The organism is Castellaniella sp. GW247-6E4 (assembly GCF_040276065.1).
In the GTDB taxonomy this organism is placed as follows: Bacteria; Pseudomonadota; Gammaproteobacteria; order Burkholderiales; family Burkholderiaceae_B; genus Castellaniella.
On the sequence record NZ_JBELOI010000009.1, the window covers coordinates 1 to 56,656 of the forward strand.

55 protein-coding genes and 2 pseudogenes (1 of these 57 cut by a window edge) are annotated in these 56,656 nt (G+C 65.3%); 11 read left to right on the top strand and 46 right to left on the bottom strand.

Annotated features, from left to right (window positions below; all coding sequences use genetic code 11):
- Window positions 1-78: 78 nt before the first annotated feature.
- Window positions 79-210 carry a hypothetical protein gene (locus ABS761_RS11785; RefSeq protein ID WP_350408532.1) on the bottom strand — a complete coding sequence of 44 codons (132 nt, stop codon included), beginning with the start codon at window positions 208-210 and terminating at the stop codon, window positions 79-81.
- A 167-nt stretch (window positions 211-377) separates the two neighbouring features.
- Here ABS761_RS11785 and ABS761_RS11790 point away from each other — a divergent pair, with 167 nt between their 5' ends.
- Complete coding sequence (locus ABS761_RS11790) at window positions 378-632, top strand: type II toxin-antitoxin system Phd/YefM family antitoxin (protein WP_350408533.1); 255 nt, start codon at window positions 378-380, stop codon at window positions 630-632.
- Window positions 629-1,057, top strand: a complete 429-nt coding sequence (locus ABS761_RS11795) for a type II toxin-antitoxin system VapC family toxin (protein ID WP_350408534.1) — start codon at window positions 629-631, stop codon at window positions 1,055-1,057. The genes ABS761_RS11790 and ABS761_RS11795 overlap by 4 nt, the downstream gene beginning before the upstream one ends.
- Window positions 1,058-1,127: 70 nt before the next feature.
- Here ABS761_RS11795 and ABS761_RS11800 read toward each other — a convergent pair.
- A pseudogene (locus tag ABS761_RS11800) lies at window positions 1,128-1,280 on the bottom strand (transposase); the annotation flags it as partial.
- A gap of 455 nt (window positions 1,281-1,735) precedes the next feature.
- Here ABS761_RS11800 and ABS761_RS11805 point away from each other — a divergent pair.
- From ABS761_RS11805 to ABS761_RS11815, 3 genes are read left to right on the top strand one after another with little or no spacing between them, the layout of a single operon-like run.
- Entirely contained in the window at window positions 1,736-2,047 is a 312-nt protein-coding gene (locus ABS761_RS11805; protein ID WP_502881423.1) for a hypothetical protein, read from the top strand.
- Window positions 2,048-2,080: 33 nt separating this feature from the next.
- The gene (locus ABS761_RS11810) at window positions 2,081-3,352 is read left to right on the top strand and encodes an EAL and HDOD domain-containing protein (protein WP_350408535.1); all 1,272 of its coding nucleotides are present in this window, start codon (window positions 2,081-2,083) and stop codon (window positions 3,350-3,352) included.
- Window positions 3,353-3,370: 18 nt separating this feature from the next.
- Window positions 3,371-4,540, top strand: coding sequence for a benzoate/H(+) symporter BenE family transporter (locus ABS761_RS11815; protein WP_350408536.1), 1,170 nt, complete (start codon window positions 3,371-3,373; stop codon window positions 4,538-4,540).
- Between the two features lie 76 nt (window positions 4,541-4,616).
- Here the strand turns inward: ABS761_RS11815 and ABS761_RS11820 are convergent, their stop codons facing one another.
- From ABS761_RS11820 to ABS761_RS11880, 13 genes and pseudogenes are all read right to left on the bottom strand, one after another.
- Window positions 4,617-5,255, bottom strand: coding sequence for a hemerythrin domain-containing protein (locus ABS761_RS11820; protein WP_350408693.1), 639 nt, complete (start codon window positions 5,253-5,255; stop codon window positions 4,617-4,619).
- Window positions 5,256-5,951: pseudogene (locus ABS761_RS11825) on the bottom strand (ABC transporter ATP-binding protein); the annotation flags it as partial.
- Window positions 5,944-6,696, bottom strand: a complete 753-nt coding sequence (locus tag ABS761_RS11830; protein ID WP_350408537.1) for an ABC transporter ATP-binding protein — start codon at window positions 6,694-6,696, stop codon at window positions 5,944-5,946. The pseudogene ABS761_RS11825 and the gene ABS761_RS11830, both read right to left, overlap by 8 nt.
- Entirely contained in the window at window positions 6,693-7,748 is a 1,056-nt protein-coding gene (locus ABS761_RS11835; protein WP_350408538.1) for a branched-chain amino acid ABC transporter permease, read from the bottom strand. The genes ABS761_RS11830 and ABS761_RS11835 overlap by 4 nt, the downstream gene beginning before the upstream one ends.
- A gap of 11 nt (window positions 7,749-7,759) precedes the next feature.
- Complete coding sequence (locus ABS761_RS11840) at window positions 7,760-8,614, bottom strand: branched-chain amino acid ABC transporter permease (protein WP_350408539.1); 855 nt, start codon at window positions 8,612-8,614, stop codon at window positions 7,760-7,762.
- Window positions 8,615-8,686: 72 nt separating this feature from the next.
- Window positions 8,687-9,862, bottom strand: a complete 1,176-nt coding sequence (locus ABS761_RS11845) for an ABC transporter substrate-binding protein (protein WP_350408540.1) — start codon at window positions 9,860-9,862, stop codon at window positions 8,687-8,689.
- A 58-nt stretch (window positions 9,863-9,920) separates the two neighbouring features.
- A complete protein-coding gene (locus ABS761_RS11850) occupies window positions 9,921-10,880 on the bottom strand; it encodes a Gfo/Idh/MocA family oxidoreductase (RefSeq protein WP_350408541.1) in 960 nt (319 codons plus the stop codon).
- A complete protein-coding gene (locus tag ABS761_RS11855) occupies window positions 10,877-11,746 on the bottom strand; it encodes a class III extradiol dioxygenase subunit beta (protein WP_350408542.1) in 870 nt (289 codons plus the stop codon). The genes ABS761_RS11850 and ABS761_RS11855 overlap by 4 nt, the downstream gene beginning before the upstream one ends.
- Complete coding sequence (ligA, locus tag ABS761_RS11860; RefSeq protein ID WP_350408543.1) at window positions 11,743-12,135, bottom strand: protocatechuate 4,5-dioxygenase subunit alpha; 393 nt, start codon at window positions 12,133-12,135, stop codon at window positions 11,743-11,745. The genes ABS761_RS11855 and ligA overlap by 4 nt, the downstream gene beginning before the upstream one ends.
- A 3-nt stretch (window positions 12,136-12,138) precedes the next feature.
- A complete protein-coding gene (locus ABS761_RS11865) occupies window positions 12,139-13,062 on the bottom strand; it encodes an amidohydrolase family protein (protein WP_350408544.1) in 924 nt (307 codons plus the stop codon).
- 20 nt (window positions 13,063-13,082) lie between these two features.
- Window positions 13,083-13,778, bottom strand: coding sequence for a 4-carboxy-4-hydroxy-2-oxoadipate aldolase/oxaloacetate decarboxylase (gene ligK / locus ABS761_RS11870; protein WP_350408545.1), 696 nt, complete (start codon window positions 13,776-13,778; stop codon window positions 13,083-13,085).
- A gap of 31 nt (window positions 13,779-13,809) precedes the next feature.
- Complete coding sequence (locus tag ABS761_RS11875) at window positions 13,810-14,838, bottom strand: amidohydrolase family protein (RefSeq protein WP_350408694.1); 1,029 nt, start codon at window positions 14,836-14,838, stop codon at window positions 13,810-13,812.
- A gap of 36 nt (window positions 14,839-14,874) precedes the next feature.
- A complete protein-coding gene (locus tag ABS761_RS11880) occupies window positions 14,875-16,011 on the bottom strand; it encodes a 4-oxalomesaconate tautomerase (RefSeq protein ID WP_350408546.1) in 1,137 nt (378 codons plus the stop codon).
- A gap of 112 nt (window positions 16,012-16,123) precedes the next feature.
- On the opposite strand from ABS761_RS11880, the gene ABS761_RS11885 reads away from it, so the two are divergent.
- The gene (locus ABS761_RS11885) at window positions 16,124-17,038 is read left to right on the top strand and encodes a LysR substrate-binding domain-containing protein (protein WP_350408547.1); all 915 of its coding nucleotides are present in this window, start codon (window positions 16,124-16,126) and stop codon (window positions 17,036-17,038) included.
- Here ABS761_RS11885 and ABS761_RS11890 read toward each other — a convergent pair.
- The 7 genes from ABS761_RS11890 to ABS761_RS11920 all read right to left on the bottom strand — a co-directional run bounded on the left by ABS761_RS11890 (window position 16,983) and on the right by ABS761_RS11920 (window position 24,753).
- Window positions 16,983-18,572 carry a methyl-accepting chemotaxis protein gene (locus tag ABS761_RS11890; RefSeq protein ID WP_350408548.1) on the bottom strand — a complete coding sequence of 530 codons (1,590 nt, stop codon included), beginning with the start codon at window positions 18,570-18,572 and terminating at the stop codon, window positions 16,983-16,985. The genes ABS761_RS11885 and ABS761_RS11890 overlap by 56 nt on opposite strands.
- Before the next feature lie 48 nt (window positions 18,573-18,620).
- Entirely contained in the window at window positions 18,621-19,517 is an 897-nt protein-coding gene (locus ABS761_RS11895) for a DUF1932 domain-containing protein (protein ID WP_350408549.1), read from the bottom strand.
- 13 nt (window positions 19,518-19,530) lie between these two features.
- The gene (locus ABS761_RS11900; RefSeq protein ID WP_350408550.1) at window positions 19,531-20,520 is read right to left on the bottom strand and encodes an aldo/keto reductase; all 990 of its coding nucleotides are present in this window, start codon (window positions 20,518-20,520) and stop codon (window positions 19,531-19,533) included.
- 187 nt (window positions 20,521-20,707) lie between these two features.
- The gene (locus ABS761_RS11905) at window positions 20,708-21,877 is read right to left on the bottom strand and encodes an ABC transporter substrate-binding protein (RefSeq protein ID WP_350408551.1); all 1,170 of its coding nucleotides are present in this window, start codon (window positions 21,875-21,877) and stop codon (window positions 20,708-20,710) included.
- Window positions 21,878-21,960: 83 nt separating this feature from the next.
- Entirely contained in the window at window positions 21,961-22,920 is a 960-nt protein-coding gene (locus tag ABS761_RS11910; protein ID WP_350408552.1) for a PDR/VanB family oxidoreductase, read from the bottom strand.
- 109 nt (window positions 22,921-23,029) lie between these two features.
- Window positions 23,030-24,097: an aromatic ring-hydroxylating dioxygenase subunit alpha gene (locus tag ABS761_RS11915; RefSeq protein ID WP_350408553.1), complete on the bottom strand. Its 1,068-nt coding sequence runs from the start codon at window positions 24,095-24,097 to the stop codon at window positions 23,030-23,032.
- A 152-nt stretch (window positions 24,098-24,249) separates the two neighbouring features.
- Window positions 24,250-24,753 (bottom strand): MarR family winged helix-turn-helix transcriptional regulator, encoded by a 504-nt coding sequence (locus ABS761_RS11920; RefSeq protein WP_350408554.1) that lies wholly within the window; start codon window positions 24,751-24,753, stop codon window positions 24,250-24,252.
- Between the two features lie 90 nt (window positions 24,754-24,843).
- On the opposite strand from ABS761_RS11920, the gene ABS761_RS11925 reads away from it, so the two are divergent.
- Window positions 24,844-25,575, top strand: coding sequence for an alpha/beta fold hydrolase (locus ABS761_RS11925; protein ID WP_350408555.1), 732 nt, complete (start codon window positions 24,844-24,846; stop codon window positions 25,573-25,575).
- A gap of 12 nt (window positions 25,576-25,587) precedes the next feature.
- Here the strand turns inward: ABS761_RS11925 and ABS761_RS11930 are convergent, their stop codons facing one another.
- Window positions 25,588-26,439, bottom strand: coding sequence for a class III extradiol dioxygenase family protein (locus ABS761_RS11930; RefSeq protein WP_350408556.1), 852 nt, complete (start codon window positions 26,437-26,439; stop codon window positions 25,588-25,590).
- A gap of 2 nt (window positions 26,440-26,441) precedes the next feature.
- Window positions 26,442-26,795 carry a protocatechuate 4,5-dioxygenase subunit alpha gene (locus ABS761_RS11935; protein ID WP_350408557.1) on the bottom strand — a complete coding sequence of 118 codons (354 nt, stop codon included), beginning with the start codon at window positions 26,793-26,795 and terminating at the stop codon, window positions 26,442-26,444.
- A 270-nt stretch (window positions 26,796-27,065) separates the two neighbouring features.
- Here ABS761_RS11935 and ABS761_RS11940 point away from each other — a divergent pair, with 270 nt between their 5' ends.
- Window positions 27,066-27,866 (top strand): AraC family transcriptional regulator, encoded by an 801-nt coding sequence (locus tag ABS761_RS11940; RefSeq protein ID WP_350408558.1) that lies wholly within the window; start codon window positions 27,066-27,068, stop codon window positions 27,864-27,866.
- On the opposite strand, the gene ABS761_RS11945 is transcribed toward ABS761_RS11940, so the two are convergent.
- The 4 genes from ABS761_RS11945 to ABS761_RS11960 form a co-directional block, all read right to left on the bottom strand.
- Window positions 27,844-28,953, bottom strand: a complete 1,110-nt coding sequence (locus ABS761_RS11945) for an ABC transporter substrate-binding protein (RefSeq protein ID WP_350408695.1) — start codon at window positions 28,951-28,953, stop codon at window positions 27,844-27,846. The two genes, ABS761_RS11940 and ABS761_RS11945, sit on opposite strands and share 23 nt — an antisense overlap.
- A gap of 174 nt (window positions 28,954-29,127) precedes the next feature.
- Window positions 29,128-30,531 (bottom strand): vanillate/3-O-methylgallate O-demethylase, encoded by a 1,404-nt coding sequence (gene ligM, locus ABS761_RS11950; protein ID WP_350408559.1) that lies wholly within the window; start codon window positions 30,529-30,531, stop codon window positions 29,128-29,130.
- A gap of 49 nt (window positions 30,532-30,580) precedes the next feature.
- Complete coding sequence (gene purU / locus ABS761_RS11955; protein ID WP_350408696.1) at window positions 30,581-31,444, bottom strand: formyltetrahydrofolate deformylase; 864 nt, start codon at window positions 31,442-31,444, stop codon at window positions 30,581-30,583.
- Window positions 31,445-31,520: 76 nt separating this feature from the next.
- Window positions 31,521-32,399, bottom strand: coding sequence for a methylenetetrahydrofolate reductase (locus ABS761_RS11960; protein WP_350408560.1), 879 nt, complete (start codon window positions 32,397-32,399; stop codon window positions 31,521-31,523).
- Window positions 32,400-32,543: 144 nt separating this feature from the next.
- Here ABS761_RS11960 and ABS761_RS11965 point away from each other — a divergent pair, with 144 nt between their 5' ends.
- A complete protein-coding gene (locus tag ABS761_RS11965) occupies window positions 32,544-33,299 on the top strand; it encodes a GntR family transcriptional regulator (protein WP_350408561.1) in 756 nt (251 codons plus the stop codon).
- Window positions 33,300-33,363: 64 nt separating this feature from the next.
- Here the strand turns inward: ABS761_RS11965 and pobA are convergent, their stop codons facing one another.
- The gene (gene pobA / locus ABS761_RS11970; protein ID WP_350408562.1) at window positions 33,364-34,545 is read right to left on the bottom strand and encodes a 4-hydroxybenzoate 3-monooxygenase; all 1,182 of its coding nucleotides are present in this window, start codon (window positions 34,543-34,545) and stop codon (window positions 33,364-33,366) included.
- Window positions 34,546-34,642: 97 nt separating this feature from the next.
- Between pobA and ABS761_RS11975 the strand changes: the two genes are divergently transcribed.
- Window positions 34,643-35,539: a helix-turn-helix domain-containing protein gene (locus ABS761_RS11975; protein WP_350408563.1), complete on the top strand. Its 897-nt coding sequence runs from the start codon at window positions 34,643-34,645 to the stop codon at window positions 35,537-35,539.
- A gap of 43 nt (window positions 35,540-35,582) precedes the next feature.
- Here ABS761_RS11975 and exaC read toward each other — a convergent pair whose 3' ends face one another.
- A complete protein-coding gene (gene exaC, locus ABS761_RS11980) occupies window positions 35,583-37,109 on the bottom strand; it encodes an acetaldehyde dehydrogenase ExaC (protein WP_350408564.1) in 1,527 nt (508 codons plus the stop codon).
- Window positions 37,110-37,379: 270 nt separating this feature from the next.
- Between exaC and ABS761_RS11985 the strand changes: the two genes are divergently transcribed.
- Window positions 37,380-39,245 (top strand): sigma-54-dependent Fis family transcriptional regulator, encoded by a 1,866-nt coding sequence (locus tag ABS761_RS11985; RefSeq protein ID WP_350408565.1) that lies wholly within the window; start codon window positions 37,380-37,382, stop codon window positions 39,243-39,245.
- 113 nt (window positions 39,246-39,358) lie between these two features.
- Here the strand turns inward: ABS761_RS11985 and rpoD are convergent, their stop codons facing one another.
- The 16 genes from rpoD to ispG all read right to left on the bottom strand — a co-directional run.
- Window positions 39,359-41,620, bottom strand: coding sequence for an RNA polymerase sigma factor RpoD (gene rpoD / locus ABS761_RS11990; RefSeq protein ID WP_350408566.1), 2,262 nt, complete (start codon window positions 41,618-41,620; stop codon window positions 39,359-39,361).
- 214 nt (window positions 41,621-41,834) lie between these two features.
- Window positions 41,835-43,739, bottom strand: coding sequence for a DNA primase (gene dnaG, locus ABS761_RS11995; RefSeq protein ID WP_350408567.1), 1,905 nt, complete (start codon window positions 43,737-43,739; stop codon window positions 41,835-41,837).
- Window positions 43,740-43,952, bottom strand: coding sequence for a 30S ribosomal protein S21 (gene rpsU, locus ABS761_RS12000; RefSeq protein WP_006218592.1), 213 nt, complete (start codon window positions 43,950-43,952; stop codon window positions 43,740-43,742).
- A gap of 117 nt (window positions 43,953-44,069) precedes the next feature.
- Window positions 44,070-44,624, bottom strand: coding sequence for a phosphoribosyltransferase (locus ABS761_RS12005; protein ID WP_350408568.1), 555 nt, complete (start codon window positions 44,622-44,624; stop codon window positions 44,070-44,072).
- Between the two features lie 25 nt (window positions 44,625-44,649).
- Window positions 44,650-45,945, bottom strand: coding sequence for an adenylosuccinate synthase (locus ABS761_RS12010; RefSeq protein WP_350408569.1), 1,296 nt, complete (start codon window positions 45,943-45,945; stop codon window positions 44,650-44,652).
- Window positions 45,946-46,050: 105 nt separating this feature from the next.
- Window positions 46,051-47,208 (bottom strand): ATP phosphoribosyltransferase regulatory subunit, encoded by a 1,158-nt coding sequence (locus ABS761_RS12015; RefSeq protein ID WP_350408697.1) that lies wholly within the window; start codon window positions 47,206-47,208, stop codon window positions 46,051-46,053.
- A gap of 25 nt (window positions 47,209-47,233) precedes the next feature.
- Window positions 47,234-48,142, bottom strand: a complete 909-nt coding sequence (gene hflC, locus ABS761_RS12020; protein ID WP_350408570.1) for a protease modulator HflC — start codon at window positions 48,140-48,142, stop codon at window positions 47,234-47,236.
- Between the two features lie 9 nt (window positions 48,143-48,151).
- On the bottom strand, window positions 48,152-49,462 hold the full coding sequence (gene hflK, locus ABS761_RS12025) for an FtsH protease activity modulator HflK (protein WP_350408571.1): 1,311 nt from the start codon (window positions 49,460-49,462) through the stop codon (window positions 48,152-48,154).
- Window positions 49,440-50,543: a GTPase HflX gene (gene hflX, locus ABS761_RS12030; protein WP_350408572.1), complete on the bottom strand. Its 1,104-nt coding sequence runs from the start codon at window positions 50,541-50,543 to the stop codon at window positions 49,440-49,442. The genes hflK and hflX overlap by 23 nt, the downstream gene beginning before the upstream one ends.
- A 75-nt stretch (window positions 50,544-50,618) precedes the next feature.
- Complete coding sequence (gene hfq / locus ABS761_RS12035; protein ID WP_269498433.1) at window positions 50,619-50,855, bottom strand: RNA chaperone Hfq; 237 nt, start codon at window positions 50,853-50,855, stop codon at window positions 50,619-50,621.
- A 103-nt stretch (window positions 50,856-50,958) separates the two neighbouring features.
- Window positions 50,959-52,041 carry a histidinol-phosphate transaminase gene (gene hisC / locus ABS761_RS12040; RefSeq protein WP_350408573.1) on the bottom strand — a complete coding sequence of 361 codons (1,083 nt, stop codon included), beginning with the start codon at window positions 52,039-52,041 and terminating at the stop codon, window positions 50,959-50,961.
- Between the two features lies 1 nt (window position 52,042).
- Window positions 52,043-53,419, bottom strand: a complete 1,377-nt coding sequence (der, locus tag ABS761_RS12045; protein WP_350408574.1) for a ribosome biogenesis GTPase Der — start codon at window positions 53,417-53,419, stop codon at window positions 52,043-52,045.
- Window positions 53,412-54,566: an outer membrane protein assembly factor BamB gene (gene bamB / locus ABS761_RS12050; protein WP_350408575.1), complete on the bottom strand. Its 1,155-nt coding sequence runs from the start codon at window positions 54,564-54,566 to the stop codon at window positions 53,412-53,414. The genes der and bamB overlap by 8 nt, the downstream gene beginning before the upstream one ends.
- A 5-nt stretch (window positions 54,567-54,571) precedes the next feature.
- Window positions 54,572-55,210: a YfgM family protein gene (locus ABS761_RS12055; RefSeq protein ID WP_350408576.1), complete on the bottom strand. Its 639-nt coding sequence runs from the start codon at window positions 55,208-55,210 to the stop codon at window positions 54,572-54,574.
- Window positions 55,211-55,215: 5 nt separating this feature from the next.
- Entirely contained in the window at window positions 55,216-56,499 is a 1,284-nt protein-coding gene (gene hisS, locus ABS761_RS12060; RefSeq protein WP_350408577.1) for a histidine--tRNA ligase, read from the bottom strand.
- Between the two features lie 5 nt (window positions 56,500-56,504).
- Window positions 56,505-56,656 carry the end of a flavodoxin-dependent (E)-4-hydroxy-3-methylbut-2-enyl-diphosphate synthase gene (ispG, locus tag ABS761_RS12065; RefSeq protein WP_350408578.1) on the bottom strand. The gene runs 1,162 nt beyond the window's last position, so 152 of the gene's 1,314 nt are visible here — the last part of the coding sequence; the start codon falls outside the window, past its right edge; it ends in the stop codon at window positions 56,505-56,507.

Below are 56,656 nucleotides of genomic sequence, written 5' to 3' on the forward strand. Positions count from 1 at the left end.
AACTCAACTGGCTCATCGGGGGCTTCCTGATTGGGTCTCGTTCAACAACCTACATTCTGACAGGTCCAGGGGACTTGATCAGACCTTCCCTAGAAAGCCGTTGAGCGGCTGCTTGGCGAAGTACAGCGCCCGCAGCACGGGCGTTTGGGCCAGATACTGATGCAGGCGTTCCTTCTGCATCGAGGACAGCTTCCAGTGATGGCGACGCATGAGACTCAATAAGCCTCGGTTCTTACGCCCTTCAGGGTCGTGCTGCCGCCAGATCAGAGGTCGGGCGCCGGCTTGGGCCTGACTGGGTGGTTTGGGTTGAGCAGCTAATTGCCCTTCGATCAATTTTGTAGTAACGTACCTACAATTATTGATACTGGAGGTGCTCTATGACCATCACGACCCTATCCAGTCGAGAGTTGAACCAGGACGTGACGCGAGCAAAGAAGGCCACCAAGAACGGCCCGGTGTTCATCACGGATCGCGGCAAGCCCGCGCACGTGCTGCTCAGCTTCGAGGACTATCAGCGGTTGACAAAGCAGCGGCGCAACATTGCCGACGCGCTGGCGATGCCGGGTGTTGCGGACATCGAGTTTGAACCACCGCGCGTGACCATTGGAGCCCGGCCGGCTGATCTCTCATGATGTATGTGCTCGATACCAACGTGCTGTCCGAGCTGCGCAAGGGACGGCTCGGCAAGGCCGATGGGAATGTGATGACATGGACGGAAAGCGTCGATGCCGCCGACCTCTTCATATCGGCCATCACCATCATGGAGTTGGAGCTCGGCGTTCTGTCGATTGAACGCAAAGACGCTGCCCAAGGGGCCATGCTGCGCTCGTGGCTGGAGCAGCACGTACTACCCGAGTTCTCCGGGCGCACGTTGCCTATCGATACCGCTGTGGCGCAGCGCTGCGCTCGACTGCATGTGCCGGACAAACGCGGCGAGCGTGACGCGCTCATCGCGGCTACGGCGCTGGTGCACGGCATGGCGGTGGTAACGCGCAACGTGGTCGATTTCAAGCCTACGGGAGTGACCATCATCAATCCGTGGGAGCCGTCACCATAACTGCCTACGGGTTCAAGGAGCCTGTTCAGAATTTTGTGGGCGAGGCATCACATGAGGAAAAACCATCGCATTGTCGTAGAAGGCCGTTGGTGTTTTCGTTCGTACCGCGCTGCCATGGGCTGTGGGGGTCGGCGAAAAATACCTTCACGCCGGACTCTATAGTAAAGCGGGCGTGATCAGACAGCTCCTTGCCACGATCCCATGTTAATGATCGCCACAACTGGGCATTTCGCCCTTAGCCGGCGGGTCATCTCCGCATCAACCTGGGCAGCACGCGATGCACACCCATCCTGATAGCCTATCGGCCCCGCGCCGATCCGCGTCCAGTCGGCATGCGGCTATGAACCGATTTTGCGTTTTTGATTCCCGAATTTCCGCCCAGGCCTGGCCAGCGCGGCTGTTTTGGCACAGGCTTGGGAGTCGTGACTGACTTCGCGGCTTCCTTGCCTTGCTTCTGATCCTTGTCTTTCGTGTCCATTTCATCCTCATTGTCGGTGGCCGGGACGGATTTTCTGCGGCCAACCTAACAGCATAGGCCACATCACAGAATAAAGCTCGGCCCGCCTCTGAACAATCACCGCCTGCATCGCTGGAATATGAGCGACACCCAGATCCACCCGGGAGGCGGCCATCGAAGGCATCGTCGGCGGCATCTTTGAAAGCAGTGGCCAGTCCTGCGTGGCCGGCTCCAGACTATTCGTGCAGCACAGCGCCCACCACAAGCTGATGAACATGCTGGCGAAACGGGCGAGCGCGACCCAAACTGCGCAGCGGATTCACAACCCCTTAAAGCTGAGTCCGGCCCGCGCCAGGTCCACCGGAATTCAGCATCGGCGCCTCGGCCGAGCCGTTGGAAGGCACTCAACGGGAGCGGTGTCACCATCCAGCCCGAAATTCGGGTATCCCCCTGCCCAGCGAAACGCTCATGCGCGCCAATACCAAATCTATAATATGCAGTTGGTTCATACCCAACATTCGAAAGCAGCATAATGTGTAACGGCATGATAATCCGGAGAGGACACGATGGGGCCGACAGCCACCCTCGCTGAAACTGGCGCATCGGGCCAGAATCCCGCCGCCCCGCTCTGCCTGATGAGACGCGAGCCGGCCCTGGACAAGGACAGGAGCCTGGTCGGCTACATCCTGCGGCCTCTGTGGCTGGACGACCAACCGCACGACCCGGGCGAGGCCATCATCGCGCAGTGCCGGCGCCACGACGTCAACCAGGTCCTGGGGTTCCTGCCGCACGAATTCACGGCCAGCCCGGGGCTGGTGGACCAGCCTTTCGTTCACATGCTGCCGCACAATCGCGCGTTGCTCGACATCCCCGAGGGCCTCGAGGTCACCCCCGAGCTGATCCAGTCCTTTGCCGGCATGTCGCGCTCCGGACTGCGCTTCACGATACGCGCGGATCTCGCGGCCGAACCGGCCTACGAGCCCCTGCTGCCGTTTTGCCGCGCCGTCCGCTTCGACCCCGAACGCAGCTCCAAGGCCGATATCTTCCGCCAAAGCCTGCCGCACAAGCAAGCCGGCCGGAAACTGCACCTGACCGCGCTGCGTTCACAGGACGAGCTGAACACCGCCGTGCTCCTGGGTTTCACGCAATTTCGCGGCGCCTGGCCTGCGCCCACAGGTGCCGCGGTGGCGCTCAGCACGCGGCAAAAACTCCTGCTCAAGCTCATAACCCTGATCATGGGGGACAGCGAAATTCCCGAAATCCAAGCCTGCCTCGAGCAAGACCGCGAGCTGGTCAAAACCCTGCTGAACATGGTCAACACTCCGGCCTTCGGCCTGCCCAAGGAGGTCGAGTCGCTGAACCAGGCCATCATGCTATTGGGCCGCCGCCAGTTGCAGCGCTGGATCCAGATGCTGATGTATACCGAGTCGGGCAGGCCCAAAGGATATCTCTCGCCTATTCTGGTCCAAGCCAGCGCGCGCGCCTATCTGCTCGAGCAACTCTCGCTGCTGCGCCACCCCGAGCAGAGCGTGCGCGCCGATGCGGCCTTCACCACCGGCATGCTGTCGACCATGGATCATCTGTTCGGAGGCATGCCCATGCGGGATTTGCTGGGCCAGGTCATGGTTGACACCCCGGTGCGTCAGGCCTTGCTCGAGCGAACGGGGCCGCTGGGCCCGGACTTGCGCCTGGCCGTGCTGGCGTTTCCCCTGGTGGAGGACACGCTCGAGAACCCCGCCCCCCTCATGGCGGAACTGGCCATAGACGCGGAGCGACTCGCCGCCCTGATCCAGCAGGCGTTCGAATGGGGCCACACCATGACCCAGGCAGCGCAATAGGCACCCATGCAGCAAACCTTGTCGTTTATCGGTCGCTGGCTGCGGATTTCGCACATTTCCTCGGGTTTCATCGCGGTGCTGGTCGGATACACCAGTTCCGTCGCCATCGTGTTTCAAGCCGCCAGCGCCGCCGGTGCCAACGCGGCGCAGCTCGGTTCCTGGATGTGGGCCTTGGGCATCGGCATGGGCCTCACCTGCATCGGGCTGTCGCTCGTCTGGCGCACGCCTATCCTGACCGCCTGGTCCACGCCGGGCGCCGCCCTGCTGGCCACCAGCCTGGGCGATATCGGAATGGCGCAGGCGATCGGGGTCTTCCTGTTCGCCTCCGCACTGATCACCTTGTGCGGGGTGACCGGCTGGTTCCAGCGCATCATGGACTATATGCCGCGCAATCTGGCCAATGCGATGCTGGCGGGCATCCTTCTGCAATTCGGTCTGGCGCTCTTTGGCGCCGTGCGCGGGCAGGCGGGACTGGTCCTGCTGATGTTCGCGACCTTCATCGTTGCCCGTCGCCTGCTGCCGCGCTACGCCGTGCCGCTGGCCTTCCTCGCCGGCATCCTGTGGACCGCCGGTCTGGGCGCGCTCGACTTGAGGGGCCTGGACTGGGCACCGGCGCATCCGGTCTGGATGGCGCCGGAATTCTCATGGCCGGCATTGCTGGGAATCGGCATCCCCCTGTTCATCGTCACCATGACGTCGCAAAACGTCCCGGGGCTGGCGGTGCTGCGCGCCAACGGCTACCACACGCCGGCATCGCCGCTGATCACCTGGACCGGCCTGACCGGCATCGCATTTGCCCCATTAGGCGGATTTTCCTTCAATCTGGCGGCGATCACCGCCGCCATCTGCATGAGTTCCGACGCCGATCCCGAAGCCGCCCAGCGCTACAAGGCCTCGGTCTGGGCGGGCCTGTTCTACCTGGCGACGGGGATTTTTGGCGCGACCGTCGTGGGGTTGTTCGCCGCCTTTCCGCGGGAACTCGTGGCCGCGATCGCCGGGCTCGCCTTGCTGGGCACGCTGGGCGCCAGCATTTCCGAATCCCTGCGCGAGTCCGAAGGCCGCGAGGCCGCTCTGGTCACGTTCCTCGCGACCGCGTCGGGCATGAGCCTGCTGGGCGTGGGCAGCAGCGCATTCTGGGGATTGGTATTGGGCGGCGCCTGCCATGCACTGGCGCGCTGGCGCCGCTGAGGCGCGGACACCGCGCTGCGTGGCTGCAATCGCGGGTTCCAAGGAACGGCATGGGAGCCCCCGCGCTGTTCCGCCCTCAGGCCTCGCCCGCGGGCGCCTCGCCCAGCCCAATGGGTGCCGGCGCCAAGTTGGCGATGCGCTTGAACAGCTCGGCGTACTGGTTGTGCTCGCCGCGCCAGGGGTCGCCGTTGTGCCCGAAGTCGCGGTTGATCGTCTCCCAATCCTCGGCGGCGAGGAAACGCTGCGCCGCGGGCAGGATGTAGCGCTCTTCCTTGCCCAGATGCACCCATTCATCGGCGATATAGGCACGCACCGCATCGCGAAACAGCGCGAAGCCCGCAGCGCCCGCCTGCACGTAATGCACCAGTGCGCGGTCCATGGCGGCCGTCGCCTGGGTCGCTCCGGCATGCTCGGCCTCGAGCTGGTCCAGATGCGCATCAACCTCGTGCGTGTACTGGCGCAGGCGGGCGAATATCTGGTCCTCTTTGGGATGGTGGACCTTGTCGGGCATCTCAGAGATGTACTCGATCATGCTCGCCAGCAGCTTGAAGTCGGGCTCGAGCCGCCCGGCCTCGATCTCGTCGATCAGGTAGGTCATGCATTGCAATACCGCGGCGAGCGCGCGGTGCTCCTCGCGGATGATCTCGATCGCCGGAATGCGCGGCGCGGGCTGCCCGCGCGGCGAACCCGCCGCGGCCTCCTCATCAGCGGACACGACGCCCAGCCAACGGTCCAGGGTCCGAGGCTCGTCGAGCAGATCGGCACTCGGCCCCTGGTAGACGATGCGGCCGCGCTCGAGAATCAAGGCCTGCCGGGTGATGGGCAGGATCTGGCGGGCGTGCTGCTCGACCAGGATGACGGCCATGCTGCCCCCGGCGACCATGCGATCGATGATGTGCAGCAGTTCTTGGGCAATCAGCGGCGCCAGGCCTTCGAGGGGCTCGTCGAGCAACAGCAGGCGCGGATTGAGCATCAGCGCGCGGCCCATGGCCAGCATCTGCTGCTCACCGCCCGAGAGCTGGCTGCCCAGATTGGCGCGGCGCTCGCGCAGCCTCGGGAACATGTCGTAGACACGCTCGAGCGTCCACTCGCCGGGGCGTGCAACCACCTCAAGGTTTTCCTCGACAGTCAGGGACCGGAACACCTCGCGCTCCTGGGGAACCCAGCCCAGACCGGCATGGGCGCGCTTGTGACTGGGCACCTGCGCGATGTCGCGGCCCTCGTAGACAATGCGCCCCTTGCGCATGCGCGTCGCGCCCATCAGGGTGGCCAACAGCGTGGTTTTGCCCATGCCGTTGCGCCCCAGCAGCGCCAGGCTCCCGCCGGCCTCCAGGGATAGGGAAATATCCTCGAGGATCGTGGCGTCCCCGTAACCCGCCCAGACGTTTTCCAGGCGCAGCAGCTCAGCCATGGGATTCTTCTCCGAGATAGACTTCCTTGACGCGCGGATGGCGCGCGATCACGTCGGGGGTATCCTCGACCAGCAAGGCGCCGTTGACCAACACCGAAATGCGTTCGGCGAACTTGAACACGAGGTTCATATCGTGCTCGATCAGCAGGATGGTCACGTCCCTGGGCAATTGGGCAATGGTTTCGAATAACTCTTGGCTCTCGCCGGTGGGTACGCCCGCCGCCGGCTCGTCGAGCAGCAACACCTTGGGCCGCAGGGCCAGCGCCAGGGCGATCTCGATCAGGCGCTGGCGGCCATAGGCCAGATTGCGCGTGGCCTCGTAGGCGTCGTCGATGAGCTTCAGGCTGCGCAGGATCTCGGCCGCCTCGTCCACGGCCTCGGCATACGAGCCGGCGGGCCGCCACCAGCGCGTGCCCAGGCCCATGCGCTCGGACACCGCCATGGTGACGGACTCGAGCACGGTCATACCAACGAACAACTGGTTGATCTGGAAGGTCCGCACCAGGCCGTGGCGGCAGCGTTCATGCTGCGACATCTGGGTGACGTCGGCGCCCATGAGTTCGATGCGGCCGGACGTCGGCACGAGAAATCCGGTCAACAGGTTGATCAGCGTGGTCTTGCCGGCGCCATTGGGGCCGATCAGGGCATGGCGCGCGCCCTGCTCGATCGACAGCGTAACATCGTCGGTCACGACGAAGCCGCCGAAGCGCTTGACCAGATCGTGGGTTTTCAGGACGGCGCTCATGGCTGCCCCCCCGTGGCGCGATCGCGGGCACGGGCACGGTGGCGCGCGTTCTCGATCCATTGCTGGGTGGTGCCCATGATGCCGCCGCGGGCGAACAGCACCACGAGGACCAGGATCAGGCCGAGCCAGAACTGCCAGTACTGTGGATTCATGTCGGAGAGCAGGTAGTTCATCACGACGTATACAATCGATCCGAAGATCGCCCCATAGAGATAGCCGGCGCCCCCCAGAATCAGGATCAGCAGCAGGTCGGCCGAGCGCTGGAAGCCCAGCACGTCGATCGACACGAACTGGTTGGTCTGCGTCAGCAGCGCCCCGGCCACGCCCGCATAGGCGGCACCGATCGTATAGACCTTGACCAGTCGGCGCGTGACCGGCACGCCCAGCGCCGGCATGCGCAGGGTGTTCATGTGGATGCCCCGCAGACTCTGGCCGAAAGGCGAATGCACCAGCCGCCGCGCGACCCAGAACAGCACGAACAGGACCACCACCGAATAGACATAGCCGATCCGGCCGTACATGTCGAAATCGAACAGGCCCAGCAGGGGTTTGACCTCGATGCCCGGCAGGCCGTCGACGCCGCCGGTGATCTCGGTGAACTTATTGGCCAGTTCGTAGAGCATGAGGGCCACGCCCAGGGTCACCATCAGGCGCGAGAGATCATTGCCGCGCAGCAGCAGGAAACTGCTGAGAAATCCCACAAAGCCGGCGACGATCGCCCCCAGCACCAGGCCCAGCAGCGGATCGCCCAGACCGTAGACCCCCAGCATCCCGGCGGTGTAGGCCCCGACGCCGAAGAACGCGGCGTGGCCCAGAGAAATCACGCCGGCATACCCGAAAATAAGGTCCAGGGACACCGCGAACAAGGCCGTAATCGCGATCTGGCTGAGCAGCAGGTAATTGTCGGTGAACAGAAAGTACGCCGCCACCGGGGCGCACCAGAACAGATACTCGAGGGGATGCCAGCGCGCCGCCTGGCGAAAGCGCAGGAGGAAATCCGGTCGGTCCGCGGCGCGGGGGGACGCGCCCGTCGTCGTTGCATTGGTAGTCATTTGTCTGCGCCCTATTTATGGGAACGACCGAACAGGCCCTGAGGACGAAAGATCAGGGTCGCCACCATCACGGCATAGATGATGAAAGCGCCGATCTGCGGCACATAGTATTTTCCGGCGACATCGGCGACGCCCAGGATGATGGCCGCATACAGCGAGCCCAGGATATTGCCGCTGCCGCCCACCGACACCACGATCAGGAAATACACCAAGTACTTGACCGGGAACTCGGGATCCAGGCCCAGCATCTCGACGCCCAGGGCGCCGCCCAGGCCTGCCAGCGCCGAGCCCAGCGCAAAGGTCAGGCTGAATACGCGGTTGACGTCGATGCCCATGCCGCGCGCCACGCGCTGATTGTCGACCGAAGCCCGCAGGCGCGCGCCGAACGGCGTGTTGACGACCGACCACTGCAGCAAGACGGCGATCAGCAGGCCGACCACGATCAGGAACAGCCGGTAGACGCCGACGTCCAGGCCCGGCAGGTGGATCTGGCCCGTCAGGAAATCCGGCAGATGCAGGGGCTGCTGTTGTGCACCGAAGAAATAATGCGCGGCCGCAACCGCCATGAATACCAGGCCGATGGAAAACAGCACCTGGTCGAGTTCGGAGGCCGCATACAGGCGTCGGTACAAAGTACGCTCGAGGATCACGCCGGCGATCGCGGGCACGATGATGGCGACCGGCAGCGTCGCGAGGAACGGCACGCCATAGTCATTGAGCAGCACCACACAGGCATAGCCTCCCAGCATGGCGAATGCGCCATGCGCGAGATTCACGAAGTTCATCAGCCCCAGGGTCACCGAAAGCCCCACGCTGATGAGAAAAAGCAGCATGCCCGAAGCGATGCCGTCAAAGAATATAGTCATGTGTATCGTCCCCTGCCATGAGACGGGCGGGTCGCCAATTCCCCGATGGCGGCCCGCCCGCGGGCGATATGATTATTGCTTGCCCGGGTCCTTCACCGCTTCGATTTTGTCGAACTCGACGTTCTGCAGCACGCCGTCGACACGCTCGACCTTGCGGATATAGACGTTCTGGATAATGTCACGGGTCTGGGGATCGATCTCGACTGGACCGCGCGGGCTCATCCACTTCATGCCCTTGACCGCCGCCATGAAGGCTTCCGCGCTGGCGTCGCCCTTGGTCTTTTCCAAGGCCATGTAGATCAGGTGCATGCCATCATAGGCGGCCACCGACACGAAGTTCGGGCGGGCGTTCGGGTAGGCCTTGGCATACGCCTCGGTAAAGGCCTTGTTCTCGGGCGAATCATGCACCGCCGAGTAGTGGAAGGAGGTGATCATGCCGAGCGCCGCATCGCCCATCGCGTCGATGACGTCCTCGTCGGTCACGTCGCCGGTGGCCAGCGCCTTGATGCCGGCGGCTTCGAGGCCGCGCTCTTTGTAACCCTTGGCCAGCGCCACACCCTGCTCGCCGTTGGGCACGAACAGGAACACCGCCTGAGGCTTGAGGTCCTTGATGCGCTGCAGGTAGGGCGCGAAGTCGGGATTCTTGACCGGCGTGCGCACCTCGCCGACGATCTTGCCACCGAGTTCGGTGAAGGTTTTCTTGAACTGCTTCTCGGCGTCATGACCTGGACCATAGTCGGCAACCAGCGTGTAGACCTCCTTGATGCCTTGCTGGTGGGCCCACTGCGCCATCGGCGCGGTGTCCTGCGGCAGCGTCATCGACACGCGCACGATGTTGGGGGATTTTTCGGTGATCGAGGAAGTGGCGGCATTCAGCACCACCATCGGCACCTTGGCCTCGGTGGCCAGTGGTGCGACCGAGAAGGCGTTGGGCGTCAGGGTGAAGCCCGCCAGGATATCGACCTTGTCCTTGATCAGGAGCTCCTGGGCCTGGCGCTTGGCCACGGCGGGCTCGACGCCGGTGTCGTCCTTGATGATCAGCTTGACCTTGCGGCCAGCGACCGTGTCGCCGTTCTGGGCAAGGAACAGGTTCAGGCCATTGGTGATCTGCTTGCCATGCGCGGCGAACGGACCCGACATCGGCACGACGACACCGATCTTGAGGTCTTCGGCAGCCTGAGCGCCGGTCGCCAGGGCCATGGCGCCGAGCGCCAGGGTGAATACACCGAATTTCTTACTAAATGTCATGTTTGCTCTCCTGGTTCTTGTAGAGTCATGGTGTTGCCCGGAGGCCTTGCCCATAGGGTCAATGGCCGATTTGCTGCTCGAGTTGATGCAGTACGCGGTAGCACGGCAGGACCTGGCGCACGCTGGCGTTGGGCTCGCGCCCCTCGCGGATCGCCGCGAAAAACTCACGGTCCTGCAGTTCGATGCCGTTCATCGATACGGCCACCTGGCTGACATCGATGGCTTCCTCCTTGCCATTGAACAGGTCGTCGTAGCGTGCGATATAGGTTGCCGTGTCGCCAATGTAGCGAAAGAACGTCCCCAGCGGGCCGTCGTTGTTGAAGCTCAGCGACAGGGTGCAGATGGCGCCGTTCGCCGCCTTGAGCTGGATCGACATGTCCATGGCGATACCCAGCTCGGAGTGGATCGGGCCCTGCAGGGCGTTGGCCTGCACAATAGGGCTGCCCGCCTGATAGGCGAACAGATCCACCGTATGGGCCGCATGATGCCACAGCAGGTGATCCGTCCAGCTACGCGGTTCGCCCAGCGCGTTCATGTTGGTGCGCCGGAAGAAATATGTCTGGACGTCCATCTGCTGGATATTGAACTCGCCACGCTGGATACGGCCGTGGATGTACTGGTGGCTGGGGTTGAAGCGCCGCGTATGGCCACACATCGCGACTTTGCCGCTGCTGGCCGCCACGGCGGCCAGCGCCTCGGCATCCTCGAGGCTGTCAGCCATCGGAATCTCGACCTGCACATGCTTGCCGGCCCGTAGGCAGGCCATGGCCTGCGAGGCGTGCATCTGGGTGGGCGTGCACAGAATCACGGCATCGACCTCGGGGCGCGCGAGCACCTCGTCGAGCTCGGTCGTGGCCTGCCCGATGCCGTACTTTTCAGCGACCTTGCGGGTCTTGTCGAGCTCGCGGCTGACCAGCGCCACCACCTCGACGCCCTCGATGTTGCGGATGCCGTCCAGATGCTTGATGCCAAAGGCCCCGGCCCCGGCCAGGGCGACCTTGATCGTCGATCCGCTCATGCCTGCTCCTCCAGGATCAAATGTCCCACGGCCGTGTTAGATGCGGGGACGTGATAGAAACGATGAACCACCTTGGGTGCGGGGCCACCGGCGACATCCGCCATGGCGCCGCGCGCAATGAGCCACATGACCAGCTCGATGCCCTCGGACCCGGCCTCGCGCACGTAATCGATATGCGGCACCGCGGCCTGGCCCTCGGGGTCGGCGATCAGGCGGTCCAGGAAAGCCTGGTCGAATTCCTTGTTGATCAACCCGGCGCGTGGTCCCTGCAATTGGTGGCTCATGCCGCCCGTGCCCCAGATGTGGACGTTCAGGGGCTCGTCGTAGGATTCGATCGCGCGGCGGATCGCGCGGCCCAGTTCGTAGCAGCGGCGGCCCGAGGGCACCGGATACTGCACCACGTTGACGGCGAACGGGATCACCGGGCAGGGCCAGGCCTCGGGTTGGCCGCACATCAGCGACAGCGGCACCGTCAGGCCGTGGTCCACGTCCATCTTGTTGACGATGGTCAGGTCGAAGTCCTGCTGGATCACGGACTGCGCGATATGCGAGGCGAGCTTGGGGTGGCCGATGACCGTGGGCACCGGGCGCGGTCCCCAGCCCTCATCGGCCGGGTGGAACTCGGTCGCGCAGCCGATGGCGAACGTCGGGATGAATTCGAGGCTGAAAGCGGTGGCGTGATCGTTGTAGACCAGAAAAATCACGTCGGGCTTGTTGTCGCGCATCCATTGCTTCGACGGCTCGTAGCCCTGGAACAATGGCGCCCAGTAAGGCTCGGCCGTCTTGCCCAGGTCGAGGGCCGCCCCGATGGCCGGCACGTGCGAGGTGTAGACGCTGGCGCCGATGCGCGCATGCTGCTTGCTCATGACTTGGAATCCCCCATCCTGCGATTGCCTTCGATGCTGCGGCCGCCCGCGATCATCATGTCGCGGTATTCCTCCTGGGACATGCCGGTCATGCTGGCCGCCATGTACTGGAAGGACCGGCCATCGGTCGCACCGAGCTTGGCCAGAAAGTAAATGTTTCCGCCCAAGGCCAGGCAGCGGTTCAGGTCGCGGTCGAGCACCGCCTGTTTCTGCTCCTCGGTCATGGGCCATTCGTCCAGGTACGCACGCTCGCCGGCCTTGAAGCGCTCGCGATTCTCGGCCTTCATCAGCGACATGCAAAACTGGTTCAAGTGATAGCCCTCGCGCGATTGATCGGCATCGAAAATGATCGTGCCAGGGATATCGGTATAGGGTTTATTGAGCGACATGGCTCACCTCCAATACAAACGGTTCGGATTGTCGACCAGCAGCTTGCGCTGCAATTCGCCAGTCGGCGCGATCTGGGGGATGTAATCCACCAGCAGTCCGTCATCGGGCATGTGGTTCTTGAGGTTGGGGTGCGGCCAGTCGGTGCCCCACAGCACACGATCGGGGAAAGTCTCTACCAGGCGCCGCGCGAACGGCACCACGTCCAAGTAGGCGTGCCGCTGTCCGTCCAGCGCCGGGGGACCGGACCTGCTCAGGCGCTCGGGGCAACTGACCTTGCTCCAGATGTTCGGATGCTCGCGCATCATGCGCACGAACAGCTCGAACTCGGGGCCGTCCACCGGCTGGGAGACATCGGGGCGACCCATGTGATCGACCACCACCGTCGTGGGCAGGGTCGTGAAGAAATCATAGAGTTCCGGCAGATCCTGCGCCTCGAAGTAGACGACGACGTGCCAGCCCAGCGGCGCGATGCGCCCGGCGATCTCGGCTAGGACCTCGCGCGGGGTGAAATCGGCCAGGCGGCGCACGAAATTAAAGCGCGTACCGCGCACGCCCGCCTCGTGCATCTCGCGCAGTTCGGCATCGGCGACGTCGCGCGCCACCGTGGCCACACCGCGCGCCCTGCCCTGCGAGGCCCGCAGGGCATCGACCAGGGCCCGATTATCGGTGCCATGGCAGGTCGCCTGAACGATCACGTTCTTGGCAAAGCCCAAGTGGTCGCGCAAGGCGAACAGGGCCTCCTTGGGCGCATCGCAGGGTGTGTACTTGCGCTCGGGCGCGTAGGGAAAGGCGGCGCCGGGTCCGAAAACATGGCAATGCGCATCCACCGCGCCTTCGGGGACGCGAAAACGGGGCGTGCTCGGGCCATCATAGAAATCCAGCCAACCCGGCGTTTTGGTGAAGATTTCGTTCGCGGTATGCGGCATCCCAGAATTCCTTGGCGTGTTCAATCGATGTACTTGAGGCCGGCCTTCTCGAGGCCCTCGCGCATCTTGTAGTAGTCCAGGCCGAGCACGCCCGAGGCGAAGATGTCGCGCTTGGCGCCCTCGTTGTCCTCGCGGGCTTGGGCGCGGTCGGCCACCTCGCCAGCGATCGCCGCCGGCACGACCACGACGCCATCGGCATCGGCGACGACCACGTCACCCGGCATCACCTGGGCGCCCGCGCACACCACCGGGACGTTCACCGAGCCCAGGGTGGCCTTGACAGTGCCTTTGGCGTTGATGGCGCGGCTGAAGACTGGAAAACCCATTTCCTCGAGAGTATCGACATCGCGCACACCGCCATCGATGATGAGGCCATGGGCGCCGCGCGCCTTGAAGGAGGTCGCCAGCAGGTCGCCGAAGAAACCGTCGGTGTTGTCGGTCGTGCAGGCCGCCACCACGATGTCGCCGGGCCGGATCTGCTCGGCGGCCACGTGCAGCATCCAGTTATCCCCGGGCTGCAGCAACACGGTCACGGCGGTACCGCAAGCGCGTGCGCGATGATACACGGGGCGCATGTAAGTCTTCATCAGGCCCACGCGGCCCATGGCCTCGTGGATCGTCGCCACCCCGAATTTCGAGAGACGCTCGGCGGCGGCCGGATCGGCGCGCCGGATGTTGCGATGGACGACGCCCAGATTGTTTAGAGGAGATGCCATTTCAATAGTCCTTGTTTCACGGCGCCGGGGCTCACAGGCCCTTGGCCTTCAGCGCGGCGTCCAGCCGCGGATAGACGCGACGCACATTGCCCTCATAGATCTGGAACCGATCCGCGTCGCTGAGCGTGGTCGCAGCCTCGATATAGCGCTTGGTGTCGTCGAAGTAGTGCCCGGTCTCGGGATCGACGCCACGCACCGCGCCGATCATCTCAGAGGCGAACAGCACGTTCTTGACCGGAATCACCTTGGTGAGCAGATCGATGCCGGGCTGATGATAGACGCAGGTGTCGAAATAGATGTTGTTCAGCAGGTGTTCGTCGAGCAGCGGCTTTTTCAGCGCCTGGGCCAGGCCGCGGAAACGCCCCCAATGATACGGCGCCGCGCCGCCGCCATGCGGGATGACGAAGCGCAACGTAGGGAAATCCTTGAATAAATCAGAGGTCAGGCATTGCATGAACGCGGTCGTGTCCGCGTTCAGGTAATGCGCGCCGGTCGTGTGGAAGCACGGATTGCAGCTCGTGGACACGTGGATCATGGCCGGGATGTCACATTCGACCATTTTTTCATAGATCGGATACCAGGACCGGTCCGACAGGGGCGGCGCGGTCCAGTGACCTCCAGAGGGGTCGGGATTCAGGTTGATGCCCACTGCGCCATACTCCTTGACGCACTTTTCCAGCTCGGGGATGCAGGTCGCCGGATCGACGCCGGGCGACTGCGGCAGCATCGCGGCGGTGACGAAATGATCGGGGAAAAGCTGTGCGACTCGGTGGCAGAGTTCGTTGCAGATCGCCGCCCAGGCGCTCGAGACCTGAAAATCGCCAATGTGATGCGCCATGAAGCTCGCGCGAGGCGAGAAGATCGTCAGATCCGAGCCGCGCTCGCGCATCAGGCGCAGTTGATTGGACTCGATCGTCTCGCGTAGCTCGTCGTCGCTGATTCGCAGGTCGGACGCTTTGGGCATCGCCGACGGGTCGGCGATGCCGGCGATCTGGCGCTCACGCCAATCGGCCAGCGCCTGCGGGGCCGTGGTGTAGTGGCCGTGGCAATCGATGATCAAGGGCTGTCTGCTCATGTCGAACGTGTCCTTCCTAGGCTATCGGGTTTCCGGATATGCGGCGGCGGGGACCATGACCTCGCCGCGCATGATCAGGCGCGCGGTGCGCAACAGCGCCGCGCGCGAAACTTTCTGGTTGTCGTGGGGATCGAGCTCGAGCTCGACGCTGAATTCGCCGCTGGGGTGCTCGATCGAAATAGTCTTGCGCGCGCCTGCGGGCATCCGCGCGATCCCCTGAGTGACTGAACCCTCGAGCACGCAGGCCGTGCCGACGGTGACCGCGGCCAGCACGCCGATGGCTTCGTGGCACACGTGCGGAATGAAGCAGCGCGTGCTGATGCTGCCGCCGTCGCGCGGCTCGGACACCAGGGTCATCTTGGGGTAGTTGCGGGCACTGACGTCACCCAGCCCCATGAGCTCGCCGGCGCGCAGGCGCAGGGCCTCGACGCGGGCTTTGAGCGCCCCGTCGGCATTGAGCTCGGCCGGTGTCTCGTAGCCGGTGCAGCCCACGTCGGCTGCGCGGAACATCACCAACGGCATGCCATTGTCGATGCAGGTCGTCTCGATGTCGAAGGCCGCGAAATCGTCGCCCGCCGCCGGTTCGACGCGGACGGTGTCAAGCACCCGTCCGGTGGGCAGCAGGCCCGCGCACACGGAGCCGGCGGTATCCAGAAAATTGATGGTGATGGGCGCCGAACGGCCCGGAACGCCGTCGATGCGGGCGTCGCCCTCATAGCTGACGCGGCGGCCATCCGGCGTCATCGGCGTGAGCACGGTGATGTCGCACTGCATGCCGGTGTTGCGGGTCAGGACCCGCACCGTGGTTTCGTCGCCCTGGGGTCGGACCAAGCCGCGCTCGATGGCGAAAGGCACGACCGCCGCCAGCATATTGCCGCAATTGGGGGTGGTGTCCACGGTGTCCTGATCGGGCTGTAGCTGGGCGAACAGGAATTCCACGTCCACGCCGGGGGTGGTGCCGCGCCGTACGATGCCGACCTTGCTGGTCAAGGGATGGGCGCCGCCCAGGCCATCGATCTGGCGCCGATCGGGCGAGCCCATGACCGCCAGCAGCACCCGGTCGCGCGCCGCCGTATCGAGAGGCAGATCCGACTCAAGGAAGAAAGGCCCGCGCGACGTGCCACCGCGCATGAACAAGGTGGGAATGGCTTTTTGCATGATGAGCCCATTATGGGCGGAACCCGGCATTTGGATAAGGCCTGTTACTCACTAACAGCTATGCCGCAATGCTATGATACAGCGTCGACCATGCCGCACATAGACAGAATCCATGGATCTCAAACAACTCGAGTACTTTCTGCGTGTGGCCGAGCTGGGCAGTTTCACCCAGGCGTCCCGCGCCCTGAACATCGCGCAGCCGGCACTCAGCCGGCAGGTGCGCATGCTCGAGGTCGAGCTGCGGCAGAATCTGCTCAACCGTAACGGGCGCGGTGTGACGACGACCGAGGCCGGCAAACTCCTGCTCGAACACTGCCGGGGCATTTTGCACCAGGTCGAGCGCGCCAAAGAGGACCTGGGTCGGGTGCAAGGCGCGCTGGCTGGAAGGGTCGCCGTGGGCATCGCGCCCAGCGCCTCGAAGATGATGACCGTGCGCTTGACGCGCAAGGCGCGCAAGCACCTGCCCAACGCCTCGCTGTCGATCAGCGAGGGGCTGTCCTTCGTCATGCAGGAATGGCTGCTGGCCGGCCGCCTGGACATCGCCCTGCTCTACAACCCCAGCCCCTCGGCCGAGCTGGATATTGCACCCCTGACCTGCGAGTCCCTATACCTGATCGGCCCGCGCGGCCCCCACCCCTCCGACAAGCCGATGGCCCTGGAAGCGCTGACCCACATCCCGCTGGTGATCCCGAACCGCCCACATACGATCCGGATGCTGCTCGAGTCCGAGATGTCGACCATCGGCCTCAAGCCCAACATCCGCCTGGAAATCGACGGCGTACCCGCGATCCTGGATCTGGTGGCCGACGGCGCGGGTTACGCGGTGCTCACAGAGCACGCGGTGCTGACCTCGGCGCGCCCCGAGCTCTACCACATCCGGCCCATCGTCCAGCCCCAGTTGCTCAGCCGCCTGTGCGTGGCCACGGCATCGGGTCGCATCACGACCTTGACCCAGAACGCGATGCTCGAGCTCATCCGCGAGACGGCACGGCAAGTCTATCCGCCGGCGATGATTCAAACAGCCTGAACGAATCCACCAGAGCCCCGAGTTTTTCCGCCTGATGGCGGATATTGCCCGCCGCTGCCGCGGCCTGAGCCACCAACGCGGCATTGCTGCGGGTGGCGCCGTCGATTTCGGTCATCGCCAGATTGACCTGCTCGATCCCTTGCCCCTGCTCCCGGCTGGCCAGGGCGATCTCGTGGACGATCGAGACGAATTGCTGCACAGCCTCGCGCGCCTGCCCTGAAACCCGGCCCGCCTCGCCCACCATGTCCGCCCCTTCAGCAACCGCCTGGACCGATTGGCCGATCAGGGATTCGATCTCGCGGGCGGCCTCGCCCGTGCGCTGGGCGAGGCCGCGCACTTCGGCGGCGACCACCGCGAAGCCACGCCCCTCCCCGCCCGCGCGCGCCGCCTCAACGGCCGCATTCAAGGCCAGGATGTTGGTCTGGAAGGCGATGCTGTTGATGACGCCGGAGATGTCCGCGATCCGGCGGGCGCTGTCCTGGATGCGGGACATGGTGTCGACCGCGCGGCGCATCGAGGTCTCGCTGCGCGAGACCTGCCGCTCGGTGCCCGCAGCGAGCTCGCTCGCCTGGCCGGCGTGCGCGGCATTCTGCTTGACCGTGCTGGCGAGTTGCTCGATCGAGGCGGCGGTTTCCTCAAGCGAGCTCGCCTGCGCATCGGTGCGCCGCGACAGATCGTCATTGCCCTGCGCGATCTCGCTGACGCCATGGACGACCACCGAGGCGGATTCCTTGATGCGTACGATCAACAGCTTCATATTGATCTGCAGAATGCGCAGACCATGGGCGAGGCTCGCCAATTCGGCGGCGCCGTCGACCCGTATCCGGCCCGACAGATCTCCTGAACTGATGCGCTCGATATCCATGCGCATGCGGCGCATGGCCACGGCCATCGGGCGATACAGCACCAGGCCGCCCAGCAGACACCAGAGGGCACCAATCGTCGCCAACAGCAGCGCCAAGGGGTTGGCCGCCCCCAGAATTCCGAGCCCCGCGAACAGGCCCGCTCCCGCCAAAGACCACAGCGCCACCCGTGTGAGCAAGGACGCGCCGGCCAGGCGGCCCAGCGCGCGGCGCACGGGCCCCGCCAGGGAGATCGCGCCTTCGTGGATGCGCACCCCGCGCCGGCCCTCGGCCATGGCCCGGTACGCACGCTCGGCCGCCTCGACCCGATCGCGCGGCGGGCGCGTGCGAATCGAGGTAAAGCCGGTGACCTGCCCCTCTTGAAAGATCGGCGCCGCCTGGATGTCGACCCAGTAGTGATCCCCGTTCTTGCAGCGATTCTTCATTAGGCCCGACCAGGCCTTGCCGCGTCGCACGGTGCGCATCAGATCGGCAAACGGTTCGCGGGGCATCTCTGGATGGCGCAGGATCCCCTGCTGGGCGCCGATCACCTCCGAGGGTTCGTGCCCGCTGATACGCAGGAAATCCTCATTAACGTATGTAATCCGCCCCTCGAGGTCGGTCGCCAGCACGATGGTCTCGCCTTGGCGCAGCGCATACTCCCGTCCGCTGACGTGCAAGTCTTCGCTCATGTCCCCTCCCCCAATGGGTGTCGTGGCCGGCTGCGCGCCGCGGGATTTTCACTGATTCTTTGCGTGCGCGATCAGCCGATCGGCGTATGCCTGCCAGCCGCCGGCCTTGTCGACCTCGGCGAACAGGCCCTGCGCCGCCAGGCCGGCGACCCAATCCTGCTTGGCTGCGGTCGCGCTCGACATCAGGGGCTCGAAGCCGGCTTCGCGCACCGTGTTGGCCACCTCGCGCATTTCCTCGGCACGCCGGCGCCCGTGCTGCACGACGCGGCTATAGAAATAAGCGCCCTGTTCGGACCAGTCGATCGAGGGGAAGGTTTCTTGCAGAGTCGGCAGCACATGATCCTCGACGCCATAAGCGCGCGCGGTGGTGTAGCTTTCGATGACCAGCGCCTCGAGGCCCTTGATCATGACGCTGCGGCACATCTTGATCGCCGAGGCCACGCCCAGGTCGCTGGACACGGCCGAGGCCTCCATGCCGGCTGCGCACAGACGCGCGGCCAAGGCCTCGGCATAAGGCCCGCCCAGCAGCATCGGCACACGGATCCCGTAGGGCGGCACCGAGGTCATGACGCCCGCCTCGACATACTGGCCGCGGGCGGTTTCGATCAGGGCGGCGGCGTCGCGCTTGGCGCCCGGCGAGGCCGAGTTCAGGTCCAGGAACACCGTGCCCGGCCGGATGTGGCGCGCCGCCTCGCGGGCAACGTCGACCGTGCTCGAGGCGGTCACGGCGGAAATGATCAAGTCGGCGCGGCTGCACAGCTCGGCTGGCGAACCGCACAACGACACCCCGTCGCGCTCGGCGCGCGCCCGCAGGGGGGCGGCGGCGGCCTCGTCGGCAAGCTTGATGTCCCAGGCCTGCACGCTGGCCACGTGTTCCTTGAGCCCGGCGCAGAAGATGCCGCCGACCTCGCCGTAGCCGATCAATCCAAGATTCGCGCTCTGCATGACAGTGGGCTCCTTAAAACGATTCGGTATCGACCTCGGCCGCGTTCCCCGCGCCGAAACGCGCCCCCTCGACCGTGCGGTCGTTGATCAAGGCGCCGAGTTCGGCCAGGGTGGCGGCTTCCAGAGCCACCTCGGCCGCGCCCAGATTGTCGGCCAAGTGATCCAGCCGGGTCGTGCCCGGAATCGGGATGATGTCCCCGCCCTGGTGCAAGAGCCAGGCCAGCGCGAGTTGGGCGGGCGAGCAGCCCACGCGCGCCGCGATCCGCCGGTAGGGTGCGAGCAGGCCGAGGTTGCGGGCATAGACGCCCGGCTGGAAACGCGGCATGCGCCGGCGCAGGTCGCCCTCATCCAGCGCCTCGGGATCGGGCAGGCCATCGGCCAGGAACGCACGCGCCAGGGGGCTATAAGGCACGAACGCCGCGCCGAGCGCGCGGCAGGCCTCCAGCACCGCGATCTCGGGGTTGCGCGTCCAGAGGGAATACTCGCTCTGGACAGCGGCCACGGGATGCACTGCGTGCGCTTTGCGCAGGGTCTCGGCGGATACCTCGGACAGGCCGATGTGGCGGACCTTGCCTGCCCTGACGAGCTCGGCCAGCGCGCCCACGCTGTCCTCGATCGGCACGGATTTGTCCCAGCGGTGCAGATAATAGAGGTCGATCACATCCGTGCGCAGGCGCACGAGGGCCTCCTCGCAGGTGCGACGCAGGGTCTCTGGCCGGCCATCGATGCGGCGCTTGCCGCCTTCGTGAAAAATCCCGCATTTGCTGGCAAGGACGAAGCGGCTGCGATGCGGCGCCAGGACGCGCCCGAGCAATTCCTCATTGTGGCCGAACCCGTACAAGGCAGCGGTGTCGAACAGCGTCACGCCGCGGTCCAGTGCGCCCAGCAGCAACGCCTCGGCCTGGGCCGGATCGGTCGGGGCGCCATAGCCGTGGCTCAGGCTCATGCATCCCAGCCCGATCGGGAAAACCTCGAGATCCGCGATTTTACGTAATGTCGTCATATTGAATCATTATGGGGACAAGCCCGCCGATTGTTAAGTGGGCGTCCGGACTAGCAGCTATGCCGGGCCGCTATGGAGCGGTGGCGCCCTTGCGGCAAAATGCGATACACCCGGCGACCCGCCGGGTGTCCGGTCCTCTATCGTACGATGAGGTCACGCGGCGGATACCGCCGCGCGTCGCAACGCCCTATTCCTTGCCGGGGTCTTTGAAGTCGGCGATCTTGTCGAACTCGACGTTCTGCAGCACGCCGCCGACGCGCTCGACCTTGCGGATGTAGACGTTCTGCACAATGTCGCGCGTGGCCGGATCGATCGTGATCGGGCCGCGCGGGCTCGTCCAGCTCATCCCCTTGACCGCCGCCATGAACTTGTCGCCGCTGGCATCGCCGCCGGTCTTCTTCAGCGCCTCGTAGATCAAGTGCATGCCGTCATAGGACGCGACGCCCACCATATTGGGACGCACGCCGGGATAGGCCTTGGTATAGGCCTCCACGAACGCCTTGTTTTCCGGCGAATCATGCGCCTGCGAATAATGGAACGAGGTGATCATCCCCACCGCATTGTCGCCCATGGCGTCCAGCACGTCTTCGGTGACCACATCGCCGGTGGCGAGGAGCTTGATCCCGGCCTGATCCAGGCCGCGTTCCTTGTAGCCCTTGGCGAAGGCCACGCCCTGGTCGCCGTTGGGCACAAACAGGAACAGTGCGTCGGGTTTGGCGTCCTTGATCTTTTGCAGGAAGGGCGCAAAGTCGGGCTTGGTCATCGGCGTATGCAGCTCGCCGACGATCTCGCCGCCGGCGGCGGTGAAGGTCTTTTTAAACTGGGCCGCCGCGTCATGGCCCGGCCCGTAATCCGCGGTGATGGTGTAAACCTTTTTAATGCCGTTGGCTGCCGCCCACGTGGCCATGGGCGCGGAAACCTGTGGCAGGGTCATCGAGGTGCGGACGACGTAATCGGACTTGGTCGTGATCGACGAGGTGGCGGCGTTCAGCACCACCATCGGCACTTTAGCCTCGGTGGCCAGCGGCGCAACGGCAAAGGCACCCGGCGTCAGGCCGAAGCCCGCGAACACGTCGACCTTGTCCTTGATCAGCAGTTCCTGCGCCTGGCGCTTGCTGATCGCCGGGTTGACCCCGGTGTCGTCCTTGGCGATCAGCACCACCTTGCGGCCGGCGACTGTATCGCCGTGCTCTTTGAGATAGAGTTCGGCGCCGTTCACCATCTGCTGGCCCGTCGAGGCAAAGGGCCCGGACAGCGGCACGATCAGGCCGATCTTCAGGTCCTGGGCCTGCGCCGCCCCCAGTGCGCCGCCGGCTAGCGCGACCGCTGCCAGCGTCTTCAATAGATCGAATTTCAAGCTTGTCTCCTTGGGTTTGGAAAAGCGCTCATGCGGCGCCGGACGAAGGCCTGTCGAAGCTTTAAATATAGCCTTTCAAGACCTCAAAGATCGATGACCAGCATCGGGGTTTGCGAACGGGAGCAACATGGGGTGAACTGGTCGTTTGCCGCATGCTCCTCATCGGTCAAGTAACTGTCGCGGTGATCCGGGATGCCCTCGACCACGCCGGTCAGGCAGGTCCCGCAGATGCCTTCTTCGCAGGACACGGGAATGAAGATTCCATGCCGGTCGAGCGCCTTGGTCACCGGCATGTCGGCGGGGATGTCGAAGACCTCTCCGGTGCTGCCCAGCTTGACCTGGAAGGCCTGATCCCCCTCGAGCGGCGCCACGTGCTCGGAGGCGGCGAAACGCTCGAAATGAATGCGCGCATCCTCGATTCCCGCCGCGCGGGCCAGGGCGACGAAATGATCGATGAAGCCTGCCGGCCCGCACACGTACACATGAGTGCCCACACCGGCCGCCGCGAGCAGGCCCGCCGCATTCAGCGCAGTGCCCGGCTCGTCATCGAAGTGCAGCCGGGTGTGCGCGGCCAGGCCCGAGCCACCGATGTCGTCCAGGAACGCGGCGCGTGCCCGACTGCGGCTGCTGTAGTGGAACTCAAAATCGGCGCCCGCCGCCTGCAACTGGCGGGCCATGCACAGGATCGGGGTCACGCCGATGCCGCCCGCCAGCAGCAGGCTGCGCGGCGCCGGCTGCAGGGCGAAGCGATTGCGGGGCGCGCTGATGCGCAGGACGTCGCCCACGCCAATGCGGTCGTGCAACGCGATCGAACCGCCACGAGAATCGATCTCACGCAGCACGCCGATCCGATAGTGCGTGCGCTCGGCGCAGTCATTCAGCAGCGAATACTGACGGACCAGTCCGCCCGGCAAATGCACGTCAATGTGCGCGCCCGCCGTGAAGACGGGCAGAGGCGACCCATGGGCATCGACCAGTTCGAGACTGACGATGTCCTGCGCCTCGCGGCGTTTGTCGGCGACCTTGACAGATAATTCTTGCATGTCGAAGACAACCTGTGTGTAGAGATTGCACGGCGCGCCGCCGGCCGGGGCGCACCGCGTTTACGTCTAGTGTCCTGCTCGGATTAGCCGAGCAGGACACTAGCATACGTCATGCCACGGCCGTCTCGGGCGTGCCCGCAGTCGCCGCCATGGTTTTCTCGGCCTGCACGAGGCGGTCGATGAGACGCCGCGCCTGTACGCCTCCCGCATCGATGTTCAAGGCCAGCAGGCGACGGTCGGGAAAGGTCTGGAGGTTTCGCTGCTGCGCCTCGAGCACGTCGAGGTCCTGGCTGAAGATCCGCCCCTGTCCCTCGCGAATCGCCTCGGTCAGCGCCACATCGGCGGGCTTGAAGCGCCGCGCCATACCCCAGAAATACCAATGCGAGGACTCGGTCTCGGGCGTCATGAAATCGACCACGACCGCCGAGGCCTGATGCTCGGGCGCAGCCTCGAATCCGCCTTTGCCCGCCAGCGCGACACCCACGTCGATCAGTACCTGGCCGGGGGCGGTAAAGCGCGAAATCTGCCACCGGTCCACCAGGGCCTCGGGGTCCAGGCCGTTGGCCCGCATCGCTTCCTGCCAGAACGGTGGCGCGATGACGCTCTCCATGATCCGGCTGGTGACCACGGTCTCGCCCTCCATCCGGGTCTTGACCGGGGAAGCGTCGATCTCGTTCTGGCCGATGCTGCCGACGTGGACATAGGCCTCGTGGGTCAGATCCATGAGATTGTCCACCATCAGCCGGTAGTCGCACTGGATGTGATAGAGGCCGCCGCCAAAAGCCCATTCGGGATCGTCCGACCAGGCCAGCGCCGGGATCGACCCCTCGTCGGCCAGCCTCGCGTCGCCGGGCCACAGCCAGACGAAGCCGTGGCGCTCGGCCACGGGATAGCTGCGGATGCAGGGAAAGCCGCCCACGCGCTGCATGGGCATGGACACCACCTTGCCGTCACAACCCATCACCAGGCCGTGATAGCCGCACATCAGATTGCCATCGACCACGCGGCCCAGGGACAGCGCTGCCCCGCGGTGCGGGCAGAAATCCTCGACCGCGGCGACCTTGCCGCCGTGGCCGCGATAGAGGGCAACCCGCTGCCCACACAGCGTACGGCCCAGCGGCTCGCCGGCAATCTCATCGGAGGTGCAGGCGATGTACCAGGCGTTCTTCGGAAACATGTGATCCTCCTTGCATGGCGACTCTCGCGATCCTTCGACGAGGCCGGCCACCTTAAGCTTCAAACTGTAATATTCAGCACACTGAACGTTTAGTTGAATTCTATGTTTTCAACAAGGATATTCCATTGGGGCAAACCCTAGATATCGCTGGCTTAGTCCGGCTGAGAGGCTTCGCGGCGGCCCATGCGCGGCGCCGGCACCAGCGGCGCGCGGCTTTGGTGATTGTTGACATCCACGAGCTTTTGCAGGAGATCCATGAACACGGCCTCCTCGTCGGCGCTGAACTTTTCGAAAATGCGGCGGTGCAGACGCTCGATGGCGTCATTGGCCTCGGCCAGAAGGGCCCTGCCTGCGGCGGTCAGTTCGAGGATGCGCTGGCGGCGATTGGCCGGATCGACGCGGCGCGTCAGCAGCCCTTTTTCCTCGAGCCGCGTGGCCACGCTGGCCGCCGTGGAGGTGTCGATCGCCGCCAGGCCCGCCAGCGACACCTGGTCGATGCCGGGATGCGTCAACAGCACACACAGCACCGCGTACTGGATGGGCGTGGCGAGCAGGCCGAGCTCGTCGTGAAAAATCGAAGCCGATATCTGTTGCGCCCGTCGCAGCAGGTGGCCAGGCTGGACGTACAAGGGTTCGCGCAGGATAGAGTCTTGCATGGGTGAAAGGTCCCGGATGAAGCCGCGGGCATAGGTTAGCGTATCCTAGCGCCTGTTGACACTACGGACCCGACACCACAGGAGCGCGCCATGGCGACCACCACACCCACTTTCGTTCTGCTGCATGGCTTGCTCTGCGATGGCCAGACCTGGTCCCACCTGGCCGGCCCGCTGTCGCGCCTGGGACCGGTGTCGATTCCCCGCTTGAGCGGCCTGAGCTCTCTGCCGGCCGCCGCCGCCGAGGTGCTCGAGCGAACCTCGGGCCCCCTGATCGTGATCGGCCACTCGATGGGCGGACGCATCGCGCTCGAGATCGCGCGCCAGGCGCCCGACCGGTGCGCCGGCCTGGTGCTTATGAACACCGGCTATGAGGGCCTGGGCGAGGGCGAGACGACGCGCCGGATGGCCCAGGTCGAGGCCGCGCGCGCGGGCGGGGTCGGCGCCATTGTCGATGCATGGCTCGACGGCATGATCGCCCCCCGGACCCGCGACGACGCGGCATTGATGCGTTCAATGCGCGATATGGTTCTGCGATCGACCCCGGATTCGTTTGCCGGACAGATCCAGGCGCTGATCGAACGGCCCGATGCCACCGCCCTGCTGGGACGGATCGCCTGCCCTACCCTGCTCATGAGCGGCGAGGAAGACCGATGGAGCCCTCTCGACCGCCACCACGAAATGGCCTCGCACATTCCCGGATCGGAGGTGGCCGCCATCGCGGCCGCGGGCCATATGGCGCCCTTCGAGGAGCCCGAGGCCTGCACGCGCGCCATCCTGGAATGGCTGGGTCGCCGGGGACTGGCGTCCACGGCGACCCTCTAAGCCAAAAGCCCCCTACGCGGCCTCGAGGACCAGCAGGCCAGTCGCCGTGTTCGAAATGGGGATGTGGTAGTTGGAGTGCTTTTTGACGACTGCGCCGCCATCGAGCGCGCCGCGTGCGGCCACCCACATCAGCAGTTCGATGCCCTGCGTGCCGGTCAGCTCGACCAGTTCATCGTTCGAATACCGCGTCACCCACTGCGGATCGTCCACGAGGCTGTCCATGAATCGCAGGTCGAAATCCTTGTTCAGGAACCCGGCACGCTCGCCGTCGAGCTGGTGGGACAGGCCGCCGCTGCCGATGATGAGGACGCGCTTGTCCGAATCCCAGGACTCGATCGCACGGCGGATGGACTGCCCCAGGCGCCAGCAGCGGGCGGCCGAGGGATACGGCGCCTGCACGGTGTTGATGCACACGGGCACGATTTCCACGGGCCATTCGCCGCGTGCCTGGTGCTCGGGCCACAGCAGCGCCAGCGGCAGGGACACCGCGTGGTCGATGAGCGCCTCCTGGCAAGTCGTGATGTCGAATTCGTCCTCGACGAGGGTTTCGACCATGTGCCAGGCGAGCTCTGGATTGCCGGGCGCCGGCGCCAGGGCCGGAATCCCCCAACCCTCGTCGGCGGTCTCGTAGACGGGGGCGGTGCCGACCGCGAACGTGGGCATCTTGTCGAGGAAGAAGTTCAGGCCGTGGTCGTTGTGAATGATCACCACCACGTCGGGACGCGCGCCCTCGATCCATTCGCGTGCAGCGGGATACCCGTCGAAGAATGGTTTCCAGTAAGGATCCTGCTGGAGGTTGCGGGCGATCGCCCCGCCGATGGCCGGGACGTGGGAAGTGCTGACGCTGCCTATGATCTGAGCCATGATTATTGCCCCGCTGCGATGAGTTTTGCCTTGAAGGCGTCCTTGGTCATGCCGGTCTGCTGCGCACCGATGTCCTGCATGTCGAGCTTGAAGATGCCGGCGAATTTCGCCAGATAGTAGGGATGGCCGCCGGCCGCGATCAGTTCGAGCACGTTACGGTTGCGGATGGCCTGCTTTTGCGTATCGTTGAGCCGGTACTTGCTCATGTAGGCCTCCTCGTCGCGCTGGAACGCCTCGCGGCATTCGGCGGCGTTGAAACTGAAGCACATTTTATTGAGGGCATAGCCGATGCGGGCCTGGTCGCCGTCGAAAATGACGGTCCCCGGGATATTCCGCTTGAGTCGGGGGGTGCTCATGCATGTCTCCTGATGGGTGCCCGGGGGCACAGGTTTAAAAACAAGTTCATGATGCGCCGGATCGGGGTTTCACAGAATGGACTTTTCTTTTTTAAAAAAGTACATTTCGCATATACGAAGATATTAGGACAGCCCCCCATGGAAGGCCTGCGCCCCGCTCCGCCGGATCATGACCACACCTCCATACCCATTTATAAATTATATGGTTACGGGAATGTCTGGACCACGCCAGACCCGATGTACTGCGAAACGATCGCCGCACAGGAAAAATTGCACAATTGGCATGTCAAACCGCACAAGCACACGGACCTCTTCCAGATCCTCTACCTGGAATCCGGAAACGTCGAGGTGCATCTGGACGGCTCGACCCGCTCGATGGGCGGCGGCCAGATGATCCTGGTCCCTCAGATGGCCGTGCACGGGTTCCAGTTCGATCCGAACGCCGAAGGCTATATCCTGACCATCACCTATGGCCTGATGGCCCAGGTCTGCGAAAAAATGAGCCTGGCCCTGGCCGCCCTGCCGGACCCCTCGTTGCTTGCGCTGGGCGAGGACGACGAGAGCCGCCACACGCGCCTGGTGTTCACCCGCCTGAACCAGGAATACCGCAGGCCGTACTCCCCGCAGCGCGGGGCTTTGCTGGAGGCCCTGCTATCCTGCATCCTCGCCTGGGTGCACCGGCAGGTCTCGGCGAGCCGGGGCGTGGAGCCCTTGGCCGCCATCCATGGACAGGAATCCAGCAGCCCGCACCTGGCCCGCTTTGCCCAACTCATCGAAGCCCACTACAAGTCCCGGCACCAGGTGGCCTGGTACGCCTCGCGCATCGGCATCACCGCGGCGCACCTCAACGTGGTGGTCCAGGCCCTGGCCGGCAAGTCGGCGCTGCGCCTGATCCACGAGCGCCTCCTGCTGGAGGCGCGCCGCGAACTGATCTACACCCCCCGGACCATCAACACCATTTCCGACTCGCTGGGCTTTGCCGACCCGGGTTATTTCACGCGCTTTTTCAAACGCGTATCGGGACAGTCCCCAAAAGAGTTCCGTCGACTTACCCTTTCTCCGGATCCTTGACCGCCTCGAAGGTATGGAATTCGACGTTCTGCAGCACACCGTCGACGCGCTCGACCTTGCGGATGTAGACGTTCTGCACAATGTCGCGCGTGGCCGGGTCGATCATGATCGGGCCGCGCGGGCTCATCCAGCTCATCCCCTTGACCGCCGCCATGAACTTGTCGCCGCTGGCATCGCCGCCGGTCTTCTTCAGCGCCTCGTAGATCAGGTGCATGCCATCATAGCCCGCCACTGAAATCATATTGGGGCGGACTTTGGGGTAGGCTTTGGCATATGCGGCAACGTAGGCCTTGTTCTCGGGCGAGTCGTGTGCCTGCGCATAGTAGTACGAGGTGAGGATCCCCAGGGCGCTGTCGCCCATGGCGTCGATCATGTCCTCGGTGGCGATGTCGCCGGTGGCAAGGAGCTTGATCCCGGCCTGATCCAGGCCGCGTTCCTTGTAGCCCTTGGCAAAGGCCACGCCCTGGTCACCGTTGGGGATGAACAGGAACAGCGCGTCGGGTTTGGCGTCCTTGATCTTTTGCAGGAAGGGCGCAAAGTCGGGCTTGGTCAGAGGGGTATGCAGCTCGCCGATGATCTCGCCGCCGGCGGCGGTGAAGGTCTTTTTGAACTGGGCCGCCGCGTCGTGGCCCGGCCCGTAGTCGGCGACGATGACGTAGACTTTCTGCACCCCATTGTCCTTGGCCCACGTGGCCATGGGCGCGGCGACCTGCGGCAGAGTCGTCGACGTGCGCGTGATGTAGTCGGACTTGGTCGTGATGGCCGAGGTGGCGGCATTCATCACCACCATGGGCGTCTTGGTTTCCTGGGCCAGGGGGGCCGCGGCAAAGGCCCCCGGCGTCAAGCCAAAGCCCGCCAGCACATCGACCTTGTCCTTGATCAGCAGTTCCTGTGCCTGGCGCTTGGTGATCGCCGGGTTGATCCCGGTATCGTCCTTGACGATCAGCACCACCTTGCGGCCGGCGACCGTGTCCCCGTGCTGCTGGACGTACAAGTTGACACCATTCATCATCTGCTGCGCCGTCGAGGCGAAGGGCCCCGATAAAGGCACCACCAGTCCCACCTTCAGGTCCTGGGCATTGGACATGCCCGGCACCGTGGCCGCCAGCGCGATCGCGGCCAGCGCCAGTCTCAGCGTTTGTTTCAAGGTCTTCTCCTTTGATGTGCGGCCGGCCTGCGCCGGCCCATGGTGCCCCCGCCGGGTCTCGTGGCCATCGTGTCTGCGCACGATCCAAGCCGCACCCGCGGCAAAAATACTAGCCTATGCGCGCTCGGTGCGCCAGCCCGTGGCGTAGTGCTCGCGCGCCACCTCCGAGTAGGGAATCGCGCTCACCACGACCCGTATCTCGGTCTGCTGGTGCCGTTCGACCGTGGCCTTGCGCGTGCCGCCGTTCTCTTCGCCCCAGACCAGCCGCAGCTCGGCGCCGAGGGGCACCTCGTGGTCGACGACGGCCAGAGACAAGCCGCTGCGCTCGTTGTAGCTATAGCCTGTGAACATCGACAGTCCGACCGCGCGGCCGCCGGCATCGATCACCCGGTCGTAGTTCGAAAACGCGTAGTTCGCCTGCGGCAGGTCGAAGTACTTGTAGTTATGGCCCTCGGGTTCAAACATCGAGGCCAGCACGCGCGTCAGGTCCTCGCGGTTCCAGGCGAGCGTGACTTTCTTGCGTTGGGTCGCCGGATCCAGGGCTTCGAGCGCCTCGCGGCCATGAAAATCATGGTCGAATTTCATGAAGGAGCCGTAGCCGAGTTCGTAGGGATTCAGGTAGTAGTCCTCGATATTGTCCGACACGAAGCTGCCGCCGATGCTGCCGGTGGCCTCGTAGCTGTCGATACCCAGCCAGCGGCGGTAGTCCTCGAGCTTGTCGCCGGTATAGATTCCGGGCAGCGGCGAGGGAATCCAGCCGGACTCCAGGGTATTGGTCGAGTAGGCGCGCGCGCCCACCGGCAGCAGGCCGTGGTCGGCACCGGCATCCAGGATGGCCTGTCGAATCTCATCGCCCTCTTCGTAGGGCCCCCAGACCTCCAGACCTGGCGCACCCGCCATGCCGTGTCGCAAGGCGCGCACGCGGCGCCCCGCGATATTGATTTCGCCGATGTGGAAAAACTTGATCGGTTCGATCTTGCCGCCGTTGAGCTTCTCGAGGATGGGCCAGGCATTGGGGCCCTGGACCTGATAGCGGTACAGACGGCGCGACACCGGCTTGCCCATGGGCCGCGAAGGCGAGCGCCCATCCTTGACCACCTCGACGTCATACTTGCCGGTCTGGGCCTGATACATCAACCAGTTGGTGACCGGCGCACGCCCGACGTAGATGAATGTGTCGCCCGGCTCCCAGAACAGGATGCCGTCGCCGATCACGTGCCCGTAGGGTGTCGTCGGCACGTACTGCTTGGCGCGGCCCGGATTGAAGTTGGAAAAGGTATTGACGGTCGTCTCGGACAGCATCTTCAGCGCGTCGCGCCCACGGATGAACAGATTGTCCATGTGATGCGACTGATCGTACAGGACGGCGGTTTCGCGCCAGGCGACCTGCTCGCTGCGCCAGTTCGAGAACTCGGGAGCGACGACCGGATACACATAAGCACCCACGCGCGAATTGCGCAGCATGTCGACGGTATTGCCATGCTGCCGCAGCAGCTCTTCGAGGTTTTTCGCACTCATCTCTCTCACCTTGGTTTTACGGTATGGAACATTGGGGGTTGGGGTTCGCCTAGAACACGACCGTCTTGCCGCCATTGAGCAGCACACGATCCTCGAGGTGGTAGCGCACGGCGCGCGCCAGCACGCGGCGCTCGATGTCGCGCCCTTTGCGCACTAGGTCGTCGGGGCCATCGGCATGGGTGATCTGCTCGACCTCTTGCGCGATGATCGGCCCCTCGTCCAGGTCGGCCGTCACGTAGTGGGCGGTCGCGCCGATCATCTTGACCCCGCGCGCATGGGCCTGGTGATAGGGCCGGGCGCCCTTGAAGCCCGGCAGAAAGCTATGGTGGATATTGATGCACCGCCCCTCGAGCCAGGCCGAGAATTCATCCGACAGAATCTGCATATAGCGGGCGAGGACGACCAGTTCGGCGCCGGAATCCGAGATCAGGCCCATCACCCGGGCTTCTTGTTCGGCCTTGCGGCCGGGCTCGACCGACAGGTGATGAAACGGGATGTCCCCGATCAGGGAAATGTTGAGGGACTCGCGAGGATGGTTCGAGACGATGCCGGCCACCTCCATGTCGAGCTCACCCACGCGGCCGCGATACAGCAGATCGCCCAGGCAGTGATCGAAGCGCGAGACCATGAGCAGCACGCGCCGGCGCTGGCCGGCCGGGCGGACGCGCCAGCTCAGGGCGCGAGCCTCTACCATGCGCGGGAACTCGGCCCGCAGACGATCGAGGCCCGTGGCGCCGCCGTCCAGGTCGAACACGACACGCATGAAGAACCGGCCCGACAGCAAGTCGTCGAACTGTTGGGACTCGAGAATGTTGCCCCCATGGCGTGCCAGTGTCCCGGCCACGGCCGCCACCAGCCCGGGCCTGTCCTCGCAGGACAGCGTGAGGATATGGCCACGCCTGGCGACGGCCATCCCCTCGCCGCCCGGCGGCGCCGGATCCGCCACCGCCGCCGCGCAACCCATGGCATCCACCTGCCGCGCGCGCGGGCTATCCATGGCGGGCCTCGCGCAAGGAGCGTATCCACTCGGCCGTATTCTGAAAGCCGCCAAAGGCATAGAAATGCAGCGCTACGCCGCGTGCCCCGCCCAGGCCGGTCACCAGGTCGGAGACCAGCGCAGCCGGCCCGACCGTGTTGATCAGGCGCGTGATGGACAGGCCATAGCGGCTCATCACGCGCGCCGAGGCGCCGACGCCGCATTGCGCCGCATAGCGCAGCAGCGTGCCCATCCTGGCCGGGCCGGGCAGGCCGATGCGCACGGGGCATGCCACGTCACGCGCACGCAACTCGTCCAGCCAACCCAGGATGGGCGCGGCCTCGAAGCCGAACTGCGTCACGATGAACGGCCGGATGCCCTGCTCGGAGAGCGCGGCGGATTTGTCCGCCAGGGCGCCCCACAGGCGATCGGCCGGAATGGCCGGATGCCCCTCGGGATAGCCGGCGATCCCGGCCTGGCGCACGCCGTGGCGCATCAGCACGCCGCTGCGGATCAAGGCCAGGGCATCGGCATACGGCCCCAGGGGCCGGTCGGGATCGCCGCCGACCACGAAGACCCGATCGACCTGCGCCGCATCGACCAGCGCCGTCATGAAGCCCTCGAGTTCGGCAGCCCCGCCGATGCGACGGGCCGAGAGATGCGGCACCGGGACGAAGCCCAAGCGGCGCACCCCCTGCGCGGCGCGCACGCGCGCCGCGTAATCCTCACCGGGCAGAAAGGTGATCGAGATGGGGGTGCCCGGCGTGATCGCATAAGCGGCCCTCTCGAGCGCCGGCAGGCCGTTCGCCGTCATTTCGAGGGAGTACCCCGACAGCAAGGAGTCCATATCCGGCCCGTGGGAGGCCGTGGCGCACGCCGTTTCCAAGTCCATCGCTTCAGTCTCCTATTGTTGTATACAAGTAGTATACATACAATCGTAACGGATGCAAACTATTTTGAAACGCTCGCGACGCGGTCCCTGAACGCCATGCTCGGTGGCACACGATGACGGGACGCTCAGCCTATAATCCACCAAATGGCCTCTACCGACTTTCCGCAATCGACTCCGAACCAGACCACCCGCGCCTTGCTGGAATTGCGCAACCTGATCCTGGACGGGGAATTGGCGCCCAACGAGCGCCTGTCCGAACTCGCGGTGGTCGAACGCCTGGGAGTCTCGCGCACACCGGTGCGGGCGGCCCTGCAAAGGCTGGCCGAGGAAGGCCTGCTGGAGGAAATTGTTGGCGGAGGCTATGCCGTCAAGACCTTTACAGAACGCGATGTCCACGACGCCATCGAGCTGCGCGGCACCCTGGAAGGCATGGCGGCGCGTTTCGCCGCCGAACATGGCGCGAGCCCCGTGCTACTGGCCAAGGCCCACGATATCGTCTCGGCGGTGGACCAGATTCTCGACCAAGCCACGATCACGGCGCAGGACTTCGAGCGCTACATCAAGTTCAACGAACAATTCCACAAGCTGCTGATCGCCATGTCGGGCAGCGACCTGCTCGCGCGCGAATTCGACCGCATGACGCGCCTGCCATTCGCCTCGCCCAGCGGCTTCGTCAAAGCCCAGCTTGATGCACCCCAGGCGCGGTTGATCCTGACGCTAGCCCAGGAGGGCCATCGCGCGGTCATCGAGGCGATCGAGCTGCGCCAGGGGCACAGGGCCGAGTCCCTGATGCGAGAACATGCCCGGATCGCCCACCGCAATCTGCGCTACGCGCTGGCCAACCACAAGGCCATCCGCCTCGTGCATGGCGGCGCGCTGATCCAGGCGCACACCCCCTGAATTCCAGCGCGCGCCGCCGGACCTGCCAGCCGGCTGATCGATCGGCATGCGGCGCATGGGCGCGTTACTCGATGCGCTCATAGGGCAGGCCGACGTAGTTCTCGGCAATACTGGTGCGGGCAGCCACCGTGCTGACGCAATAGGCGGCCTCCGCCTGCTGGATGCGCTCGCTGAACGGATCGTGGTCGAAGCGATGCAGCACCGAAGTCATCCACCACGAAAAACGCTCGGCCTTCCAGATCCGCCGCAAGCAGATCTCGGAGTAGCGCGACAGCATCTCGGGCTGGTCGTCCAGATACGCCTTACATATTAAATTATATAAAGTATATACATCACTCGCTGCCAAGTTCAGGCCTTTGGCGCCCGTGGGCGGCACGATGTGGGCCGCATCGCCCACCAGGAACAACCGCCCATGCTGCATGGGCTCGACCACGAAGCTGCGCAAAGGGGCGATGCTCTTTTCCAGGGAAGGCCCGGTTTCCAGCTTGGCCGCCACATCGGCGGGCAGGCGCGCCCGCAACTCGTCCCAGAAGCGCTCGTCGGACCAGTCCGCAACCTTTTCGCTCAGCGGAACCTGCACGTAGTACCGGCTGCGCGTGGGCGAGCGCATGCTGCACAGGGCGAAGCCGCGCGGATGGCTGACGTAGATCAGCTCCTCCTCGACCGGATGGGTGTCGGACAACAGCCCCAGCCAGCCAAAGGGATAGACGCGCTCGTACTCACGAATCGCGCCACGGGGGATGGCCTGCCGCGAGGGGCCATGGAAACCGTCACAGCCCGCAATATAATCACACTCAAGCATGACATCGCGCCCGTCCTTGCGGAAGGTGACGCGGGGGTGCCCGGAATCGATATCGTGCAAGGCCACGTCCTCGACCTCGTAGAACGACGGCGCGCCGCTCGCGGCGCGTGCGGCCATGAGGTCGCGCGTGACTTCGGTCTGACCGTAGATCATCACCGTATGGCCGCCGGTCAGCCCCTTGAGATCGATACGTTCGCGCCGGCCGTTGAACATGATCGAAAAGCCCTCGTGGACATGACCTTCACGATCCATGTGTTCGGTGACGCCGGCCTCGCGCATGAGATCCACGAAGCCGTGCTCGAGCACACCGGCGCGGATCCGGCCAAGGACGTAATCCGGGCCACGTCGCTCGAGGACGACGTTGTCGATGCCACGCTTGTGCAGCAGTTGCCCCAGCAGCAGGCCGGAAGGCCCGGCGCCAATGATGGCGACTTGTGTCTTCATGGTGATCCCTCCGTGCGGGCGGGCCCGCGCCGCACGGCTCGAACGCCCCTCCCTGCCCACCATCTTGCACCCGCCTCGATACTTTTTGAATGGATTTTTGACAGTTAAAATTGTGAATATGGAATACGCGCGCCAGGTTCCGATCTTCAAGTTGTACGGCGGCCATGACGAATGGCCCACGCCGGACCTGGTACATTGCGAAACCATCGCCTCACGCAGCAAGTTGCACAATTGGCATATCAGGCCACACCGGCATACGGGGCTCTACCAGATTCTGTACCTGCATCAAGGCAACGCGATCGTGCAGCTCGATGAGCGGCGCCATCGACTGGCCGGACGCCAGGTCGTGGAGGTGCCGCAGACCGTCGTCCACGGCTTCGAGTTCGACCACGACTGCCAGGGCTACGTGATGACCATCGCCTATCCGTTGCTCACGCAGCTCTCGCGCAACCTGGACGAGAGCGCTCCCCTGCCCTCTCTGCCCCACATCCACGTGCTCGAGCGCCGTGTCGATCAGGACACCATACGCAATGCCTTCACCCGCCTGAATGCCGAATACACCGCGCGGGCGCCCTACCGCGGCATACAGATCGAGGCCCTGCTCACGCTGATCTATGTCTGGCTGCGGCGCAACCGGCCGATCGGCCAGCGCCTCGCCCCGCGGCCGCGCAGCCACGAGCATTTCTCGCGCTTTGGCGAGTTGCTGGACCAATCCCACACCACCCACCACGACGTGGCCTACTACGCCCGAACCCTCGGGATCACGCCGGCACACCTGAATGTGATCACGCGCAACCAGGCGGACAAGTCCCCGCTCGAGCTCATCCATGAGCGCCTGCTGCTGGAGGCCAGCCGCAGCTTGGTCTACACCTCGATGACGATCAGCGAGATTTCGTACGAGCTGGGATTCTCGGACCCGGCATACTTCACGCGCTTCTTCAAGAAGGCCTCGGGCGTGTCGCCCAAGGCCTTCCGCCAGCGCGCCGGGACCTGACGCCTCACCGCCCGGGCGATGAGACGCATGCCCGGGCCGTGGGTCAGAAGAACCCGAGGGCGTCGGGGCTGTAGCTCACCAGCAGGCACTTGGTCTGCTGATAGGCGTTGAGCGCCATCTTGTGGTTCTCGCGACCAATGCCGGACTGCTTGTAGCCACCGAAGGCGGCATGCGCCGGGTACAGGTGATAGCAATTGGTCCACACGCGCCCGGCCTGGATCTCGCGGCCCATCCGGTAGGCGCGCGAGCCATCGCGTGTCCAGACCCCCGCTCCCAGGCCGTAGAAGGTGTCGTTGGCCAGCTCCACCGCTTCTTCCTCGTCCTTGAACGTCATCACCGAGGCCACCGGCCCAAAGATTTCCTCTTGGAACACGCGCATGCTGTTCTCGCCGAACAGCAGCGTCGGCTTGACGTAGAAGCCCTGGTCCAGGCCCTCGCCCGGCGCATTGCGCACCCCGCCCGTCAGGCAGCGCGCGCCCTCGTCGCGGCCGATGTCGATGTAGCCGAGAATCTTGTCGAGCTGGGCCTGCGAGACCTGGGCGCCGACCATGGTGCCGGCATCGAGGGGGTGACCGGTTTTCATGCCTTCGACACGCTTGACGGCGCGCTCGATGAAGCGCTCGTAGATGGATTCCTGGATCAGGATCCGCGACGGGCAGGTGCATACCTCACCCTGGTTGAGCGCAAACATGCTCAAGCCTTCGAGCGCCTTGTCGAAATAAGCGTCATCCCGGTCCATGACATCGGCAAAAAAGATGTTCGGGCTCTTGCCGCCGAGCTCGACCGTGCTCGGGATCAGGTTGTCCGCGGCGGCGTGCAGGATATGCCGGCCCGTCGGCGTCGAGCCGGTGAAGGCGATCTTGGCGATGCGCTTGCTCGAGGCCAGCGCCGCGCCGGCTTCCCTGCCGTAGCCGTTGACGATGTTGAGCACGCCCGGGGGCAGCAGGTCGCCCACCAGCTCCATCAGGACCAGGATCGAGGCGGGCGTCTGCTCGGCCGGCTTGAGGACCACGCAATTGCCCGCCGCCAGTGCGGGGCCGAGTTTCCAGGCCGCCATCAGCAGCGGGAAATTCCACGGGATGATCTGGCCCACGACGCCCATGGGCTCATGGAAATGATAGGCCACCGTGGTCTTGTCGATCTCGGAGATTCCGCCTTCCTGGGCGCGGATGCAGCCCGCGAAATAGCGCAGGTGGTCGATCGCCAGGGGCAGGTCCGCCGCCATGGTCTCGCGCAAGGGCTTGCCGTTGTCGATGGTCTCGGCCACCGCCAGCAGGCGCAGGTTTTGCTCCATCCGATCGGCCATGCGCAGCAGCACGCCCGCACGCTCAGCCACCGAGGCCTGGCCCCAGGCCTTGCGCGCGGCGTGCGCCGCATCCAGCGCGGCGTCCACGTCCGCGGCGTCCGAGCGCGGCACCTCGCAGAACACCTGCCCGGTGATGGGCGAGATATTGTCAAAGTACTGCCCTCCGGCCGGTGCGACCCAGCGCCCGCCGATATAGTTTTCATAGTGCTTTTTATAGGGAAAGCCGATATCGATGCCAAAATGCTTCAGATCGCTCATGTCCATGCTGGTCTCCTGTTCGAATGATGGGCCCGGCGGATCAGGGCCTTTGCTCGCCCCGCCAATCGCACGGGCCGTCCTTTTATCTGAAGCAACGAGCATGCCAAGTTTTCCATGAAGCACGGAGAAGCAGGCCCAGCGTCGCGGGACGCTTCCCATCGACGGACCTCGATGGCATACTTATCTTTCAAAAACAAGGAACTATCGCAAAGCGCGACACCTTGTTGTCGCGCAACGCGACACCCCACTGTCGCAATCCTGGACCCGGGAGGCCATATGCCGATATCCCCGCCACTGAGCCTGTCGCCGAGCGCACGCCAGGATCCGCCCGCTCGCATTCATCGATCCTGGGAGCGCTGTGCCCAGCTCGATCCAGCTCAACTCGCGGATCCCAACCCGCTGCCGCGCGCCGACCTCGTGGTGCGCCGCGAGGCCAATCAACGCCTGCTGCGTCACGCCGGGCCCGGCATCGGCGCGCTGGGCGCCATGGCGGGGGCGGCCAGGGGCCTCGTGCTGCTCACCGATCCCAGCGGCCTCATCCTCCACGAAGAAGGCTGCAAATCCTTTCTCGACAAGGCCCGGCGCGTCGCGCTGCAGCCGGGCGTGAGCTGGGCCGAGCCGATGCGCGGCACCAATGCCATTGGCACGGCCCTCCACGACGGCAAGCCGGTGCGCGTGCATGGGCGCGAGCATTTCCTGCCCTGCAACAGCATCCTGAGCTGCCATGCGGCGCCGATCTTCTCGGCCACCGGCGAGATTCTCGGCATCCTCGACTTGTCGGGCCCCGCCGACGAGGTCCAGGACTACGCGCTGGGGCTGGTCTGGACCTACGCCCGCCAGATCGCCGATCGCGTACTCTGCGACACCCCGCTTGCCCGCCTCGAATTCACGCTCGAGGCCGCCCCCCGCAGCGCGGCCGGACATGCCATCTTGCTGCTGGACGACGACAAGCGCATCGCCGGCGCCAACGAAGCAGCGCTGACGGCGCTGGGTGCCGACTGGGACCTGATCGGCTCCCCCATCGGGCGCTGGCTGGACGGCCCGCTCGACACCCACGAGGGCCTCCTGCGCCGCCGCGACGGCGGGCGCATGACCGGCCGCCTGCATGCCCCGGCCCCGGCCCCGGTCCGGGGGCGCGGTGCCGCTCAGGCGCTTGCGGCGCCCCCGGCCGCGCGGGCCTTGCCCGCGCCCGATGCGCTCAGCCGTCCCCTGCTGGAGCAGGCCGTGCGCGCCGTGGACGCGGGCCTTGCGGTCCTGCTGCAAGGCGAAACCGGCACCGGCAAGGAAGTCCTCGCCCGCCATGTCCATGCCGGCAGCTCTTGGCGGCAAGGCAGCTTCGTGGCCATCAACTGCGCCGCCCTGCCTGAATCCCTGGTCGAATCAGAGCTCTTCGGCTACGAATCGGGCGCCTTCACCGGCGCCCGCCGCGACGGCGCGCGCGGCCTGCTGCTGCAAGCGCAGCACGGCATCGTGTTCCTCGACGAGATCGGCGACATGCCCCTGGCGTTGCAGACCCGCCTGCTGCGCGTGCTGCAGGAACGCGAGGTCCAGCCCCTGGGCTCGGACAAGCGGATCCCCCTCGAATTCGGGCTGATCAGCGCCAGCCACCAGGACCTCAAGGCCCTGGTGGCCCGCGGGGCCTTCCGCGCCGATCTGTACTATCGCCTGCAGGACATGCCCGTCCATCTGCCGCCACTGCGAAATCGGCCCGGCCTTCCCGAATTTCTCGACCGATACTATGCGGACTTGGGCGGGCGCCTCGAGCCTGAAGCCCTCGAATTCCTGGCCGCACTGCCCTGGCCGGGCAACTACCGCGAGATGCGCAGCCTGCTCAATCGCCTGCGCTGCCTCTACCCGGGGCCGAGCCCCGTCGGGGCCCACATGCTGCCCAAAGACCTGCTCGATCCGTCGCCCTTTCCAACCGGGGGGCAAGAGGACGCGCGCGCGCCGGACGATGCCCACAACCACACAGAGGCCGCGAGCACCGGCCACAACGAGACGCGCGCCGCGCCGCGCACGCTGCGCGAAATCGAGGACCGCGCCATCGAGCAGGCCCTGCAAGCCTGCCAGGGCAACATCAGCCGGGCGGCCCGCCTGCTTGGCATGCACCGCAGCACCCTGCACCGTCGGTTGCAGCAGTAATGCTTTTTCGAGACAACGCCGTCCTGTACGGCCCCGCGTGAAAAAAGGGCCGCTGCGAGAGCGGCCCTTTCACGTGCTGCCGGAGGCGATCCGCCCTGGCGATCACGGCATCATCACTGGCTCTCGAGAAAGCTCTTGAGCTTGTCGGCGCGGCTGGGATGACGCAGCTTGCGCAGGGCCTTGGCCTCGATCTGGCGAATGCGCTCGCGTGTGACATCGAACTGCTTGCCGACCTCCTCGAGAGTCTGATCGGTGCTCATCTCGATCCCGAAGCGCATGCGCAGCACCTTGGCCTCACGCGGGGTCAGCGAATCCAGGACCTCTTTGACCACGTCGCGCATCGAGCCGTGCAGGGCAGAGTCCGAAGGCGACACGGTGCCGGTGTCCTCGATGAAATCGCCCAGGTGCGAATCGTCGTCATCGCCGATGGGGGTCTCCATCGAGATCGGCTCCTTGGCGATCTTGAGGATTTTCCGGACCTTGTCCTCGGGCATGTCCATCTTTTGCGCCAGCGTGGCCGGATCGGGCTCGGTGCCGGTTTCCTGCAGGATCTGGCGGTTGATGCGGTTCATCTTGTTGATGGTCTCGATCATGTGCACCGGGATGCGGATGGTGCGCGCCTGGTCGGCGATCGAGCGGGTGATGGCCTGCCGGATCCACCAAGTGGCGTAGGTCGAGAACTTGTAGCCGCGACGGTATTCGAACTTGTCCACGGCCTTCATCAGGCCGATGTTGCCTTCCTGGATCAGGTCGAGGAACTGCAAGCCGCGATTGGTGTACTTTTTCGCGATCGAGATCACCAGGCGCAGGTTGGCCTCAGTCATTTCACGCTTGGCCTTGCGGGCCTTGGCCTCGCCGGTGGCCATGCGCTTGTTGACATCCTTGAGGTCCTTGAGAGGCAGCACGACGTTGTGCTGCAGCTCGATGAGTTTCTGCTGGATTTCCTGGATGGCCGGCACATGGCGCTCGAGCGTCTCGGCATAGTCGCGGCCGGCTGTGACTTCCTCGAGCACCCATTCCAGATTGGTCTCGTTGCCGGGGAACACCTTGATGAAATGCGCGCGCGGCATCCCCGCGCGCGTCACGCAAATGTGCATCGCGGCGCGCTCGTGCATGCGCACCTCGGCGACCTGGGCACGCAGGGTATCGGCCAAGCGCTCGACCATCTTGGCGGTGAAGCGCACGCCCATGAGCTCGTTGAGGATGGCCTCGCGCGCAGCGATGTAATTGTCCGACTTGTAGCCCTCGGTCTCGAAAGCCACGCGCATCTTGTCGAACCAGGTGGCGATCACCTCGAATTTTTTGAGTGACTTGGTGCGCAGGTACTCGAGCTGTTTGCTGCTCATGCCGCCGGCCGGGCCATCGTCCTCGTCATCGCTCGTGACCCCAGAGCCGGCGTAATCCTCGCCCTCTTCGTCGATCAGGCCATCGACGACCTCATCGATTTGCGCCGTTCCGTCACGCACGCGCTGGATGTGGTCGAGGATCTCGTTGACCGTGGTCGGGCAGGCGGCGATCGCCATCACCATGTGCTTGAGCCCGTCCTCGATGCGCTTGGCGATCTCGATCTCGCCCTCTCGGGTGAGGAGTTCGACCGTGCCCATCTCGCGCATGTACATGCGCACCGGGTCGGTGGTGCGGCCGAAGTCCGAGTCCACCGTGGTCAGCGCGGCCTCGGCCTCGTCCTCGACGTCGTCATCGTTCGAGGCCATGGGCGCGTTGTCGCTCATCAGCAGGGTCTCGGCATCGGGGGCCTGGTCATAGACCGAGATCCCCATGTCGCTAAAAGTGCTGATGATGCCATCGATCGCCTCAGCGTCGACCAGGTCGTCGGGCAGGTGATCGTTGATTTCGCCGTAGGTGAGGTAGCCGCGGTCCTTGCCGAGCTTGATGAGGATCTTGAGACGGTTGCGGCGCGCCTCCTGTTCCTCGGGACTCATCTGGCTGCGCGCCGGCGCGTCCTTTTCCGCCTTGCCGCGCTTGCCGCGCTTGGGCAAGGGCTTGAGATCAGGAATGACCTCGCCGTCACCCGCTTCGTCATCGACGAAATCGCCCGCATCGCTGTTGGCGTTCTTGGACGGACGGCCAGGCTTGCGGCCCGAGGGCGCCTTAGCCGCGCGCTTGGAGGCCTTGGGCGCGCCTGCGGCCTGCTCGGCGCCTGCGGCCTTGCGGGCCGCGGTCTTGCGCGCCGTGGTCTTGGTGGCTGCGGTTTTGGTCGCCGCAGTTTTGGTCGCCGCGGTCTTGCTGGCTGCCGCCTTGGCCGTTGTTGTCCTGGCCGCCTTCACCGCTGCCTCGAGCTCGGCGCTCGCCGCCTTGGTTTTCTTGGCTGCCGTTTTCTTGGCGGCCTGGGAGGTCTTGCCAGTTTCTTGGGTCATAAGTACCTTTCCATAGATGCTTGCGGGCGCGGCAAGCGCGCCCGACCCGACCGCGATGGCCGGGGCTCGCATGCCAGGGGCGGCATGCCTGGTGGCAACGACGCAAAGCCCGCGCAAAAGCCCCGCCCCAAAGACGGCAGCCTTGCGCGATTGCGCACATTACTCATTGAAAACTATGTATTTTACTTCACTTGGATAGAAGATTCATCCCTGTTCATCCTTGACCCGATTTCAGCCTGGACAGGCGGCGCGACAACGCCTGGTAGCGCTGCTGGTCCTCTTTGGAATGCAGGCCCCCGTCAATGAGGCGATTGCACTGATCCTGGACCGCCTGCAACTCGATTTGGCGTAGCGCGTCGTTCCACTCGGCCTGCGGATCGGGGAGGTCCTGGCCGAGGACTTCGCCGGACAGATCGAGCATGGCCTGGGCAAGATCCGAGTCGGGCTCGGCCGCCTCGATCAGTGCGCCCGCATGGGTCGCGCCACAGGTGCCCGCCAGCTCGATCAGGTCCCGCACAAGGACCAGATGGGGGCTGCGGGCCAAAAGTTCAAGCTGCTGGTCGCCCAGCTCGGCAACCAGCTGCGGATGGGCGAGCAGCAGACGCAGCAGGCGGCGTGCCAACGGCGTCACCATGCGCGTGCCCCGGCGCCCCGCGCGCGCCGGCGCCCGGACCGGCGCGGGGTCGGCGGGCTCATGCGTGTCGTCGGGGTGCGGCGTGAACGCGAATGCGGGCGGGTCCTCGGCCGCGGCGGCTTGCGCGGGGTGCGCGGGTCGCGTCTCGCCCGCCGCGCCCTGGGCGGCGGCCGCCCGCTCGAGCACGGCGCGGCGCGCCTCGGCAAAAGCCTGGGCGAGCTCCTCGGGAGTCAAGCGCACCCGCTGGGCCAATTCGCGCTCCATCTGCAGGCGAAACCCCCCCTCCGGCATCTGCGCGAACAGCGGCCGCGCCTCATGCATGCATGCCGCCCGCCCCTCGGCCTCGTTCAGATCATGGCGGATGGCCAGCTCATCGAGCATGAAGCGGGACAAGGGCGTGGCGTCGTCGAGCGCCGCGCGAAACGCCTCGACACCATAGGTCCGGACGTAGGAATCAGGATCCTGGCCCTCGGGCAGGAAGAGGAAGCGGATCGCCACGTCCTCGGCGACCCACGGCAGGCAGGTATTCAATGCCCGCCACGCCGCCTTGCGCCCCGCCGCATCGCCATCGAAGCCAAAGACGATGCGATCGCTCGCACGGCGCAATTTCTGCAGATGGTTCGGCGTGGTGGATGTGCCTAGCGTGGCAACCGCGTTGCGCAGGCCGTGCTGGGCGAGTGCGACCACATCCATATATCCCTCGACGACCAGCACGCAGCCCTCGGCGTGGATGCCGGCGCGCGCCTCATGCAGAGCATAGAGCTCGTTGCCCTTGGAAAACAGGCTGGTTTCCGGCGAATTCAGGTACTTCGGCTCGCCGGCCTCGATCAAACGGCCGCCAAAGCCCACGATCGCACCGCGCGTATTGCGAATCGGAAACATCACGCGCGCGCGAAAACGATCGTGCCGGCGGCCATCCTCGGACTCGATCACCAGACCGGATTCGAGCAGGGCTGGATCCTCGTAGCGCTCGAAGACAGTCGCCAGGCCCCGGCGATCCCTCCCTGCCCAGCCCAGGCCGAAATGCGCCGCGATCTCGCCGCTGAGGCCCCTGCGCTTGAGATAGGCGATGGCATCGGGCGCGTCCTTCAGGGCGCGCCGATAATGCGCCTGGGCCTGGTCGAGAATTTGTTGCTGGCGCGACGCCTCCTGGCGTCGTTGGCGATCCGCCTCGCGCTGGCGCGGACTGCGGGATTCCTCGGGCACGGTCATGCCCACGCTCGCAGCCAAGCTGCGGACGGCCTCGGGAAAAGAGGCACCGGTATGCTCGGTCAAGAACCGGATGGCGCTGCCATGGGCGCCGCAACCGAAGCAGTGATAGAACTGCTTGGTCGGACTGACGGTGAAGGAAGGGGTCTTTTCGGTATGAAAAGGGCACAAACCTAACAGGTTTGCGCCCCCTTTGCGTAGCTGCACATAGCGGCCGACCACGTCGGCGATGTCGATGCGCGCTAGCAGTTCCTGGACGAAAGACTCAGGAATCAATCAATAGAGGCGCGGCGGCAGTTGCTGGCTGCGGATGCGCTTGTAGTGGCGCTTGACCGCGGCGGCGTGCTTGCGCTTGCGCTCGGCGGTGGGCTTTTCGTAGAACTCGCGCGAACGCAACTCGGTCAAAAGGCCGGTCTTTTCAATGGTGCGCTTGAAGCGGCGCAGCGCGGCCTCGAAAGGCTCGTTTTCTTTGAGGCGAACAATAGGCATGTAATTCCTTGAAGCCCTGTGTTGGTAGCAGTTTGAGATAACACGTGATTCTAGCATAAATTCACAAGAATCATCAGACCGCGCCACCCCTGACGATCGCCCGGCCGGCGGCCGGCTTTACTTGGGGTGCGCCGTGCGCAATCCCTTGCGGATCCAGGACTCGAGCTGGTGCGGACGCAGGCTGTCGTAGTCCTCGAAGGGTTGGTGGATCCAAGGGTTGGTGGGCAGTTGCTCGACATAATAGTCAGGCCGGATCTGGGCATGGCCCTTCCACCAGAGAACCCCCGTGCGCAGCTCGGTGATGCCGGGGAATTGCTCGAGCAGGTGCGCATGCACGCGGCTGAAGGTCAGGCCGGTATCGACCATGTCGTCCAGTAGCAGGACCCGGCCATCGAGGGTGCCGCGCGTGATCGTGATGAACTGGGCGATGTCGAGCTGGCCCTGGACTGTGCCGGCCGCCTCACGATAGCTGCTGGTCGCCAGGATGCCCAGCGGCACGTCGAAAATGCGTGACAGCACATCGCCCACCCGCACCCCGCCACGTGCAAGGCAGAGGATCTTGTCGAAGACCCAGCCCGATTCGTGGACCTGGAGCGCCAAGCGCTCGATCAGACTGTGGTATTGCTCCCAGCTCACCCACAGATCACGGTCGGTGCTTGGCGGCAGATTCATGTGGATTCCGATGAATATTGGAGGATCAGCCCTGGAACGGATGCCGCAGAACGATGGTCTCGAGGCGATCGGGGCCCGTGGAAACCATGTCGATGGGCACATCGCACACCTCGGCGATACGCTCGAGGTAGCGGCGCGCATTGACCGGCAGCTTGTCGTATTCGGTGATGCCCACCGTAGACTCGGACCAACCCGCCATTTCCTCGAGCACGGGTTCGGCCTCGGCCGCGGCGTGCGCGCCATAGGGCAGCACGTCGAGGAATTTTCCCTTGTAGCGATAGCCCACGCCGATCTTGATCTGCTCGACGCCGTCGAGCACGTCGAGCTTGGTGATGCACAGGCCGCTCACGCCATTGATCATGACCGAGCGCTTCATGGCGGCGCCATCGAACCAGCCACAGCGGCGCGGGCGGCCGGTGACCGAGCCGAATTCCTTGCCGACCGTGGCCAGCCGCAGGCCGGTGTCGTCGAGGAGCTCTGTGGGGAACGGGCCCGAGCCCACGCGCGTGGTGTAGGCCTTGGCGATCCCCAGCACGTAATTCAGGACCTGCGGCCCCATTCCGGTGCCCGCCGAGGCGGCGCCGGCGATGCAATTGCTGCTGGTGACGAAAGGATAAGTGCCATGGTCGATGTCGAGTAACGAGCCCTGCGCGCCCTCGAACAACAAGGAGTGGCCCGCGCGCCGCGCAATATGCAGGCTGCTGGAGACGTCGGCGACCATGGGTTCGATTTCGGGGGCAAGGGCCATGACCCGGTCGCGGACCTCGGCGGTCGACAGTGCCTTGGCGCCCAGGTACTGCGTCAGCACGAAGTTGTGATAATCCAGCACCTCGGCGAGTTTTTCATCGAAAATCTCGGGATCGTAGAGATCCTGGACGCGCAACGCCCGGCGCGCGACCTTGTCCTCGTAGGCCGGGCCGATGCCGCGGCCGGTGGTGCCGATCTTGCCTTCGCCCTTGCGGGCCTCGCGCGCCTGATCCAGCGCCACGTGATAGGGCAGGATCAGCGGACACGCGGCCGAGATCTGCAGGCGCGGCCGCACCTCGAGGCCGACGGTCTCGAGTTCCTTGATCTCGGACAGCAGCGCCTCGGGCGACAGCACCACGCCGTTGCCGATGTAGCAGGTCACGTGCGGATGCATGATGCCCGAGGGAATCAGGCGCAGGATGGTCTTGCGTCCGTTGATCCAGAGGGTGTGGCCGGCATTGTGCCCGCCTTGAAAGCGCACCACCCCTTGGGCGGATTCGGCGAGCCAGTCGACGATCTTGCCCTTGCCCTCGTCACCCCACTGGGTGCCGATCACGACGATGTTCTTGCTCATATGCACCAATACGATACGATAGGCGACGAATTATCGCCGCTGGAAACGAAGTAGTTTAAACCATCGGGCCTGATCTTCAATCAAGGCCCTGGCCTGGGGTTTCCCTCAGAGATCCTTGAGAACCCAGGCACCGCCCTCGGAGACGAGCTCGCGGTCCACCCGGAACTCGTCCAGGGGATGGGCCTGGCCGCCAGGCACCTGGATCACGATGATGCCCTGCGCGCGCAACCCCCCCACCGCCTCGGCGAGAGCGGCATCGGTTCCCCAAGGGGCGCGGACCGCGCGCGCGGGCTGCGCCTCGGGCAGGCCCGAGGACAGCTTGCGCAAGTCGAGGCTGAAACCGGTGGCCGGACGGGCACGGCCGAATTTGCGACCGATCCCGTCATAGCGTCCCCCACGCACCAGGGCGTCATGCCAACCCTTGGCATAGATCGAGAACACCACACCCGAATGATAGCCGTAGCTGCCACCCATGTCGGCCAGATCGATCGCCAGGGCTTCGCCAGGCAGCGCCGTACACAGGCGCGCAAGCTGATCGAGCGCCTCGCGCACTGCCGGCAGCGGCGGCAAGCGTTGCGCCGCGCGCTCGACCACCCCGGCATCGCCATACAGCGTGACCAGGGTCCGCAGCGCCGCCACGCTGTCGGGCCGCGCGCCGCATTCGCCGAGGAGCTCCTCGATGCCGGGCACGTCCTTGGCGCTGAGCAGGTCGTAGATTTCATCGGCAAATTCGGCGAGCGCCGGATCATCGTCGACCAGGGCACGGCCCACCCCGGGATGGTTCAAGTCCAGGCGCGCCTCGCGCACACCGGCCCGCCGCACGGATTCCATGGCGAGCCGTATGGATTCGATATCGGCCTCGACCCCGGCATGGCCGAAGATCTCGGCGCCAATCTGCAACAACTCGCGATCCGAGAGCAGCCCCGAGGGGCGCGCATGGATCACCGGCCCGCAATAGCATAAGCGTGTGACGCCCTCGCGATTGAGCAGATGAGCGTCAATGCGCGAGACCTGCAAGGTCATGTCGGCACGCACTCCCATCGTCAAGCCCGAGAGCTGATCGACGAGCTTGCATGTGCGCAGCCTCAAGGCCTCGTCGTTGGCGAGCATCAAGGAATCGAGATACTCGACCATGGGCGGCGCCACGAGCTCGAAGCCGTAAGTGCGGTACAGGTCGAGCAGGTCGCGGCGCAATTCCTCGATCCGGCGCGCCTCGGCGGGCAGGATGTCCGACAGATTTTCCGGCAGCAGCCAGTTTGACATCATGGCAACGGATCCCACCTCACGCCTACCGGGCGGGCGCCGGGGCGCGGGCGGGCGCCGCGGAGCGGCCGTGCGCATCATCCCAGAACCGGAAGAACTCGGAGTCGGGGCTGAGCACCAGCGTATTGCCCTGCTCGGCAAAGGCGGAGCGGTAGGCCTCCAGGCTCTTGTAGAAGCTGTAGAAGTCCTCGTTGCGGCCATAGGATCGCGCATAAATGGCCGCCGCCTGGGCATCCCCACCGCCGCGCGTCGCCTGCGCCTGCGCGTAGGCCTTGGCAAGGATCTCCTGGCGCTTGCGATCGGCCTCTGCGCGGATCCGCTCGCTGTCGGCGGCCCCGGTCGCGCGCAGGCGGTTGGCCTCCTGTTTGCGCTCGGCCTCCATGCGCCGGTACACGGACTCGGAAATCTCGGGCGCGAAATCGATACGGCGCAGCCGCACGTCCACCACGTCCACGCCAAGCGGCGCGGCGCGGCGCGCCACGGCGGTCTGGATTTCTTTCATGATGGTGTCGCGGTCGCTCGAGACGACCTGCTTGACCGTGCGCACGTTGACCGCCGCGTTCAGAGCGTCGCGAATCTGGGCTTGCAGGCGCTCGACGGCAGCCGTACTGTTGGCGCCGAAGGTCACGTAGTATTGACGCGGATCCGAGATGCGCCATTTGACGAAAGAATCGATCAGCAGGTTCTTCTTTTCGGCGGTCTGAATGCGCTCGGGATCGCGGGTTTCGATCGTCTGCAGGCGCTTGTCGAGATAGACGACGTTCTCGAACGGCGGCGGATACTTGAAGTACAGACCGGGCTTGGTGATGGTTTCACGCACCTCGCCCAGGGCGAACAGGAGCGCGGAATCGCGCTCGCGCACGACGAACACGCAGGAGGACAGCACCGCGATGACCACGAGGAGGCCGACCAGGACAGGAAAGAAACGTTGCATCGAAGGCTCCTAGCGCGAGTACGGGCTGACCATCAGCGAATCCAGCCCCGACGGTGCGGCGCCCCGCCGCCCCGCCGATGATGCGTTCGCCGATCCGCTGGCGGCCTGTGCGCCGGCCGCCGCCTGCGTGGAGGCCGCGCCGGCGCTGGAGCTCGAGCCGGACCCGGCGCCTGGCGAGGGAACGCTGGCGGCCTGCTTCATGATCTGGTCCAGGGGCAGGTAGAGCATATTGTTGCCCACCTGCGCATCGATCATGACCTTGCTGCTGGCGACCATGATGTCCTGCATGGTTTCGAGGTACAGGCGCTCGCGGGTGATCGACGGCGCCTTAGAGAACTCGGACTCGATGCTGTCGAACCGCGCGGTATCGCCCTGCGCCTGCCCGACGATCTGCGCGCTGTAGCCCTCGGCGTCCTGGGTCATGCGGGACGCCTGGCCCTCAGCCTCGGGCACGACGCGGCTGGCGTAGGCATTGCCCTCGTTGATCTGGCGCTCGCGATCCTGGCCGGCCTTGACGGCGTCATCGAACGCGGCCTGTACCTGCTCGGGCGGCTGCACGTTCTGAATCGCCACGGTACTGATCTGGATGCCGGTCGCGTAGCGGTCGAGGATGCTCTGGGCCAGAGCCTGGACCTCGGAGGCCACCTCGGTCCGGCCCGAATACAGCACGAAGTCCATGTGCTTGCGGCCGACGATCTCGCGCATGGCGGTTTCCGCCGCCTGGCGCACCGACTCGTCGGGCTGGCTGGTGTTGAACAGGTAGGCCGGCGCCCCGTCGGGCAACAAGCGGTACTGGACCACGAACTGCACGTCGACGATGTTCTCGTCATGGGTCAGCATCAGCGACTCGGGCAGGACCTTGTTGCGCGACGAACCCCGGAAGCCGACCTCGAAGGTCCGCAACTGGGAGATATTGACATCCTGCGAGTCCTCGATCGGATACGGCAGGCGCCATTGCAGGCCGGGACTGAGGGTGTGGGTGTACTTGCCGAAACGCGTGACCACCGCGACCTGGCCTTCCTGGACGATCATGAACCCGCTGGCCAGCCACAGCAACACCGCGACCAGAAACAGACCCAGCAGGAACTTGGGCGAGGGGCCGGGCAATTGAGGCAGGCCACCACCGCCCATGGGCCCGCCACCGCCGCCGCGGCGCGAAGAGCGCTTGCCAAACAGGCCGCCCAGGCGCCTGTTGAAATCGCGCCAGACCTCGTCCAGGTCTGGCGGGCCGCCGGACTGGCCGGGTTTGTTCCGCGAAGAATCAGAGTCCTCGTTACTGCCCCGGCCCCAGCCCGGGTCATTCAGATTGAATAATTTCATTGACCGTATCGTTTCCCGTCATTCCTGCCGACTCGGCGATCGCCTGCCGCAAACCATCCAGCCCGCTGCGCTGCAACGCACTGACAAAGACTCGCGCAATCGTACCATGTTCGTCCCGCTCGACCCGGGGTTCATACCCTGCCGAGTCGATTTTGTTATAGACAAGGATTTGCCGGATTCCATCGGCCTTGATCTCGCGCAGCACCTTGTTCACCTCGGCCACCTGCTCGTCGCGCTGCGGGCTGGCGGCGTCGATCACGTGCAGCAGCAGGTCGGCATGCACGGTCTCTTCGAGGGTCGCCCGAAAGGCCGCGATCAGCGTTGTCGGCAGGTCGCGGATGAATCCCACGGTGTCGGAGACCACGACCTGGCCAGCGCCGTCGATCCAGGTCCGCCGCGTGGTGGTGTCCAGGGTCGCGAAAAGCTGGTCGGCCGCGTAGGTCTCGGCGCGGGTCAGGGCATTGAACAGCGTGGATTTTCCGGCATTGGTGTAGCCCACCAGCGACACCGACAGGGTCTGCCCGCGGGCGCGGGCACGCCGCTGGGTAAGGCGCTGGCGCTGAACGCGGGCGAGGCGCTCGCGCAGGGTCCGGACGCGCGCGCCGATCAGCCGGCGGTCGGTCTCGAGCTGTGATTCCCCGGGCCCACGCACCCCAATCCCGCCGCGCTGGCGCTCGAGGTGGGTCCACATCCGGGTCAGCCGGGTCGAGAGGTGCTGGAGCTGGGCGAGCTCGACTTGCAGCTTGCCCTCGTGGCTCTTGGCGCGCAGGGCAAAGATGTCCAGGATGAGGGTCACGCGATCGACCACCCGGACTTCGAAGCGGCGCTCGAGGTTGCGCTGCTGCGCTGGGCTCAGGGGCTGGTCGAACAAGACGACCTCGGCCCCCGTGGCCTCGACCAGCGCCGCCGCCTCGTCGATCTTGCCCGTGCCGATGAAGCCCGCCGCATCCGGGCGGTCGCGCCGCACCATCAGCACCTCGAGGACCTCGGCGCCCGCGCCGCGGGCGAGCATCAGGAACTCCTCGGCATGCGCCGGGTAGTCGGGCTCGCCCAGATCGACGCTGATCACCAAAGACCTCATGGGCATCTCATCAAAAGCATCGCCCGCCGGCAAGGACCGCGCGGCGGGCGATGCGATTCGGCGGGGCGCAAGGAATCAATCGGCGGAATCATCAACCTGGAACGCGACCGGACGCGCCGGCACCACGGTCGAGATGGCGTGCTTGTAGACCATTTGTGTCACGGTGTTGCGCAGCAGGACGACATACTGGTCGAAGGACTCGACCTGCCCCTGCAGCTTGATACCATTGACCAGATAGATGGATACGGGCACGTGATCCTTGCGCAAGGCGTTGAGGAAGGGATCTTGTAGTATTTGCCCTTTGTTGCTCATGGATAAGGCTCCGGTTATTTAATTTATAGTCAGGGATGACCACTGTACAGGGTTTTCCCGTATCCTGCATGCGCAGGACGATGCCCGCGTCGTCGCAATCATTTTAATGCGATTCGGACAGGATTTGAGCGAGTTCGTGGCACAAGCGCGCGCATTCCTCCGGGGTGCCCACGGTGATGCGCAGGAACTGCTCGATCCGCGGCGACTTGAAATGGCGCACCAGAATGGCCCGTTCACGCAAGGTCCGCTGGATCGCGGCGGCGTCGTGCGCCGGATGGCGCGCAAAGACGAAATTCGCCTGCGATGGCAGCACCTCGAACCCGAGCGCCCGCAAATCACCGGTCAGGGTCTCGCGCATGGCCATCACCGCCTGGCGGGTATGGTCGAAATGCGTCTCGTCCTCGATGGCGGCCTGTGCCCCCGCGAGCGCCACGCGGTCCATGGGATAGGAGTTGAAACTGTCCTTGACACGCGAAAGCGCCTCGACCACCGGGGCCCGCGCCAAAGCGTAACCCACCCGCAGACCCGCCAGCGAGCGGGACTTGGACAGGGTGTGAATGACGACGAGGTTGTCGTGGCTGCCCAGGAGCGCCGCGGCCGACTCGGCGCCGAAATCCACGTAGGCTTCATCCACTACCACGGCGGTGTCGGGCCGCGCCCGGGCGATGGCGGCGATCGTCTCGAGCGACAGCGCGCAGCCGGTGGGCGCATTCGGATTGGCGAAAATGATGCCGGCCGGCTCGACCGCCATCGGCTCCATGTAGTCCTCTGGCCGGATCGCGAACTCTGCATCCAGGGGAATCAGTTGGTGGGGCACCTGGAAAAGGCGGCAGTATGTCCGGTAAAAGCTATAGGTGATGTCGGGCAGCAACAACGGCCGTCCCGCGCGCAGGAACAAGGCGTTGAACACGTGCGCGAGGATCTCGTCCGAGCCGTTGCCCAGGAACACCTCGTCGGCATCCAGTCCGTAGCGGCGCGCGATCGCCCGGCGCAGAGCGAGCGCGCTGTAGTCCGGATACAGGCGCAAGTCATCGCCCAGGGCCGCCCGCATGGCCTCGAGGGCCTTGGGCGAGGGCCCATAGGGGTTCTCGTTGGTGTTGAGCTTGAGCAGGTTGGGCATGCGCGCCTGCTCGCCCGGCACATAGGGCACCAATCCGGCGACGTGATCGCTCCAGAGTTTGCTCACCTCATTCATCCTTCAGGTAAGGGTTGCGGGAAGACTTGAACTCGACCGAGAGCGGCGTGCCGGCAAGCTTGAACGCCTCGCGGAACTGTCCCTCGAGATAGCGGCGGTAGGAGTCCGGCACGGCATCGAGGGCATTGCCGTGGACGATGATGCGCGGCGGGTTCTGACCGCCCTGGTGGGCGTAGCGCATCTTGGGGCGAAAGATTCCCTTGCGCGGTGGCGGCTGCTGCTCGACGGCCGCCTGCAGCGTGCGCGTGAGTCGCGGCGTGGAGAGCTTGGCAAACGCGGCCGCATGGGCGGCGTCGACGGCCTGCATCAGCGGCCCCAGGCCTCGCGCCTCGAGGGCCGACAACTGCAGCACCTTGGCAAAAGACAGGAAGCGCAGCTTGCGCTCGTACTCGCGCCGGACCCATTCGCGCCGCTCGGCGTCGATGGCGTCCCATTTGTTCAGCCCCACCACCAGGGCGCGGCCGGCCTCCACCGCAAAGCCCGCGATATGGGCGTCCTGATCGGAAATACCCTCCTGGGCGTCCAGCAGCAGCAAAACCACATTCGCCGCCTCGATGGCCTGCAGGGTCTTGATGACGGAGAATTTTTCGACCGTCTCGAACACCTTGCCGCGGCGGCGCAGACCGGCGGTGTCGATCAGGGTATAGCGGCGTCCCTTGCGCTCGAACTCGATCTCGATCGCATCGCGCGTCGTGCCCGGCAGGTCGTAGGCGATGACACGCTCCTCGCCGACCAGCGCGTTGATGAGCGTGGATTTCCCGACATTCGGACGGCCGGCGATCGCGAGCTTGATGCGATGCCCGGCCTCGTCGGGCGCGGCCTCCGGCGCGTCCCCCGCATCCGCGCGCGGCGGCTGGGCCGCGGCCACGGGCGCGAGAGCCTGTTCGATCAGATCGACCACGCCGTCGCCATGGGCGGCCGAGACCGGCAGCGGCTCACCCAGGCCGAGTTCATAGAACTGGGCCAGGTCGGCGTGGTGGCGCATGCCCTCGGCCTTGTTGACGGCAAGCACGACGCGCTGTCCCGACTTGCGCAGCAGGCGGGCGATCTCGTGATCATGCGCATTGGCCCCTTCGCGCGCGTCGACGAGGAACACCACCACATCGGCTTCGGCGATCGCCTGCTCGGTCTGGCGGGCCATCTCGACCAGGATGCCGCGCGTGGCAACGGGCTCGAAACCGCCGGTGTCAACGACAATGAAGGGGTGATCGCCCACCCTGCCCTCGCCATAATGGCGATCGCGCGTCAGGCCTGAAATATTGGCCACCAGCGCTGCGCGCGAGCGTGTCAGGCGGTTGAACAGCGTGGACTTGCCGACGTTCGTGCGGCCCACCAGGGCCACGACGGGCTTGAAGGACGTCTCAGTCACGCACGCCCACCAACATCACGCTGCCCGCCCCGGTCTGCACCAGCGCGCCCTGGTCGGTCGCCTGCGGCGCCGAGGTGATGGCTCCCCCGCCGGCCTGCAACCGAGCCATCAGATGGCCATCGGCGCGCGACAGAAAATGCAGATAACCCTCGTAGTCTCCCAGGACGATCGCCGAGCCGACGACGGCGGGCGCGCTCAGGCGGCGGTTCAACAGGGCGGACTGTTTCCAGACTTCCTCGCCGCTCTGGGCATCCAGGGCGAACACCACGTCGCGATCCCCAGGGGCATAGATGCGCTGACCATCGGTGGTCATGCCGGTGGAGATCGAGATTTTATGATCCCACACCAGGCGCCCGCCCTGCGAAACGTCGAAACACGCGATCCTGCCCTGGTAGCTGGCGCCGCACAGCAGCGGGCCCAGCGGCAGCGGCGCGCCCACTACATCGCTGATGCGCTCGAGATCGGAGGCGCCGCGCGAAACGGATACCGAACCCTCCCATCGCACCGCGCCGGTGGCCGCGTCGATGACCATGAGGCGCCCGTTGGGCATGCCGGTGATGAGGACGTTCTGCACCATCAGCATCCGCATGCTGGTGCGCAGCGCCAGCGATGGCCCGGGGCGCTGCACGTCCCACCGCAGCTTGCCCGTGGCGGCGTCGAAGGCCTGCACGCGGTAATCCGTGCTGCGCACCACTACCACCCCATTGCCGACGGCGGGGGGAATGTTGACCGCGCTGGCGGCCTGTGCGCGCCAGCGTTCGGTGCCCTGCGCGGCATCGAGGGCGATGACCTCGCCCGCCTCGCTGACCACCGCCACGATGTGGCCGTCGCTGCCCGCCCCGGCGCTGAGCTTGTCTACGCTCGCCTGCCAGCGCGCGGCGCCGCTGGCCAGCGCCAGCGCGGCGACCCCACCGGAAGGCGTGGCCGCATATACGGTGTCGCCGACAGCCTGCGGCGCGAAGCCGTAGCCGCCGCCGCTGCCGATCGACGCGCTCCAGCGGACCGCGACCGCCAACGCGGGCGGATATTCGGTCAGGGGCGCGGGGTCGTAACGCGCATCGGTTTGAGAAAACAGGCCGCAGCCCGACAGGACCGCCAGACCCAGGCCAAGGGCGGCGATGCGAAACAGACGAGCAGTAGTGCGCATGGGGGTCAGGCTCCGTTCAGGGCGTCGATCTTCAACTGCACGATCTGGGTGGCGGGGTCGGCGCCGAACGCCTGGATCGCCGCGCGCCAAGCCTCGACCGCCTCGGCCGGCTTGCCCTGCGCGGCCAGGATGTCGCCGCGCCGATCGGCGTACAAGGCGGCAAAGCCCACCGGCGCCTCGCCCTGGATCTGCGCAAGGGCCTCGTCGTATTTCTTGTCCTGCAGCAGTACGCCTGCCAGGCGCAGGCGCGCGACCGGCGCCAAGGCCGAGGCGGGCCCGGAGGCGGCTAGCCACTGTAATTGCTCGCGCGCGCCGGCGAGATCGCCACGCTGCTCGAGCGCCCAGGCGGCCACCAGAACGCCCCGGGCGGCATAGCCCGAGCTCGCATAGTCCTCGCGCAAGGTGGCGCTCGCGGCCTTGACCCGGGCCACGGCGTCATCGCCCTGCTGCCCAGCCGCGGATTCGAGCGCCTCGAAGTAACCCATGGCCTGGCCGGCCTGGTGCCCCTGATACCACTGCCAGCCGCGCCACCCCGCGAAACTGGCGACCACGGCCAGCAACAAGGCCATGCTGACCGTGCCATAACGGTCCCACCACGCCTTCAGCGCGTCCAGTTTTTCCTGTTCTTCGAGATCGTATGCCATGCCTTTCAAATCCTCGATTGCAATTCAGCGGCCAGCCGATCGAAGGGGATCGATTCCTGCTGTCCACCCTCGGGCGCGTCCTGGCGCAGCCACTTGACCGCCGCGCAGCCACTCGCCAGCTCGTCCTCGCCGATGATGATCGCCGCGACCGCCCCGCTCGCGTCGGCGCGACGAAATTGTGATTTAAACCCAGCCGCACCCGCGTGGACAAGTACCCGCAGCCCGGTGTCGCGCAGGACCTCGGCCAAGCGTGCCGCGCGGCGCTGGCCGGCCTCGCCCTGGTGCACCATGTAGACTTGGCACTCGTCTGGCTGCGCCTGCGCATCCTTGCCTGCCCACAAGTCCAGCAGGCGCTCCATGCCGATGGCAAATCCAACGGCCGGCGCGGGCTTGCCGCCCAGCAGCTCGATCAGGCCATCATACCGGCCACCGCCACACACCGTGCCCTGGGCGCCCAGCCGGTCGGTCACCCACTCGAATACGGTCAGGTTGTAATAGTCCAGGCCACGCACCAGGCGCGGATTGAGCGTATAGGCGATGCCCGCATCCTCGAGGCGCGCGCACAGGCCCCGGTAATGCGCCAGGGATTCCTCGCCCAGAAAATCGAACAGGCGCGGCGCCGCGTTGGCCATGTCCTGCATCGCGGGATTCTTGGTGTCGAGCACGCGCAGCGGATTGGAGTGCATGCGGCGGCGCGCCTCCTCGTCGAGGACATCGACGTGCCGCTGCAAGTGCTCGACCAGGGCGGCCCGGTGGGCCGCGCGCTCGGGCGCCTGGCCCAGGGAATTGATTTCCAGGCGGATGTCCGTCAGGCCCAGCCGGCGCCACAAGCGCGCGAGCATGACGATGAGCTCGGCGTCGACATCGGGGCCCGGGAAGCCCAGCGCCTCGACGTCGATCTGATGGAACTGCCGGTAACGACCCCGCTGGGGTCGTTCATGGCGGAACACCGGCCCGAGGGCATAGACGCGGCGCGGCCGGTCGTAGAGGAAATTGTGCTCGATGACCGCGCGCACCATGCCCGCGGTGAACTCGGGGCGCATGGTCAGGCGCTCGTCATTGAGCGGATCGACAAAGGAATACATTTCCTTTTCGACGATATCCGTGACCTCGCCGATGCCGCGCGCGAACAGGCGCGTGTGCTCGAGCACCGGCGTGCGCAGATTCTGGTAGCCATAGGCGGCGAGCCAGTCGCGCACGATCGCCTCGAGGGCCTCCCACTGGGCGCTCTCGGGAGGCAGCGCATCCTTCATGCCCGTCAGGGCACGGACTTTCTTGAAATCGGACATGCAGATCAATCCAGATGGCGCGCCACGACGCCCGGGCGGCGCGCAGGCTGCTCGCCCGGCCCCTGCCCGAAACGCCGAGCGACGTAATTTTCCACAATCGCCTTGAATTCCTCGGCGATGGTATCGCCCTTGAGCGTCACGGTGCGCTCGCCATCGA

Coding starts and splice junctions, on each gene's coding strand:
- ABS761_RS11785 (WP_350408532.1), bottom strand. CDS start 210: ATGCGTCGCCATCACTGGAAGCTGTCCTCGATGCAGAAGGAACGCCTG.
- ABS761_RS11790 (WP_350408533.1), top strand. CDS start 378: ATGACCATCACGACCCTATCCAGTCGAGAGTTGAACCAGGACGTGACG.
- ABS761_RS11795 (WP_350408534.1), top strand. CDS start 629: ATGATGTATGTGCTCGATACCAACGTGCTGTCCGAGCTGCGCAAGGGA.
- ABS761_RS11810 (WP_350408535.1), top strand. CDS start 2,081: ATGGGGCCGACAGCCACCCTCGCTGAAACTGGCGCATCGGGCCAGAAT.
- ABS761_RS11830 (WP_350408537.1), bottom strand. CDS start 6,696: ATGAGCGCCGTCCTGAAAACCCACGATCTGGTCAAGCGCTTCGGCGGC.
- ABS761_RS11835 (WP_350408538.1), bottom strand. CDS start 7,748: ATGACTACCAATGCAACGACGACGGGCGCGTCCCCCCGCGCCGCGGAC.
- ABS761_RS11840 (WP_350408539.1), bottom strand. CDS start 8,614: ATGACTATATTCTTTGACGGCATCGCTTCGGGCATGCTGCTTTTTCTC.
- ABS761_RS11845 (WP_350408540.1), bottom strand. CDS start 9,862: ATGACATTTAGTAAGAAATTCGGTGTATTCACCCTGGCGCTCGGCGCC.
- ABS761_RS11850 (WP_350408541.1), bottom strand. CDS start 10,880: ATGAGCGGATCGACGATCAAGGTCGCCCTGGCCGGGGCCGGGGCCTTT.
- ABS761_RS11855 (WP_350408542.1), bottom strand. CDS start 11,746: ATGAGCAAGCAGCATGCGCGCATCGGCGCCAGCGTCTACACCTCGCAC.
- ligA (WP_350408543.1), bottom strand. CDS start 12,135: ATGTCGCTCAATAAACCCTATACCGATATCCCTGGCACGATCATTTTC.
- ABS761_RS11865 (WP_350408544.1), bottom strand. CDS start 13,062: ATGCCGCATACCGCGAACGAAATCTTCACCAAAACGCCGGGTTGGCTG.
- ligK (WP_350408545.1), bottom strand. CDS start 13,778: ATGGCATCTCCTCTAAACAATCTGGGCGTCGTCCATCGCAACATCCGG.
- ABS761_RS11880 (WP_350408546.1), bottom strand. CDS start 16,011: ATGCAAAAAGCCATTCCCACCTTGTTCATGCGCGGTGGCACGTCGCGC.
- ABS761_RS11885 (WP_350408547.1), top strand. CDS start 16,124: ATGGATCTCAAACAACTCGAGTACTTTCTGCGTGTGGCCGAGCTGGGC.
- ABS761_RS11890 (WP_350408548.1), bottom strand. CDS start 18,572: ATGAGCGAAGACTTGCACGTCAGCGGACGGGAGTATGCGCTGCGCCAA.
- ABS761_RS11895 (WP_350408549.1), bottom strand. CDS start 19,517: ATGCAGAGCGCGAATCTTGGATTGATCGGCTACGGCGAGGTCGGCGGC.
- ABS761_RS11900 (WP_350408550.1), bottom strand. CDS start 20,520: ATGACGACATTACGTAAAATCGCGGATCTCGAGGTTTTCCCGATCGGG.
- ABS761_RS11910 (WP_350408552.1), bottom strand. CDS start 22,920: ATGCAAGAATTATCTGTCAAGGTCGCCGACAAACGCCGCGAGGCGCAG.
- ABS761_RS11915 (WP_350408553.1), bottom strand. CDS start 24,097: ATGTTTCCGAAGAACGCCTGGTACATCGCCTGCACCTCCGATGAGATT.
- ABS761_RS11920 (WP_350408554.1), bottom strand. CDS start 24,753: ATGCAAGACTCTATCCTGCGCGAACCCTTGTACGTCCAGCCTGGCCAC.
- ABS761_RS11925 (WP_350408555.1), top strand. CDS start 24,844: ATGGCGACCACCACACCCACTTTCGTTCTGCTGCATGGCTTGCTCTGC.
- ABS761_RS11930 (WP_350408556.1), bottom strand. CDS start 26,439: ATGGCTCAGATCATAGGCAGCGTCAGCACTTCCCACGTCCCGGCCATC.
- ABS761_RS11935 (WP_350408557.1), bottom strand. CDS start 26,795: ATGAGCACCCCCCGACTCAAGCGGAATATCCCGGGGACCGTCATTTTC.
- ABS761_RS11945 (WP_350408695.1), bottom strand. CDS start 28,953: ATGTCCAATGCCCAGGACCTGAAGGTGGGACTGGTGGTGCCTTTATCG.
- ligM (WP_350408559.1), bottom strand. CDS start 30,531: ATGAGTGCGAAAAACCTCGAAGAGCTGCTGCGGCAGCATGGCAATACC.
- purU (WP_350408696.1), bottom strand. CDS start 31,444: ATGGCCGTCGCCAGGCGTGGCCATATCCTCACGCTGTCCTGCGAGGAC.
- ABS761_RS11960 (WP_350408560.1), bottom strand. CDS start 32,399: ATGGACTTGGAAACGGCGTGCGCCACGGCCTCCCACGGGCCGGATATG.
- ABS761_RS11965 (WP_350408561.1), top strand. CDS start 32,544: ATGGCCTCTACCGACTTTCCGCAATCGACTCCGAACCAGACCACCCGC.
- pobA (WP_350408562.1), bottom strand. CDS start 34,545: ATGAAGACACAAGTCGCCATCATTGGCGCCGGGCCTTCCGGCCTGCTG.
- exaC (WP_350408564.1), bottom strand. CDS start 37,109: ATGGACATGAGCGATCTGAAGCATTTTGGCATCGATATCGGCTTTCCC.
- ABS761_RS11985 (WP_350408565.1), top strand. CDS start 37,380: ATGCCGATATCCCCGCCACTGAGCCTGTCGCCGAGCGCACGCCAGGAT.
- rpoD (WP_350408566.1), bottom strand. CDS start 41,620: ATGACCCAAGAAACTGGCAAGACCTCCCAGGCCGCCAAGAAAACGGCA.
- rpsU (WP_006218592.1), bottom strand. CDS start 43,952: ATGCCTATTGTTCGCCTCAAAGAAAACGAGCCTTTCGAGGCCGCGCTG.
- ABS761_RS12005 (WP_350408568.1), bottom strand. CDS start 44,624: ATGAATCTGCCGCCAAGCACCGACCGTGATCTGTGGGTGAGCTGGGAG.
- ABS761_RS12010 (WP_350408569.1), bottom strand. CDS start 45,945: ATGAGCAAGAACATCGTCGTGATCGGCACCCAGTGGGGTGACGAGGGC.
- ABS761_RS12015 (WP_350408697.1), bottom strand. CDS start 47,208: ATGTCAAACTGGCTGCTGCCGGAAAATCTGTCGGACATCCTGCCCGCC.
- hflC (WP_350408570.1), bottom strand. CDS start 48,142: ATGCAACGTTTCTTTCCTGTCCTGGTCGGCCTCCTCGTGGTCATCGCG.
- hflK (WP_350408571.1), bottom strand. CDS start 49,462: ATGAAATTATTCAATCTGAATGACCCGGGCTGGGGCCGGGGCAGTAAC.
- hflX (WP_350408572.1), bottom strand. CDS start 50,543: ATGAGGTCTTTGGTGATCAGCGTCGATCTGGGCGAGCCCGACTACCCG.
- hfq (WP_269498433.1), bottom strand. CDS start 50,855: ATGAGCAACAAAGGGCAAATACTACAAGATCCCTTCCTCAACGCCTTG.
- bamB (WP_350408575.1), bottom strand. CDS start 54,566: ATGCGCACTACTGCTCGTCTGTTTCGCATCGCCGCCCTTGGCCTGGGT.
- ABS761_RS12055 (WP_350408576.1), bottom strand. CDS start 55,210: ATGGCATACGATCTCGAAGAACAGGAAAAACTGGACGCGCTGAAGGCG.
- hisS (WP_350408577.1), bottom strand. CDS start 56,499: ATGTCCGATTTCAAGAAAGTCCGTGCCCTGACGGGCATGAAGGATGCG.